At 61.1% G+C, this 56,594-nt stretch carries 53 protein-coding genes and 1 pseudogene (1 of these 54 running past the window's edge); 31 read left to right on the forward strand and 23 right to left on the reverse strand.

What is annotated here, in order from left to right; genetic code table 11:
- The 4 genes and pseudogenes from NN484_RS17195 to NN484_RS17210 all read left to right on the forward strand — a co-directional run.
- A pseudogene (locus NN484_RS17195) lies at positions 1-676 on the forward strand (hypothetical protein); the annotation flags it as partial.
- Complete coding sequence (locus NN484_RS17200; protein ID WP_215502615.1) at positions 669-1,637, forward strand: tetratricopeptide repeat protein; 969 nt, start codon at positions 669-671, stop codon at positions 1,635-1,637. The pseudogene NN484_RS17195 and the gene NN484_RS17200, both read left to right, overlap by 8 nt.
- Positions 1,638-1,646: 9 nt before the next feature.
- On the forward strand, positions 1,647-1,901 hold the full coding sequence (locus NN484_RS17205; protein ID WP_215502614.1) for a hypothetical protein: 255 nt from the start codon (positions 1,647-1,649) through the stop codon (positions 1,899-1,901).
- Between the two features lie 36 nt (positions 1,902-1,937).
- Complete coding sequence (locus NN484_RS17210; RefSeq protein ID WP_215502613.1) at positions 1,938-2,111, forward strand: hypothetical protein; 174 nt, start codon at positions 1,938-1,940, stop codon at positions 2,109-2,111.
- Positions 2,112-2,527: 416 nt separating this feature from the next.
- Here NN484_RS17210 and NN484_RS17215 read toward each other — a convergent pair whose 3' ends face one another.
- Positions 2,528-3,340 carry a VanW family protein gene (locus NN484_RS17215; protein ID WP_274657528.1) on the reverse strand — a complete coding sequence of 271 codons (813 nt, stop codon included), beginning with the start codon at positions 3,338-3,340 and terminating at the stop codon, positions 2,528-2,530.
- A 216-nt stretch (positions 3,341-3,556) separates the two neighbouring features.
- Here NN484_RS17215 and NN484_RS17220 point away from each other — a divergent pair, with 216 nt between their 5' ends.
- Positions 3,557-4,363 carry a glycosyltransferase family 2 protein gene (locus NN484_RS17220; protein ID WP_274657529.1) on the forward strand — a complete coding sequence of 269 codons (807 nt, stop codon included), beginning with the start codon at positions 3,557-3,559 and terminating at the stop codon, positions 4,361-4,363.
- A 329-nt stretch (positions 4,364-4,692) separates the two neighbouring features.
- Here the strand turns inward: NN484_RS17220 and NN484_RS17225 are convergent, their stop codons facing one another.
- The 8 genes from NN484_RS17225 to NN484_RS17260 form a co-directional block, all read right to left on the reverse strand.
- Entirely contained in the window at positions 4,693-5,277 is a 585-nt protein-coding gene (locus tag NN484_RS17225; protein ID WP_127651791.1) for a hypothetical protein, read from the reverse strand.
- Between the two features lie 85 nt (positions 5,278-5,362).
- On the reverse strand, positions 5,363-5,545 hold the full coding sequence (locus tag NN484_RS17230) for a hypothetical protein (RefSeq protein ID WP_274657530.1): 183 nt from the start codon (positions 5,543-5,545) through the stop codon (positions 5,363-5,365).
- Positions 5,546-5,556: 11 nt separating this feature from the next.
- The gene (locus NN484_RS17235; protein ID WP_215502609.1) at positions 5,557-5,799 is read right to left on the reverse strand and encodes a hypothetical protein; all 243 of its coding nucleotides are present in this window, start codon (positions 5,797-5,799) and stop codon (positions 5,557-5,559) included.
- Positions 5,800-5,962: 163 nt separating this feature from the next.
- Positions 5,963-7,030: a lipocalin-like domain-containing protein gene (locus NN484_RS17240; RefSeq protein WP_274657531.1), complete on the reverse strand. Its 1,068-nt coding sequence runs from the start codon at positions 7,028-7,030 to the stop codon at positions 5,963-5,965.
- Positions 7,020-9,491, reverse strand: coding sequence for an ABC transporter permease (locus NN484_RS17245; RefSeq protein WP_274657532.1), 2,472 nt, complete (start codon positions 9,489-9,491; stop codon positions 7,020-7,022). The genes NN484_RS17240 and NN484_RS17245 overlap by 11 nt, the downstream gene beginning before the upstream one ends.
- Positions 9,488-10,141 carry an ABC transporter ATP-binding protein gene (locus NN484_RS17250; RefSeq protein WP_215502606.1) on the reverse strand — a complete coding sequence of 218 codons (654 nt, stop codon included), beginning with the start codon at positions 10,139-10,141 and terminating at the stop codon, positions 9,488-9,490. The genes NN484_RS17245 and NN484_RS17250 overlap by 4 nt, the downstream gene beginning before the upstream one ends.
- Before the next feature lie 168 nt (positions 10,142-10,309).
- Complete coding sequence (locus tag NN484_RS17255) at positions 10,310-12,007, reverse strand: sulfatase-like hydrolase/transferase (protein WP_274657533.1); 1,698 nt, start codon at positions 12,005-12,007, stop codon at positions 10,310-10,312.
- Between the two features lie 73 nt (positions 12,008-12,080).
- The gene (locus NN484_RS17260) at positions 12,081-12,329 is read right to left on the reverse strand and encodes a hypothetical protein (RefSeq protein ID WP_127651798.1); all 249 of its coding nucleotides are present in this window, start codon (positions 12,327-12,329) and stop codon (positions 12,081-12,083) included.
- Between the two features lie 69 nt (positions 12,330-12,398).
- Between NN484_RS17260 and NN484_RS17265 the strand changes: the two genes are divergently transcribed.
- From NN484_RS17265 to NN484_RS17340, 16 genes are all read left to right on the forward strand, one after another.
- Entirely contained in the window at positions 12,399-13,751 is a 1,353-nt protein-coding gene (locus tag NN484_RS17265) for a UDP-glucose dehydrogenase family protein (RefSeq protein WP_127651799.1), read from the forward strand.
- Positions 13,748-14,785 carry an NAD-dependent epimerase gene (locus tag NN484_RS17270; protein WP_127651800.1) on the forward strand — a complete coding sequence of 346 codons (1,038 nt, stop codon included), beginning with the start codon at positions 13,748-13,750 and terminating at the stop codon, positions 14,783-14,785. Before NN484_RS17265 ends, NN484_RS17270 begins: the two co-directional genes overlap by 4 nt.
- An 18-nt stretch (positions 14,786-14,803) precedes the next feature.
- Complete coding sequence (locus NN484_RS17275; RefSeq protein ID WP_215502603.1) at positions 14,804-15,550, forward strand: sugar transferase; 747 nt, start codon at positions 14,804-14,806, stop codon at positions 15,548-15,550.
- Positions 15,550-16,197: a CpsD/CapB family tyrosine-protein kinase gene (locus NN484_RS17280; RefSeq protein WP_127651802.1), complete on the forward strand. Its 648-nt coding sequence runs from the start codon at positions 15,550-15,552 to the stop codon at positions 16,195-16,197. The genes NN484_RS17275 and NN484_RS17280 overlap by 1 nt, the downstream gene beginning before the upstream one ends.
- Positions 16,198-16,218: 21 nt before the next feature.
- Positions 16,219-17,244: a polysaccharide biosynthesis/export family protein gene (locus NN484_RS17285; protein WP_127651803.1), complete on the forward strand. Its 1,026-nt coding sequence runs from the start codon at positions 16,219-16,221 to the stop codon at positions 17,242-17,244.
- A gap of 17 nt (positions 17,245-17,261) precedes the next feature.
- Complete coding sequence (locus NN484_RS17290) at positions 17,262-18,854, forward strand: GumC family protein (protein WP_127651804.1); 1,593 nt, start codon at positions 17,262-17,264, stop codon at positions 18,852-18,854.
- The gene (locus NN484_RS17295; RefSeq protein ID WP_274657534.1) at positions 18,851-19,942 is read left to right on the forward strand and encodes a glycosyltransferase family 4 protein; all 1,092 of its coding nucleotides are present in this window, start codon (positions 18,851-18,853) and stop codon (positions 19,940-19,942) included. The genes NN484_RS17290 and NN484_RS17295 overlap by 4 nt, the downstream gene beginning before the upstream one ends.
- On the forward strand, positions 19,939-21,306 hold the full coding sequence (locus NN484_RS17300; protein ID WP_127651806.1) for an O-antigen ligase family protein: 1,368 nt from the start codon (positions 19,939-19,941) through the stop codon (positions 21,304-21,306). Before NN484_RS17295 ends, NN484_RS17300 begins: the two co-directional genes overlap by 4 nt.
- Positions 21,303-22,271, forward strand: coding sequence for a glycosyltransferase (locus tag NN484_RS17305; protein ID WP_215502600.1), 969 nt, complete (start codon positions 21,303-21,305; stop codon positions 22,269-22,271). The genes NN484_RS17300 and NN484_RS17305 overlap by 4 nt, the downstream gene beginning before the upstream one ends.
- Positions 22,264-23,400, forward strand: a complete 1,137-nt coding sequence (locus NN484_RS17310; protein ID WP_127651808.1) for a glycosyltransferase — start codon at positions 22,264-22,266, stop codon at positions 23,398-23,400. The genes NN484_RS17305 and NN484_RS17310 overlap by 8 nt, the downstream gene beginning before the upstream one ends.
- 13 nt (positions 23,401-23,413) lie before the next feature.
- On the forward strand, positions 23,414-24,415 hold the full coding sequence (locus tag NN484_RS17315; protein ID WP_274657535.1) for a polysaccharide deacetylase family protein: 1,002 nt from the start codon (positions 23,414-23,416) through the stop codon (positions 24,413-24,415).
- A complete protein-coding gene (locus NN484_RS17320) occupies positions 24,412-25,716 on the forward strand; it encodes a lipopolysaccharide biosynthesis protein (RefSeq protein WP_127651810.1) in 1,305 nt (434 codons plus the stop codon). The genes NN484_RS17315 and NN484_RS17320 overlap by 4 nt, the downstream gene beginning before the upstream one ends.
- Positions 25,713-27,632, forward strand: coding sequence for a hypothetical protein (locus NN484_RS17325; RefSeq protein ID WP_274657536.1), 1,920 nt, complete (start codon positions 25,713-25,715; stop codon positions 27,630-27,632). The genes NN484_RS17320 and NN484_RS17325 overlap by 4 nt, the downstream gene beginning before the upstream one ends.
- A gap of 67 nt (positions 27,633-27,699) precedes the next feature.
- Positions 27,700-28,389 carry a GNAT family N-acetyltransferase gene (locus tag NN484_RS17330; protein WP_215502597.1) on the forward strand — a complete coding sequence of 230 codons (690 nt, stop codon included), beginning with the start codon at positions 27,700-27,702 and terminating at the stop codon, positions 28,387-28,389.
- Between the two features lie 4 nt (positions 28,390-28,393).
- The gene (locus NN484_RS17335; RefSeq protein ID WP_127651813.1) at positions 28,394-29,578 is read left to right on the forward strand and encodes a GNAT family N-acetyltransferase; all 1,185 of its coding nucleotides are present in this window, start codon (positions 28,394-28,396) and stop codon (positions 29,576-29,578) included.
- Positions 29,550-30,341: a carbohydrate deacetylase gene (locus NN484_RS17340; RefSeq protein WP_274657537.1), complete on the forward strand. Its 792-nt coding sequence runs from the start codon at positions 29,550-29,552 to the stop codon at positions 30,339-30,341. The genes NN484_RS17335 and NN484_RS17340 overlap by 29 nt, the downstream gene beginning before the upstream one ends.
- A gap of 141 nt (positions 30,342-30,482) precedes the next feature.
- Here NN484_RS17340 and NN484_RS17345 read toward each other — a convergent pair whose 3' ends face one another.
- Both NN484_RS17345 and NN484_RS17350 read right to left on the reverse strand, forming a co-directional pair.
- The gene (locus NN484_RS17345) at positions 30,483-31,289 is read right to left on the reverse strand and encodes a class I SAM-dependent methyltransferase (protein ID WP_274657538.1); all 807 of its coding nucleotides are present in this window, start codon (positions 31,287-31,289) and stop codon (positions 30,483-30,485) included.
- Positions 31,290-31,763: 474 nt separating this feature from the next.
- Positions 31,764-32,666 (reverse strand): LysR family transcriptional regulator, encoded by a 903-nt coding sequence (locus NN484_RS17350; RefSeq protein WP_215502592.1) that lies wholly within the window; start codon positions 32,664-32,666, stop codon positions 31,764-31,766.
- 129 nt (positions 32,667-32,795) lie between these two features.
- On the opposite strand from NN484_RS17350, the gene NN484_RS17355 reads away from it, so the two are divergent.
- The gene (locus NN484_RS17355; protein WP_127651817.1) at positions 32,796-33,815 is read left to right on the forward strand and encodes an alpha/beta hydrolase; all 1,020 of its coding nucleotides are present in this window, start codon (positions 32,796-32,798) and stop codon (positions 33,813-33,815) included.
- A 108-nt stretch (positions 33,816-33,923) separates the two neighbouring features.
- On the forward strand, positions 33,924-35,351 hold the full coding sequence (locus NN484_RS17360) for a mechanosensitive ion channel family protein (RefSeq protein ID WP_274657539.1): 1,428 nt from the start codon (positions 33,924-33,926) through the stop codon (positions 35,349-35,351).
- A gap of 87 nt (positions 35,352-35,438) precedes the next feature.
- Here NN484_RS17360 and ycaC read toward each other — a convergent pair whose 3' ends face one another.
- From ycaC to NN484_RS17390, 6 genes are all read right to left on the reverse strand, one after another.
- Positions 35,439-36,062, reverse strand: a complete 624-nt coding sequence (gene ycaC, locus NN484_RS17365) for an isochorismate family cysteine hydrolase YcaC (protein ID WP_127650645.1) — start codon at positions 36,060-36,062, stop codon at positions 35,439-35,441.
- Between the two features lie 68 nt (positions 36,063-36,130).
- The gene (locus NN484_RS17370) at positions 36,131-37,969 is read right to left on the reverse strand and encodes an amidohydrolase (RefSeq protein ID WP_274657540.1); all 1,839 of its coding nucleotides are present in this window, start codon (positions 37,967-37,969) and stop codon (positions 36,131-36,133) included.
- Positions 37,970-38,012: 43 nt separating this feature from the next.
- Positions 38,013-38,639 carry an antibiotic biosynthesis monooxygenase gene (locus NN484_RS17375; RefSeq protein ID WP_127650641.1) on the reverse strand — a complete coding sequence of 209 codons (627 nt, stop codon included), beginning with the start codon at positions 38,637-38,639 and terminating at the stop codon, positions 38,013-38,015.
- Positions 38,632-39,048 carry a DoxX family protein gene (locus NN484_RS17380; protein ID WP_274657541.1) on the reverse strand — a complete coding sequence of 139 codons (417 nt, stop codon included), beginning with the start codon at positions 39,046-39,048 and terminating at the stop codon, positions 38,632-38,634. Before NN484_RS17380 ends, NN484_RS17375 begins: the two co-directional genes overlap by 8 nt.
- Before the next feature lie 189 nt (positions 39,049-39,237).
- Positions 39,238-40,161 carry a LysR family transcriptional regulator gene (locus NN484_RS17385; RefSeq protein ID WP_215502590.1) on the reverse strand — a complete coding sequence of 308 codons (924 nt, stop codon included), beginning with the start codon at positions 40,159-40,161 and terminating at the stop codon, positions 39,238-39,240.
- A 54-nt stretch (positions 40,162-40,215) separates the two neighbouring features.
- Complete coding sequence (locus NN484_RS17390; RefSeq protein WP_274657542.1) at positions 40,216-41,199, reverse strand: MBL fold metallo-hydrolase; 984 nt, start codon at positions 41,197-41,199, stop codon at positions 40,216-40,218.
- A 248-nt stretch (positions 41,200-41,447) separates the two neighbouring features.
- On the opposite strand from NN484_RS17390, the gene NN484_RS17395 reads away from it, so the two are divergent.
- Both NN484_RS17395 and NN484_RS17400 read left to right on the forward strand, forming a co-directional pair.
- Positions 41,448-41,879, forward strand: a complete 432-nt coding sequence (locus NN484_RS17395; protein WP_127650633.1) for a helix-turn-helix domain-containing protein — start codon at positions 41,448-41,450, stop codon at positions 41,877-41,879.
- 134 nt (positions 41,880-42,013) lie between these two features.
- Positions 42,014-44,911: an ATP-binding protein gene (locus tag NN484_RS17400; RefSeq protein WP_274657543.1), complete on the forward strand. Its 2,898-nt coding sequence runs from the start codon at positions 42,014-42,016 to the stop codon at positions 44,909-44,911.
- Here the strand turns inward: NN484_RS17400 and NN484_RS17405 are convergent.
- Both NN484_RS17405 and NN484_RS17410 read right to left on the reverse strand, forming a co-directional pair.
- Entirely contained in the window at positions 44,888-46,330 is a 1,443-nt protein-coding gene (locus NN484_RS17405; protein WP_274657544.1) for an ATP-binding protein, read from the reverse strand. The genes NN484_RS17400 and NN484_RS17405 overlap by 24 nt on opposite strands.
- Positions 46,331-46,489: 159 nt before the next feature.
- Complete coding sequence (locus NN484_RS17410) at positions 46,490-47,440, reverse strand: GlxA family transcriptional regulator (RefSeq protein ID WP_274657545.1); 951 nt, start codon at positions 47,438-47,440, stop codon at positions 46,490-46,492.
- A 212-nt stretch (positions 47,441-47,652) separates the two neighbouring features.
- On the opposite strand from NN484_RS17410, the gene NN484_RS17415 reads away from it, so the two are divergent.
- The gene (locus NN484_RS17415; protein ID WP_274657546.1) at positions 47,653-48,375 is read left to right on the forward strand and encodes a pirin family protein; all 723 of its coding nucleotides are present in this window, start codon (positions 47,653-47,655) and stop codon (positions 48,373-48,375) included.
- Positions 48,376-48,424: 49 nt separating this feature from the next.
- On the opposite strand, the gene NN484_RS17420 is transcribed toward NN484_RS17415, so the two are convergent.
- Both NN484_RS17420 and NN484_RS17425 read right to left on the reverse strand, forming a co-directional pair.
- Positions 48,425-48,841 carry a hypothetical protein gene (locus tag NN484_RS17420; RefSeq protein ID WP_215502583.1) on the reverse strand — a complete coding sequence of 139 codons (417 nt, stop codon included), beginning with the start codon at positions 48,839-48,841 and terminating at the stop codon, positions 48,425-48,427.
- A gap of 249 nt (positions 48,842-49,090) precedes the next feature.
- Positions 49,091-49,966, reverse strand: coding sequence for a LysR family transcriptional regulator (locus tag NN484_RS17425; RefSeq protein WP_274657547.1), 876 nt, complete (start codon positions 49,964-49,966; stop codon positions 49,091-49,093).
- 111 nt (positions 49,967-50,077) lie between these two features.
- Here NN484_RS17425 and NN484_RS17430 point away from each other — a divergent pair, with 111 nt between their 5' ends.
- The 3 genes from NN484_RS17430 to NN484_RS17440 all read left to right on the forward strand — a co-directional run bounded on the left by NN484_RS17430 (position 50,078) and on the right by NN484_RS17440 (position 53,394).
- Positions 50,078-51,277 carry a YbfB/YjiJ family MFS transporter gene (locus tag NN484_RS17430; RefSeq protein WP_215502582.1) on the forward strand — a complete coding sequence of 400 codons (1,200 nt, stop codon included), beginning with the start codon at positions 50,078-50,080 and terminating at the stop codon, positions 51,275-51,277.
- 61 nt (positions 51,278-51,338) lie between these two features.
- On the forward strand, positions 51,339-52,337 hold the full coding sequence (locus NN484_RS17435) for an NAD(P)H-quinone oxidoreductase (RefSeq protein ID WP_274657548.1): 999 nt from the start codon (positions 51,339-51,341) through the stop codon (positions 52,335-52,337).
- A gap of 112 nt (positions 52,338-52,449) precedes the next feature.
- Entirely contained in the window at positions 52,450-53,394 is a 945-nt protein-coding gene (locus NN484_RS17440) for an alpha/beta hydrolase (protein ID WP_274657549.1), read from the forward strand.
- Here NN484_RS17440 and NN484_RS17445 read toward each other — a convergent pair.
- Positions 53,391-55,202, reverse strand: coding sequence for an ABC transporter ATP-binding protein (locus NN484_RS17445; protein ID WP_274657550.1), 1,812 nt, complete (start codon positions 55,200-55,202; stop codon positions 53,391-53,393). The genes NN484_RS17440 and NN484_RS17445 overlap by 4 nt on opposite strands.
- A gap of 202 nt (positions 55,203-55,404) precedes the next feature.
- On the opposite strand from NN484_RS17445, the gene NN484_RS17450 reads away from it, so the two are divergent.
- Positions 55,405-55,818 (forward strand): VOC family protein, encoded by a 414-nt coding sequence (locus tag NN484_RS17450; RefSeq protein ID WP_215502578.1) that lies wholly within the window; start codon positions 55,405-55,407, stop codon positions 55,816-55,818.
- Between the two features lie 57 nt (positions 55,819-55,875).
- Here NN484_RS17450 and NN484_RS17455 read toward each other — a convergent pair whose 3' ends face one another.
- Positions 55,876-56,205, reverse strand: a complete 330-nt coding sequence (locus NN484_RS17455; protein ID WP_127650608.1) for a hypothetical protein — start codon at positions 56,203-56,205, stop codon at positions 55,876-55,878.
- A gap of 167 nt (positions 56,206-56,372) precedes the next feature.
- Between NN484_RS17455 and NN484_RS17460 the strand changes: the two genes are divergently transcribed.
- A protein-coding gene (locus NN484_RS17460; RefSeq protein ID WP_274657551.1) for a hypothetical protein crosses the window boundary here: on the forward strand, positions 56,373-56,594 show its 5' portion. The gene runs 54 nt beyond the window's last position; 222 of the gene's 276 nt are visible here — the first part of the coding sequence; it begins with the start codon at positions 56,373-56,375; the stop codon falls past the right edge of the window.

Here is a 56,594-nt window from a genome sequence, read left to right on the forward strand (position 1 = left end):
CCTTGAGTGGGTCGATGGCGAAGCCATGGACTACCTGCAAAAACTGAGCTTCCTCGGCGCCACGGGCATCGATGTGGCGTTTGCCTATGTGCGCGGGTATGCCATTGTTAAAGGGATTTTTGATGCGCTGACTGAGGGGGGGCGCGGGGGGTTGATTGCTTACTCAATCGTTACCGACAAAAAACAGAAGGAGATGCAGGAATGGGTATGTAACTTGCCGCCACAGGCACTTGGACCGCTGCTATTGACCCTTAGCTCTTCTCCTGAACCTTTTTCAATAGAAGAAGACCAAGACAATAAAAGCGTCAAGGAAGACGAGGCATATCAACTACAGCAGAGAGCGATCGAACGGTGTTTAGGGTGGATATCATCCAACCCTAACGCTGCTTTACAATTCGAAGAGGCAGTTATACGTATGAATCGGGATGGATTGCGACCACCGCAAGCCGGGCTGACATATTGTAAAAACAAATTCAAGCTTGATTCATTTATGGCCGAACGAGTTAAAGCTCTGGACAAAGCCAGTAACGACACAAGAGCAATTTATCGCGAGCATGTAGCTAGATTAGGCGCACGACTAAATGGACACTGTGAGTACAACACCATTTATAAGGGCCCTGCTTTCGCTCTAATCCAAGATATAAAAGCAAGCTACAAGGGACCGAACATTGATTAAAATCGCATTATGCCTATTTCTATCCGTCCTTTTTTCCTGTTCCGCTTCTGCGCAATTAACACAAGAACAGCAGTCGAAAAAAGAAAGAGGACTCATTTTGTATCAACAAAGCGACTGGTACGACTCTCAACCCTTACTAGAAAGTGCTGCCATTGCTGGTGACGAGACAGCCCAATATTACTTGGCAGAGGCAATTCGCCTGAGCAACCGATACACAACTAATGAAGCAAGAAAATGGTATGAAGCAGCTGCGCAACAGGGCAACCTATACGCAATGCTAAGACTAAGCAGTAAGAGTGATATCTGTAATGAAATGAAAAGCTGCGGTGGCAAAAGTGCAGACGAATGGCGTGAACAAGTAATACAATTAGCTCAGGAACAAGTTAAAAACAACGACACTGAAGCAATGACCGTTTTATTCATCACCAAACAAGGATTCAGCTGGTTAGAAATGGCAGCTGAGGCAGGTGATCCTCTAGCGCAGAATACACTCGCAGGAATCTACGAAGATGGGGACGGATGGTTCATCGTCCCGGGTAGCCGCGAAAAAACCATTCAAAAGTGGTACAAAGCGTCAGCTGAAGGTGGATATCCCAAAGCAATGTATTTTTATGCCAACTATTTATTCGAACATGGAGGTAAGAAAGAAGAAGTTGCTTATTGGTTGAAAAAATCAGCCGAAGGCGGGTACGTCAGCGCGGTCGGCAATTACGCCCTCAGCGTAGCCCATATACCAAACGATCTAGACTACCCAAAAAACTTGATTGAGGCTTATGGACTAGCCTATCTGATGTCTAAATTCGAGGGTGGCGGGACAGCAGCCGAAGACGGAGAAAGAATGCTCCCAAAAATCACTGAAAAAATGACCAAGGAAGAAATCAAGCAAGGTCTTCTATTTGCGGAAGAATGGAAGAAAACGCGACCACCGCTTTCTTATTTCGTCCCTGTTTACGGCTATTGAGAACTCAAAGTGGCATTACTCATTAAATTAGTGACAAGCTTTTTTCTCTTAACGCTTGCACCAAATGTTTATGCCACCCAATTGACAAAGAATCAAGCTACGGCCAAAGATAGCGGTATCGCGCTTTACAATCAAAGCGCTTGGACTTCTTCACAGTCTTTTTTGCAACCCGCCGCCGAAACGGGCAATCGAGACGCTCAGTACTACTTAGGCGAGACCATCCACCTAAGCAATAGCTACATGGCAGAGGAAGCAGTGAAATGATATGAGGCCGCAGCCGAACAAGGACATATATATTCCATGCTGCGTCTCAGTAACAAAGAAGATCTCTGCACTTTTATCGAAACCTGCAAGCAAAAAATTGGTAAGGATTGGCGGGCTCAGGCCTTAAAAATTGCACACGAACGCGCGGAGAGAGGCGACACCAAAGCAATGGTTTCGCTCTTTACAGCTAACAAGGTTTGGAGTGGCTAGAAGTGGCTGCAGAGTCGAGTAACAACTTCGCTCAGCAACTTCTTGCAAGTGCCCACCAAAAAGGAAAAGATTGGTTCGTAATTCCAGCCAGTCGAGAAAAAGCAATCAAAAAATGGTTTAAGGCATCTGCGGAAGGAGGATTCCCTCCAGGCATGTACCTTTATGCGAACTACTTGTACGAACACAACGAAAGTAAACAAGATATCGGAAATAGCTTAAGAAGACTGCCGAGTCGGGGCACATTGACGCTCTAGGCGGCTACGCCCTTAATATCGCCCATCTTCCAGATAGCTATGACTCCCCTTAGATCTAATAAAAGCCTATGGTTATACATACCTAATTTCAAATCTGAATCGCAAAAAGCTGCAGAGCAACAATTGCGTCATCAAAGCTGAAAACCCGCATTCACTATGCATCTATTCAACCAGTTCGCCCACCACTTCATACTTCACCACGACCCGATTCCGATAAAGCCTCTCCCGTTTCACCAACGCCCCCACCTGCCCCTTTTCCCTGACCTCTCGCCAAATCTCGTTCTCGCGAAACACCCTGCTGCCCTCCCGCACAAACCGATGCGCCTCTTGAAACACGTGATAGCGATATTCCCCCACCCGATCACACAACAACTCCCCTTCGAGTTGTGTCTCGCCGACGTTCAATTTCAGCTGAAAGTGCCGATCCGTCGGGTTGTGCAATACCAGATCAACGTAGTTATAGAAAATCGCCGCGCCGGAACCGAATGGCAGTACTCGCCCCTCGTCCGGGAATGGGTCGAAGCTGTGGTTGGAGCGCTCGACCACGACCAGCGGTGAGTGGATCGCCATCCAGTGGATCAGGTTGCTCAGTTGGCAGATTCCGCCGCCGATACCGCTGCGTGCTTCGCCGAAGGACAGTTCCATGCCTTCGACGTAGCCGCGTTTGGCGGTTGGGCGGCCGACGAGGCGGCAGAAGGAGAAGTGTTCGCCCGGGGCGATGATGACGCCGTCGATGGCGGCGACGGCGAGTTTGAGGTTGATGACTTTGTTGTGTTGCAGGGCGAGGTCGGAGTCGCCGAGTTTGCGGATGAGTTTCGAGGTGTGTTTCAGGTAGCGGAATGGCAGGCGGTCAGCGCCGGCAACCAGGCGTGCGTAGCGTTTGCTGGAGCAGTGCCAGGCGATCTGGCGGAACAGTCTTTTTTGCCACACGCGCAGCCAGTACAGGGCCGGGTGGTAGAGGGAGAGTGGTTTCATCCGTGAGTCTACGGCGGGCGCCGTTTGTTCCTTGAAGCGTGCAAAGGGGCGCGCAGTTTAGCCTGTGGGCCGGCTGACGTCGTGTGTGAGATGACTTGGCTCGACACACTTCGACCCACTTGCTGAACGGCAAATTAAGCTTCAACTAAGGTTGCGTCGCTAGCATTCCGGCCCGACAGACCCTTGCCGTCGATCAACCGTGGATGAGCTTCCCGAATGAGCCAGTTTGATTTACCAGCCGTTACGCAGCCGAATTTCAGTCTTGTATTGGTAAATTACAAAACCCCGGACATCACCCGGATGTGCCTGGAGCTGTTGCGCCAGCACGTTCAGGCGCAGCGCATTCCGGTGTGGGTGGTGGACAATGATTCGTCGGATGCCAGCCTGGATTACTTGCGCTCACTGGACTGGATCAATCTGATCGAACGTCCCTCCCCCGGCAAAGAAGCCGGGCATATTGCTCATGGCAAGGCGCTGGACATGGCATTGGAGAAAGTTGAAACCGACTATCTGTTTTTGCTGCACACCGACACCTTTGTCTATGACAAGGAAGTCTTCGCGATGATGCTGCGTGAGTGCACAAAGACTCCGGGCATCGCGGCGGTCGGGTGTGTCGAGCAAATTAATCGTGGGGTCGTGAGAGACACCTGGCGACTAACTTCGCGCTTTTGCAAACATTATGTTCGCCGGGCCAAAACCTCGTTGGGCTTGCGCAGCAAAGAGCCGAAACCTTATCGGGAAACTCATCTCAAGAGTTTCTGCACGTTGTGGAACGCCAAGTTGATGAAGTCCCGGGGACTGCACTTTTGCATGGATGACCGGGTGCCCGGTTATACCCTGCAGGATCGAATGACAGCGTTGGGCTACGGGATCAAGCTGCTGGCGCCGCGCAAGATTTTCCGCTATCTGGATCACATCCAGGCAGGAACCGTCGCAGCCGCCGGCACCTACGGCAAAAATCACCGGCGGACCAAAATGTACCAAGCCACCCTCAAACGCTTTGAGGGCCAGACATCGGCCTAACCGCAAAAACAAAAAAGGGCGACTTAAAAGTCGCCCTTTTTTTTATCTGAAATTGTATACATCCGCTCCGAAGAGGTGTTCGCCCAGTGTAATGGCCTGGCAATCCATGCACCGGTAAAGAGCCCTGACACTGGGCGAACGGGAAGGATTTTAATAGAAGTTGGCGGATATGTCGTCCTTCATAAAGTAAATTTAATGTACGAAAAAGTTAATAGATATTTATCGACGAAAACCTTTCGCGAAACTTTCAAAGCACTGCACAACTCACTTCAGATGATTGTTCTCATACAACATTCTGTACAAGAACAACCCTCTTGTAGAGTTAATACTCAGCTTTCATGCTGACTGGTCACTTTTAATATATCGGTGTAAGTGACGATAACGCTCTGCCCTTCTTTCAAATCCTTCAGTTTGGCTTGAATTTCAGGCTTCTTCACGTCGAGGATTTTCGATTGGCCCTGGGGGTTTTGCAGGGTCACCTGATTATTCTTCAAATCAATTTTGGTGATTTTCAGTTGCACCTGAATCTGCCGGTACGCTTCGCCACCCGGGTTTTCACTGCCCGGCGCCTTGCGCAGCTCGCCGCTGCGCTCGACGGTGCCAGGCAGACCTTTATCCACATCGGTATCGAGGTAAGCCGCGACAGAACGCTGAACTTCAAGTTTTACCAGATCACCGACCTTGAGGTTGGCGAGGTTTTTCGCCTTGTCGCTCAACTGAACATGCACCTGGCGACCTTCGGCGCCTTCGAGCACGACCTGATGGTTGGCCGCATCCACGGCCAGTACTTTGGTGGTGACCTTATCGGCCTCAATGGTGGCGGACAGCGGGATTTCCGCCGCCAATGCGCCGAAGCTGGTGGCGGACAATACGGTTGCAAGAGTGATGGCCTTGGCCAGAGTGTGGAGCTTCATAAACGGTACTTTCCCTGTAATGAGTGGCAGCAACCGGCGCCCACGCGTGGTCGGCACCGAATGTGCCACTGAGCATAGACGCTGTTCAGGGCTTGGTTTTTGTTTGTGGCGCGGCGGTCTCCTGCGCGGTGGATTCGCCACTGGCGGTGCCCTTGCTGCTGTCCTGGCGCTGCTTGGGGTCGGTCGGGCGCAGGGCGTCATTGTCGCGCTCGGTTTCTCCCGGTGGACGGGGCTCATCAGGATGTTCGTTGGCGGATACGGGTTTCATGGCGCGGTTCCTCAGGCTTCGGGGTCGTCCAGTTCACGGGCGACGTTCACGGCGGGCGAGTCCTTGTGCAGGTCATCGGCCTTGGCGCGCAGGATCTGCCACTGCTCAAGATCGATCGCACCTCGGCCGAGCAAGTCGTCGGCGATGCGTTGCAGGTCGAAGTAGTGAGCGTCGGGGGATTGCTGCCAGTAGGTCTGGTCGTCGAACAGGCGCTGCCAGGTGGTGAGGTCCGGGGGTTGCAGGTCGTCGCTCATGGCCAATCCTCCGCTGGTATTTACTGTGTAGAGGCGGCGAGACGAAACGGAGTTCAACTCAATGTAGGCGCTGCCGCAGGCTGCGATCTTTTGACTTTGATTTTAAAAAAACAGGATCAAAAGATCGCAGCCTGCGGCAACTCCTACAGTTGCAGTGCACCGGTCAGTAACCGGTCATTTCCAGATAACCGCGCCCACCATGGCTGCCGCTGATCCGCACCGGACCTTCCCAGTAGGGAATGCGCAGGTTCATCCAGGCGTTGGGGTTCAACGCCGACAGGCTGATGTCGAGGTGCTTGTCGGGAATGCGGATGGTCCAGCGCACCGGCATCGCGTGGCCGGCGACTTTGGCGGTGTCTTGCGGGACGAATTTGATTTGTTCGCTACGCAGGGTTTGAACCTGGCCGTCGGCGGCGATCCAGGTACCGGTGAGGTACGGCGCGCCGTCCTTCTGGCGCATGCGGTAGAGCATGATGTGTTCACCGCTGTCCAGGTGCAGGGAGAACCAGTCCCACCCGGTTTGACTGGCCGTCAGCGGTTGGCTGCTCCATTCGCGATCGAGCCAGGCCGGGCCGCTGACGGTGTAGGTCTGGCCGTCGATCTGCAGGGTGCCGCTGGCCTGAAAAAACGGCTGGCTATAGTAATACGATGCCTGGCCCTGTTCGGATTTCTGGCTGAGGCCTTGATCCCCCTGCAACACCAGCGGGCGGCTGGACGTGAGGTGAAGTTGATAGGCGAATGATTGATCGCGAGCACTGAGCTGCATGTCGCTCAACGGCTCCTGCGCTTGACCGGCAAAGCGCCAATCATCGATCCACGCTTCGAACGGCGCCAGCCGTACACCCGCTTGCCCGACACCGCCACGGGCATAACGCTCGGCGGCGTGATGAACCGAACCGGACGTCACTGCCGCATGCCCCAGCCAGATCGTCTGGTTGCTCCACCCGCTCTGCTCCGGAACCGGTTTCAATGCGCTGCGAAACAGCGTCCATTGCACACCGAAATCATTGCCCTGCTGATCTTTGAGATTGGCGGTGACGTACCACCACTCGATACGAAAACCCTCATGAGCACCGTGATCGGCCGGGAAGCTGAACACCCGCCCCGGCACCACGGGAGTGAATTGGGCTGCCTGGTCGCCGAGCCCGGCAAAACCCTTTTGCGCAGGCTCCGGTTGATCACAGCCGACCAGCAGCAATGCCAGGCACAGCGCGACCCGGTTAATCCTCATGGGCAAACGTCCTCAGCAGGTCCGCCGGTTGCGTGCGGTACAACGAATACAGCGGCCAGGCTGACGCGAACAAGGTCGCCAGCAGCGCCAGCCCCATCAATTGCAGCAATTGCAGCGGAAAGATCCGCAACGGCAAACGCCAGCCGAACGCCTGCACATTGATCACTGCATCCAGACACCACGCCAGCGCGATCCCCAGCGGCAGCGCCAACACCAGCGTCAGCACCGCCAGCAGCCAGGTCTGGCCGAGGTTGAGCAGCATCAACTGGCGGCGCGTCACGCCCAAGGCCCACAACGGCGCGAGTTGCCCGAGGCGGCTCTGGCTCTGGGTCAGCAGGCTGATGAACAGCGCCACACCGGCCACCGCCAGCGTCAGGCTGTTGAGCGCCGCAGTGGCGGCGAAGGTGCGTTCGAACACTTGCACCGACCAGCCCTTGAGCCGCGCCTGATCGACGATGCGGCTGTCATCGATCTGGAAGCGCGTTTGCAGCGCCGTCAACAACGGCGGGATGTCTGGCGGCGCGATGCGCAGGTTGAACCGGTTCGGCGTCAGTGCCGGCCACAGACGCAGCAGGTGGTTGCTGTTGACCAGCACGTGCCCCTTGGGATTGCCGTAGTCGGCGTAGATCCCGACGATCCGCGGCGACCACGATCCGCCCGGGGTCGGCAGGCTCAGATGATCCCCCGCGCGCACCTTCAGGCGCCGCGCCAGTTGCTCGCTGAGCATCACCGCATCGTCGTTCGCCAGATGCGCCCAAGGGTCCCCGGCAATCGCGTCGAGCAACGGCCAATGCTGCCGATAATGGGGATGATCGATCACCCCGAACACCTCCGCCGGCCAGCCTTGCAGGGTCACCGCCACTTGCCAGTTGGGCAGCACGGCGCTGACCTTCGGCTGCTGTTTGAGCCAGGTGTAGAGTTCGCGGGACTGCGCCGGATTGACCGGGTTGATGTACAGCTCGGCGCTCAGGCGTTGTTCGAGCCAGTCGTTGAAGGTCTGGCGAAAACCGGCGGTCATGCTGCCGGCGCCGATGTTGGCCGCCAACGCCAGCAGCAGCGCCATCAGCGCCAGACTCAGCGCCGGCAGTTGCTGGCGACAGTCAGCGAGAAACCACTGGCCGAGCACCGAGCGACGACGCCCGAGCAGTTGATTGAGCACCGCGCTCAGCAGCACCGGTAGCGCCAGCGCGGCGCCGAGCAGCAGCCCGGCCATCAACGCAAAACCGCTGCCGAGGCTGTCGCCCCAGACCCACGCCAGCAGCGCCATCGCGCCCAATAGCGCCGCCAGCCAACCCTGGCGCCGCAACCAGCGCGCATGCTGCTGATGCCAGGCCTGCGGGTCCGCCACCGCCAACAACGGCAAGCGTGCCGCGCGCAACAGACTGTTGGCGCCGGCCAGCAACGCGCCGAACAGGCTCAAGCCGATGCCGCTGAACCACCACCACGGACTCAGGCGCAACTGCCCCGCCACTTCCGCACCGTACAAACCACGCAGGCTGGCGGCGACGTCCGGCAACAACACACTCGCCAGCCAGTAACCGCTGATGACCCCGAACACGCCGCCGACCAGGGCCAGCACACCCAGTTCGACGATCAGGCTGCCGATCAGCATCCGCGCACTCACCCCGCAGGCACGCAGGGTGCGCAGCAATCCGCGCCGTTGCTCCAGCGCCAGGCCAATGGCCGCGTGAACGATGAACAGCCCGACCACGAACGAGAGAAATCCCAAGGCATCGAGATTCAAGTGAAAGCTCTCGGTCAGGCGCACCAGATTGTTTTCCTCGGCGCTGCTTTTAAGTTGCAGCAGCCCTTTGAGCGCGGGCGGCAGCTCGGCATGAAACTCCTTCGGCAGTAGCAGCCGCGACAGTTGCCCGGGTTGTTCTAGCAGGGTTTGCGCAACGCCGATGTCCACCAGCAACACGCCCGGGGCCATGTCCTTTTGCGCGCGCAGCGGCGGCAGGGTCTGGCCGTTGACGGTTTGCGGCGTGGCGCCCTCGCTGAGGTTCAAGGCCTGCAACGTCTCAGGCGAAATCCACGTACTGCCCGGCGGCGAGAAAAACTCGACGATGCGCTCGATCGGCATCGCCTGCCCGGCCACCGCAGAGTCCGCCGGCAGCGACACCGGCTCAATGCCCATCAGTTGCAGACGCTGGTTGTCGTGATCCTTGAGGACCAATCGCCCCTGCAGCAGCGGCGAGACCGGCCAGCCTTCGCGGCGCAGATCGACAAACCATTGCTGCGTAAATGTCGCGCCATTGGGGGCGCCAAGGCTGGCCTGCGGTTCGCCGCCGATCATCTGGCTGGCCCAGGCGTAACTGTCGCGGGCCTGACTGTTCAGCGCCTCGACCCCGGTCAGCAGACTGGTCGCCAGCCACAACCCGGTCAGCACACTAAAGAACTGCACCGGATGCCGTCGCCAATGGCTGAGCAGCGCGCGCAGGGTCTGCCAGAAAACGTTCACGTCAGACGGCCGCTGGACAACACCACCCGCTGCGCCAGCCGCGCCGCAACGCGCGGGCTGTGTGTGACCATCAGCAGCGTGGTCGGCGTGTCGTCGAGCAACTCCAGCAACAGGCGCAACACTTCATCGCTGGTGGCTTCGTCGAGGCTGCCGGTCGGCTCGTCCGCCAGCAGCAATTTCGGTCGCGACGCCAAGGCCCGAGCCAACGCAACCCGCTGCTGCTGGCCGCCGGAAAGTTGTTCGGGATAACGCTTGAGCAACTCGCCCAGCCCCAGTCGCTGCACCAGATGTGCCTGCCAGCGCGGGTCATGACGCCCGGCCAGGCGCGCCTGAAACGCCAGATTGTCCTCGACCCGCAGGCTGCCGATCAGGTTGAACTGCTGGAACACCAGACCGATTTCGGTACGGCGCCAGTCGGCCAGTTGCGCTTCGCTCATGCTCTCGAGCCGATGCTCGCCACTGCGGATGCTGCCGCGATCGACCTTGTCGAGGCCGGCGATCAGGTGCAGCAAGGTGCTTTTGCCACTGCCGGATTCGCCCATCAGCGCCAGACTGCTGCCGGGTTCGAGCGTCAGGTCGACGCCTTGCAGCACCGCTATCGGGCCTTGGGGGGTGAGGTAACTTTTGAAAACGCCTTGAACCTGAAGCATGCCGCCATCCGCCGGGTCAGTGTGGGGCAAGGATAGCGGATAGCGGGCTGATCAAATCAGTGGTGTTCGCACTGGCCTCTTCGCGAGCAAGCTCGCTCCCACAGGGGATCGCATTTCAAGGTGGGAGCGCGCTCGCTCGCGAAGCGGCTGGCACGACCACCCCAGCACTCACTGTCCGGTTGCCACACTGGTCGCCGCCTCCCCCGGCGTGACGATGGTATTCAGATCAATGTACTTCCACTCAGGCTTGGCCCCCAATCGCGCATTGAAGCGGTAGTTGAAGGTGAAGTCATCGGCCGTCGGCTGGGCCAGCGACTTGCCATACAACGCTTCGACGCCCGCCAGGTCGTAACCCATCAACTGCAGCAGGGTCGGGAAGATGTTGTAGTGGCTGGAACGGTCCTTGTTCGTCGGCAACGATTGCGCCCAGTCCGGGCCGTGCAACTGATCGCCCTGAATCACCACCAGTGGCACCAGCCCTTCTTCCTCCACCGGATCGCCACCGCAGTGCGTATTGAGCCCGGGGTTGCCGCGTTCATGCAGGTCCTGACCGTGATCGGAGGTGTAGATCAGCAGCGCATTGTTCAGCCTGGCCTGGGCAAACACCCGCGCGAAGAACTCGCCGACGTTCCACAGCACCGTGTTCTTGTAGGCGTTGCGGTACAACACCCAATCGTCCGGCTGGCCGTTGAAACCGTCGCGCTTGCCGGTGTCGGCCACCTCGGTGAACTGCCCGCGCGGCAGCGTCGGACGGTAGGCCATGAAGGCGTCGGGGTATTTGTCGTGCACTGGAAAATGCGCACCGACCTTGTTGATCACCACCAACTCGGGCTGATCGTCGTTGAGCAGTTCGATCAGCTTCGCGGCGGCGGCCATGTCGCGGTCACGCACGCTGGTCTGGTCGAACTGGACGAACGCGTCGATGTCCTTTTTTTCGGTGTCGGTCATCAGGTTCTGCAAATTGCCGCCCGTGCGCTGGGCGTCGATGTACACCGTGCGCAACCCGGCCTTTTTCGCGTACTGCCAGATCGACGGCAGCGTGCTGTTGATCCGTATGTAATCGGCGCGTGTGCCGCCGTAGCGCAGGGTGACGTTGGTGTCGGCGCTGCAGTTGGCGATGGACGCGGCGTAGCCGTAATTAAAGATGTCGACTCCCGGATGCGCCTGCTTGAGGTTGCTGTGCACCCCGAACGGCGCGTTGATGTCCAGGTAATTGCCGGAGATGCTTTCGTCGATGATCAGCACGATGTCGTGATTGACCGCGGGTGCACTGCGCGCCAGCGTCACCGGTTCACGCGGGCCGACTGTGTTGTGCAGCGCTTCATAGGCGAACAGGTTCAGATAGGCCAGCGGCGTGTACATGATCGGCAAGCCACGCGCGCCCTCGCCCGCCCGCAGGAACAACACCGCACTCAACAGCAACACGCCACACACCGGCGCCGCCACGCGCAACACGTTGGGCACCACCAGCGCGTGACGCGGCTTGAGCCCGATGCCGAACAGCAACAGCAGGCCACTGAGCGCGCCATGAATGATCGCGTCGCGGTACTGGTAGGCGGCCTCCTGGATGAAGCCGCCGGAGTACACCAGCGAGACAAAGCTGCTGTAGCTCAGGTAATCGGCGGTGACCCGGGTGTAAACATCAAAAAATACCGCCGAGACAAACAGCGTTATCGCGAATAAGTGCCGAACCCATGCCTGACGAATATAAGCCGTTAGATATAATGCTAAAGTGAGCGCCAAAAACATCGCGCCAAAAAGAAGTACAGCAAAACCGACACCGATAGCATTTAACCGATCAATGTAATATTCGGAATAAAGCAGCAGATAAATAATTAAAAGCAGTTCTTTCAGATATCGAAACATGGCAATTCCGGTCATTCAAAACGGCATTGGGTCAATAGTTTGTCGGTCAAAACCTGACACTAGCACCCGGCTATCAAAGCGCAAGAAAAGCCTGACTTTTCCCTGAAGCGTCAAAAAAACGTTGACTCATTCCTGACACACTCCAGCCGCTACAAGTCTTTAATTTCACGGCTTTCGACCGTTTATCGTTTTCTTCGGGATTTGAAAAAAGCGTCAAGAACGCGACAAATCCAGCAATAGCAAGCACTTGATGGCCAATAGCCTGAAAAATGCCCGGTGTTATACACATGCAACATGTCATTTTGCTGACACGCTTTTCCATGCCTGCGCTATACCCCTTTTGACAGTTCAATTTTTATTATCTTCCACCGTCTTACGAGGCACGCCAACTATGGACGTGAGCGTATTTGGTACGGGCTATGTTGGCCTTATACAAGCCGCCGCACTTGCCGATGTCGGACATCGGGTTTTATGTGTGGATATTGACCCGAACAAGATTAAACAACTGCAACAGGGCGTTCCGCCTATTAGCGAACCGGGTTTATCTGCAGCGCTGGAAGAAAACATCAAGGCCGGCCGTTTACTGTTCAGCACCCAGGCCAGCGACGCGGTGGAGCATGCCGAGCTGATTTTCATCGCCGTGGGCACCCCCGCCGATGAGGACGGTTCCGCCGACCTGACCCACGTGCTCAACGTCGCCCGGCAAATCGCCTCGCACATGGAGGCTGATCGCACCCTGATCATCAAGTCCACGGTACCGGTCGGTACGGCGGACCAGGTCGCCGCCAAGGCCAACGAAGAACTGCTGCGCCGTGACCGTAGCAGCCTCAAGGTGCGGGTGGTGTCCAATCCGGAATTTCTCAAGGAAGGCAGCGCCCTCGCCGATTGCATGCGCCCGGACCGGATCATCGTCGGCACCCGCGACGACGCGGCCCGCGAGCAGATGAGCGAGCTGTACGCGCCGTTCTGCCGCAACCACGAAAAACTGATGTTCATGGACAACCGCAGCGCCGAGCTGACCAAGTACGCCGCCAACGCGATGCTCGCCACGCGCATCAGCTTCATGAACGAACTGGCCAACCTCACCGAGCTGCTGGGCGCAGACATCGAAGCGGTGCGCAAAGGCATCGGCTCCGATCCACGCATCGGCTACCACTTCATCTACCCCGGTTGCGGCTTCGGCGGTTCATGCTTCCCCAAGGATCTGCGCGCCCTGCTGCACACCGCCGAACACAACGGCATGCCGCTGAAGCTGCTGCGCAGTGTCACCGACGTCAACGACAGCCAGCGACACATCCTGTTCAGCAAACTCAAGGCGCAGTTTCCGCAAGGCCTGGCCGGCAAGTCGATTGCGATCTGGGGCCTGGCGTTCAAACCCAATACTGATGACATGCGCGAAGCCCCCAGCCGCTATCTGATGGACGCGCTGTGGGCCGAAGGCGCCAGCGTGCAAGCCTACGATCCGGAAGCCATGTCCGAGTGCCGGCGCCTGTATGGTTATCGCAGCGACCTGCACCTGTGCGCCACCCGCGACGACACCCTGGAAGATGCCGATGCACTGGTGATCTGCACCGAGTGGAAGAATTTTCGCGTGGTGGATTTCGAGCTGCTGGCGAGCAAGCTGCGCTCGAAGGTGATTGTCGACGGTCGCAACCTCTACAACCCGGAACACGTAGCCGCCGCCGGCCTGCATTACAGCGGCATCGGTCTGCGCCACATCGCTCCGGAAGGACTGCGCCCATGAAAATCCTGGTCACCGGCGCAGCCGGCTTCATTGGCGCCCATTGCGTGTTGCGGCTGATGCGCGACGGGCATGCGGTGGTCGGCCTGGACAATTTCAACGGCTATTACGACCCGCAGCTCAAACACGACCGCGTGCAATGGGTGCGCGATCAGGTCGGACATTTTCCGCTGGCGCGGATTGACCTGGCCGATGCCGCCGCGATCGAAGCGCTGTTTGTCCGCGAGCAACCGCAAGTGGTGATCCACCTCGCGGCGCAGGCCGGGGTGCGCTACTCGCTGGAAAATCCACGGGCCTATCTGGACAGCAACCTCAGCGGTTTCCTGAACATTCTCGAAGGCTGCCGGCATCATCCGGTCGAGCATCTGATCTACGCCTCGTCCAGTTCGGTGTACGGCGCCAACCAGCACACCCCGTATTCGGTGCGCGACGGCGTCAATCACCCGTTGTCGCTGTACGCCGCCACCAAAAAAGCCAACGAGCTGATGGCCCACAGTTACAGCCACCTGTTCGGTATTCCCAGCACCGGCCTGCGCTTTTTCACCGTGTACGGCCCCTGGGGTCGGCCCGACATGTCGCCGATCCAGTTCGCCCGCGCGATCACCGAAGGCACGCCGCTGAAACTGTTCAACTACGGCGAGCACCAACGGGACTTCACCTACATCGACGACATCGTCGAAAGCATCGCCCGCCTCACCGACCATCCGCCGCACAACCACCCGGAGTGGGATCGCGAACATCCCGACGCGGGCAGCAGCATGGCGCCGTGGTGCCTGTTCAATATCGGCGGCCACCACCCGGTGGAGCTGAAAACCTATCTGGCGCTGATGGAAAAACACCTCGGCCAGAAAGCCATTGTCGAGCTCTTGCCCCTGCAACCGGGCGATGTGCTCAACACCTGTGCCGAGACCGATGATCTGGCCCAGGCCACCGGGTTCCAGCCCCGGATCGAGCTGGATGAAGGACTGGGGCGTTTCATCGCCTGGTTTCGCGACTACTACCCCACTGCCTGTCACCCACGCGCCGCTCGCGGCTGAACATCAGCGGAGGACCCCATGACTGGACATGAGCAAGGTGTACCGATCAATCAAATGCGCCGCGACAAGCGCATGGACCCCGAGCACCGAATGCGCCTCGATACCGCCATCCACATGCAGGGCCGTGGCTGGTTGACCGGCCGCGACGGTGGCCGGCCCTGGACGCTGTCGCGCACCAACCGGGTGCTGGCCTGCTTCGGTGCGCTGCTGATTCTGGTGGTGTTTTCGCCGCTGCTGCTGGGGCTGGCGCTGGCCATCAAACTCACCAGTCCGGGACCGGTGATGTTCGTGCAGAAACGCACCGGTTATCGTGGGCGCAAGTTCGGCATGTACAAGTTCCGCACCATGGTGTGCAACGCCGAAGAACTGAAGGAATCGCTGCGCCACCTCAACAAGCACGGGGTCGACGCCATCGATTTCAAGATCGACAAGGACCCACGCATCACCGGGATCGGCGGTTTCCTGCGGCGCACCAGCCTCGACGAACTGCCCAACCTGATCAACGTGGTGACCGGTGACATGCGCCTGGTCGGGCCTCGTCCGACCTCGTTCAATGCCTACCGCTACAAGGACAATCACCTCGCCCGCCTGAGCATCTACCCCGGCATGACCGGCCTGTGGCAGATCTCCGGACGCAGCAACATCGACTTCGACCAGCGCGTTGAGTTGGACCTCAGCTATATCGCCGAGCAAAGCCTTTTGCTTGATCTGAAGATCCTGTTGAAAACCCCCTTCAAAGTATTCAGCGGCCACGGAGCAAGCTAATGGACGGTTCAACCAATAAAAGCCTGAGCATTGCCAACCCCAGCGAATCGAACCTGATCTCGACCGTGCTGGATCTGGATCTGCGGATCCTCTTTCTGACCGCCGCCAACCCCGGCGCCGGCACTACCACCAGTGCCCTGGCGCTGGCCAGCCAACTGGCGCAGATGAGCAGCGGCCAGGTGCTGCTGGTCGATGCCAGCCAGTCGGCGAGCAATCTCACGCAACAACTGAACCTCGGCAAGGAGCGCGGCCTGCGCGACCTGCTGTTCAACCCGGACAACCCGCCGCTGTTGCAGGACTGCGTGGTGCAGGTCTCGAGCCTGCCGTTCCATGTCCTGCCCAACGGCCGGCCGATCCGCACCCTGGAGCACCTGACCGCCGAACGCCTGAGCCCTCTGCTCGATCGGTTGGGCACCCAGTACCGCTTCGTGGTGATCGACGGTGACGCGGTGTATTCCGCGGCCGACACGCTGGTGCTCGCTACTCAGGTCGATGGCGTGGTGTTTGTCGTACGCGCCGAAGACACCCGCTGGGAAGTCGCCCAGGCCGCCGTGCAACGCCTGACCCAGGCCGGGGCGAAAGTGGTCGGCAGCGTGTTCAACCGGCGCAAGTACTACATGCCCAAATGGCTTTACAAAAACCTGTAAGCAAACGCGAAGGATGACGCCATGAACGCCAAGATACTTGTTCTGCTGATGCTGCCGCTTGCAGGCTGCTCCAGCACTTCCGAAACCCAGAACATGCCGGTGAATATTCTCACCGCCACGCCGGCCAACGCCCAGGCGACCGACATGCCCAAGGTCGAACAGACCCTGCGCCCGCAAGACGTGCTGGATGTGATCTTCCACATCAGCACCAGCGGCTCGGACGCCTACCGCGTGCAGTCGGGCGACCAGATCGGCCTGAACTTCACGGCGGCGAGCCAGCTCAACGGCAACCAGCTGGTGCTGCCCGACGGCACCATCAGCCTGCCGGGGGCCAACACCTCGGTGAAAATCGCCGGGCTCACCGGCGATGAAGCACGCGATGAAATCCAGCGGGCCTACCAGCGCAAGCAGCTGTTCCAGCCCAACCGCAATCAGCTGACCGTGCAGATCATCAGCCCGCTGACCAATGAGCAAAACCTCAAAAGCGCCCTCAATCACCCGGCCACCGGCATGAGCCGCGAGATCACCGTGGGCAACGACGGGTATGCAAGCTTCCCGGAAATCGGCGCCGTGCCGCTGCAAGGCATGACCATCAATCAACTGGAAACCTTCCTCAACCAGAAGTACGCACAGTTGCCGGGGCGGATGAGCGTCGATGTGATGCTCAAGTCCACCGCCGGCAACGAGATCTACGTGCTCGGCGAAGTCGGCCAGCCGGGTTCCTACCCGATCCGCCGTCCGGTGTCGGTGCTTGAAGCGCTGACCCTGGCCCGTGGCACCAACGTCAAGGCGCGTCTGGATTCGGTGGTGATCATGCGCCGCAACGGCAACCAGGTGCAGGCCGTGCACTACGACGTGGAAAAAGCCCTGGCGGGCGACGCGTCGCAGATCGCCTACCTGCAACCGGACGACATGCTGTTCGTGCCGAAAACCAAACTGGCGAGTGCCGGCGAACTGGCTCGACAACTGGCGGACGTGGTGCTGTTCCAGGGCGTGGGCTTCAGTTTCGGCTACCGCGTCGACAACAAAGGCAGTAACAACAACTGACTCTCAGGTGAACGATCATGAATCCAAAGGAAAACTACCTGCATGAGTTCTTCAGGATCTTCTTCGCCAACAAGCAATTGGTGAAACGGGTCTTCCTGATCTTTGCAGTCATCGCGTTGCTACTGCCGCTGGTGCTCAAACAGAGCTTCGATATCACCGCGCAGGTGATCGTGCAGTCGAAAAAACTCTCCCAGGGTGACGCCACCACGTCACTGACGGTCGATAACGCCACCTTCATTCCGCCTTCGCTGGCGGACATGGAAACCGAAAGCAATATCCTGCGGTCCCCGGCGCTGATCCGCCAGACCATCAGCGAGCTGCGCGACAAGGGCGAATACGACCCTCCAGTGGGCGTATTCGCCAAACTGGTGAGTGGGCCGTTCAAGCGCTACGTCTCCTCGCCGCTGCGCCAGTACGTGATCAATCCGCTGCGCAATATGTTCGGGCTGCAAACCGATCCGGTGCGTGACACCGTACTCGATGGCCTGACTCAAGACGCCATCGACAGCCTGAAGATCGAGACACTACCCGGCTCCAACGTGATCTCGATCATCTACAGCTTCCCGGATCCGCATCAGGGCACGACGTTTGTCGCCAGCCTGCTGCAGAACTATCTGGTCAGCCGTCAGGCGCTGCAATCGATCGACCTGCCACAGTCCTTCTACGAAACCAAGAAGCACTTGTATCAGGTGCGTCTCGATGGGCTGGAAGGCAATCGCCAGGCGTTGCTCGAAAGTGTTGCTTCGTCTGATCCGAAGGAGGAAATCACCTTCCGCCTGAACGCGATCAACACCGAGGAGCAAGCCCTGAACCTGTACCAGGATCGCCTGTTGCAGAGCCAGCGCTGGCTCGAATACCTGAAAACCGCGCTGACTGCCGCCAGCAGCAACAAGCTCAACGACTACACCTTCCCCTTCACCTTCACCACCACCGTCGATAACGTGGCGTTCGAGGATCGGGAAATCAAACAGCTGGGCGAACAACTGACCTCCCAGGTCAGCCGCTACATGAATGACCTGGCCGTGTTCCAGCCCGGCAGCGAGCCGATGCTGCTGACCCGCGAGCAGATTGCCCGCACCCGTCAGCAATTTCTCAAAGTGGTGAGCAACCGCATTCAGGAACGCACCACCGACCTGGCGGTGGTGCAACAGGTGATCGAGCAGAAAACCGCGCGCATCGCCGAGTTCAAGAACCGCATCCACACCTTGCAGCAAACCCAAAGCAAGCTGCGGCAGATGGACACGGAAATCGACGCGCTGCACACGGCGTTCTCGACCTACGCGCAACGCTTCGCCGAAAGCAGCACCGCCGGTTCGCTCAACGACGATCTGTCGAACGCCAAAGTCCTCAGCCCGCCGTTCGAACCGACCGAGCCGGCCTTCCCCAAACCGCTGCTGATCATTCCGTTCGGGCTGCTCACCGGTCTGCTGCTGGCCATCGCGCTGGTCTATGTACGTGAGTTCTTCGATCACCGTTTCAAACATCCTGCGCAAATCTCCCACGAACTGGGCCTGCCGGTGTTGCTGGTGATCAACGACGAGAACGTGCTGCCAAGCAATCCGCACAAGAACTGGACCGTGCCAAGCTTCGTGCACTGGGTGCGCAATTGAACACGCTGTCCACCCCGAACGCCGCGCTGCCGATCATTCATTTGCTCAGCAGCGGCGGCTTCTATGGGGCCGAGCGCATGTTGCTCGATCACTGTCTGGCGACACCGGGGCAGCACCAGGTGCTGTTTCTCGATGCACCGCCAGCGTTGATCGCGCGCTTTCGCGAGGCCGGGGTGGACTGCCGGGGTTGTGCCGGGCTGGGTGAACTGTTGCGCCACCTGCGTGCCCGGCGCAGCGAACAGCCGCTGATCAACACCCACAACTTCAAAGGGCTGTTGCTCGGCTGGGTCGGGGCGACGCTGTTGCGTTTGCCGCTGGTCATCACCCAGCACGGCTTCACCCCACGCAGCCGCAAGCAGAAGTTCTACACCTGGCTGAGTTTGCAGCTGTGCCGCACGGCGTCGGTGGATCGTGTGGTGTGCGTGGCCGAGAGCATCGCCTTACTGCATCGTCAGGCCAGTGTGCAGGCGGAAAAACTGCAGGTGATTCCCAACGGTCTACCGGCCGCCGCCGCGCTGGTGAGCAACGTGGATCGTCAGCGCTGGCTGGCTGGTTACGTCGGTCGCTTGAGCAGCGAGAAAGGCCCGGACCTGTTTCTCGATGCGCTGATTCCGCTGTGTCACCAGCACCCGCAACTGGATGCCGTGATGCTCGGCGACGGGCCGGAACGCGAAGCACTGCGAGCGCGAATCGACGCCGCCGGACTGTCGCAACGGATTCGCCTGCCCGGTTACCAGACCGCCATGCAACCGTGGTGGCAGCGACTGGATGCTCTGGTGATCAGCTCGCGCACCGAAGGCACGCCGATGATTTTGCTTGAAGCGATGCAGGCCGGTGTGCCGGTGGTGGCGTTCGCCGTCGGTGGTATTCCGGATGTGCTTGAGCATCGGCACAACGGTCTGCTGGCGACACCCGTCGACAGCGATGCCCTCGCCCGCCAGCTCGACAACCTGCTGAACGAGCCGAACCTGGCCCGGCAATTGTGCGACAACGCAAAGCGTACGCAACAGGATCGCTACGACCTCAAGGCCTTGGCCGAACGCTGGTCGCAGCTGTACATCCGCACGGCACGGGAGGCACGCGCATGATTTTCCCGCTCTCGATCGTCAGTCTGCTCGGCCTGGTGTGCATTGGTTTGCTCGCCAGCCCTTATCCGTTTCTGGCACCGGGCGCCGTCATTGGCCTGGTGGGTTTCTCGGTGCTGTATCGCAAGCCGGCCTGGGGCCTGCTGGGTATTGCCGCGCTGGTGCCGTTCGAAGGGTTCTTCAAGGACAGCTCTGTGTCCGGAAGCAAACTGATCGGCGCCTCGCTGGCGGTGATCCTGATGCTGCAACTGGCCCTGCACCAGATTCCAGGCGAGCGTCTGCGCAGCAATATCTGGCGGTTTCTGCTGTGGTTTCTGGTCCTGTATTTCCTCAGCCTGCTCAATACCGATGACCTGGGCATGTCGCTGGGGCACCTGCGCGAGCTGAGCGTGGGCCTGATCCTGTTTGTCATCACCCTGCTGATCGGTCGCGAACTGAACCTCGACCTGTTCGCCAGGCTGGTGACCCTGAGTGTCAGCACGACCTGCGCCATGGCGATGTTCTCGGCCAAATTCCAGGATCAGGGGCGCGCTGCGGGGCTGCTCGAAGACCCCAACGCCTTCGCCCTGCTGATCGCCTTCGCCATTCCGTTGGCGCTGTTGTTGGTGATTCGCGGTCCGAACCTGTTGCACCGCTTGTTCTGGGGCGTTTGCTGCGTGCTGCTGCTCGGCGGCATGACCAAGACCGAGTCGCGTTCCGGGCTGGTGGTGGTGGCCTTGAGTCTGTTGATCGGCTGCTGGCACTACCGTGCCCAACTCACCCGGATCCGTCCACGGCACCTGGGGTTTGCCATGCTGGGCGCGGCGATCGTGATTCCGCTGGCAATCTATGCCATGCCCGCCGGATACATCGCGCGCATTCAGTCGCTGAGTATTCTCAGCGCCGGCTCCAAAGCACAGGATGAATCCCTCGGCCGCCGCGCTTCGTACATCGTGGTCGGCGGGCAGATGATCCGCGAAAATCCGCTGCTCGGCTCCGGCCCCGGCACCTTCCCGCTGCACTACGCGACCACCGGTTACGCCAAGGCGTTTTCCGCCAACCGCAAGATCGGCGACCTGTACCGCCGAGCCCACAACACCTATCTGGAAATCTTCAGTGAGCTGGGAATTCCCGCCGGCCTGCTGTTCGTCGGCATGCTCGGCCTGGGCCTGTACAACCTGATTCGCGCACGCGCCGCCTGGATGCTGCGGCGCGACTGGCAGCAGGCGGACCTGATGACCCACCTGGGCGTGAGCTTCCTGTCGCTGACCCTGTTCTTGATGTTCCTCAGTGCACCGAACCAGAAGTACGTGTGGATCATGCTCGCGCTGACCAGCGTCCTGCGCCTCAAAGCCGAACAGGCCCCCCTGACCGAGGCCCGAGCATGAGCCGGATCAGCATCATCATCCCGATGTACAACGAGGCCCGGCACATCGGGCGCACGCTGCTGGCCGCGCAAAAGGCCGCGCATGCCGCCGATGTCGAGTGCGAGTTGATTGTGGTCGACAACGGCTCCAGCGACGACGGCCCGCACATCGCCCGCCAGTTTGGTGCGCAGGTGCTGGTGCTGCCGGGCTTGATGATCGGCGCCCTGCGCAATCGCGGCGCCCTGCTGGCGACCGGTGAATGGATCGCGTTCATCGATGCCGACGTTGAGATGCCTGAAGACTGGCTCAAGCCGTTGTTCGAGCTGCAAGCCAGTGGTCAGGCCGATGTGTTCGGTCTCGATCTGCACACCCCCGCCGCCGCGCCGTGGTACGCCGCCGCCTGGCAACGGCGCACGCTGCGGCCGGCGAGTCAGACGTCGCACACGGTGGACTGGCTGCCCAGTTGCAACCTGCTGATGCGTCGGCACTGGTTCGACAAGGTCGGCGGCTTCAACGAACACCTGCGCACCGGCGAAGACAAGGAGTTCACCCTGCGCCTGCACGAACACGGCGCGCGGCTGCTGTCGGTGAACAGCCGTGTGGCCCTGCATTGGGGCTACGAAATGAACTGGCGCGAGTGGATGGGCAAGGAAATGTGGCGTCAGGGCAGTCATCTGCAACTGCTGCGCACGCATGGTTTGAGCCTGCGCCTGCTGCGCTTTCCGATGCTGTCGATTGGCGTGTGGATCCTGGATTTCCTGACCCTCTCCGCCCTGTTCGACGGCTTTCCGCAGCACGCCGCGATCATGGTGCTGCTGACCCTGCTGCCCGGACTGGTCCTGAGCATTCGCCAGAGTGCGCGCCATCACAACCTCGCGCTGACCCTGCAACTGTGGGTCCTGCACTGGTTGCGTCTGCATCTTGCCGGCGCCGCCTTCATTCTCAGTCTGTGTCATTGGACCGCCAGGAGGCCTGCCCGTGGCTGAATTCATTTTCTGGCTGTGCCTGCTGCTGCCGGCGTACGCCTATCTGGGCTATCCACTGCTGCTGAGCCTGCTGGCGCCACTGTTTCCGGCCTGGCGCCATACCCCGGCACCGCCGCTGAACATCAGCATCGTGATCGCCGCACACAACGAGGCGCGGCACATCGAGCACAAGTTGCGCACGCTGCTGGCGCAGGACTATCAACCGGCCACGTTGCAGATCATTCTCGCCAGCGACGGCTCCACCGACGACACCGTGGCCTGCGCACGCAAGATAGTTGACCCGCGCATCACCGTGCTCGATCTGCCGCGTCAGGGCAAAGCGGCGACACTGAATGCCGGCGTGGCGTTGACCCGCGGCGATATCCTGGTGTTCACCGACGCCGATAACCAATGGTCGCGGGAAACCCTCGGTTACCTGCTGGCGCCACTGAACGATCCCACCGTCGGCGCCTGTGCCGGGCACATGGTGATTCCGGTGACCGGTGGCGGTTTGAGCATCGGCGACAGTCTGTACCGGCATTACGAGGGCTGGCTGCGCCGGGTCGAGAACCGTACCGGTTGCATGGTCTCGGCCGACGGCGCGCTGCTCGCCCTGCGCCGCGAGCTGTTCCAGAACGTGCCGGCGGAGGTCAATGACGATTTCTTTCTCAGTACCTGCGCCCCCGTCGCATTCAAACGCATTGTGTACGTGCCCGAGGCGCAAGTGATCGACCACGGTGTGGACGAGGCGGACAAACAGTTTCGCCGTCGTCAGCGCGTGACCGTCGGTGGCCTGCAAAGCCTCGCCCAGCGCAGTGAGCTGCTCAACCCGCTCAAACATGGCCTGTATTCGCTTGCGCTGATCAGCCACAAGCTGATCCGCCGTCTGGCGCCGATCCTCCTGCTGCCGTTGCTGCTGAGCAGCTTCTGGCTGTGGGACGACCATGGTTTCTATCGACTGGCGCTGATCGCACAACTGTTCGGCTACACCATGGCGATCGCCGGACTGCTCGACTCACAACACCGATTACCCAAACCGTTTCGTCTGGCGGCCTTCCTGCTGGTGACGCTGGCCGGCATGAGCATCGGCCTGTGGCAGTTCCTGCGCGGCCACCGTTACGCCCAGTGGAACCCTGAACAAAACCGCTGAAAGGACCAAAGCCATGGCGATCAAACAATTAATAAAACGCACCAGTGGCTGGCTTTACCTCAACTCCCCCGTGGGACGAAATCAGTTGCAGGGCGCCGGAGTGATCCTGATGTTGCACCGGGTGCTGGCCAACGACCGCGCCGCCGACCTGCCGCACCGCAATGAACTGTGCGTCGGGCCCAAGGCCTTCGAACACCTGCTGGTGTGGCTGCGCCGGCACTTCGATTGCGTGCCGCTGATGGACATCCTCGCGCCGAATTCACTGCGCAGCGAACGCCCGCGGGTGACGCTGACCTTCGACGACGGCTGGCGCGACAACGCGGTCAACGCCTTCCCCTTGCTGCAAAAATATCAGGTGCCGGCGAGCATCTTTCTCTCCACCGATTTCATCGGCAGCCGCCAGCGCTTCTGGTGGGAAAGCCTTGGCGAAACCCTGTGGGGCAGCCACGGTGAAAAGGCCCGCATGCACTTGATCGAGTGCCTGCACTCCATCGGGCATCCGCTGCCGGTGCTGGTCGATGACATCGACGTCGACCGGCGCAGCCTGTCACTGCAGCATTACCTGCAAAGTCTGAAGACCGTCGAACCGCAGATGCTCGAACGCCTGACCGACGAATGTCCGTCGGAGTCATTGCCGCAAGCGCTGGACTGGCATCAGGTGCGGGCGCTGGAAGCTTCCGGTCTGGTGCGTTTCGGCCCGCACGGCGCCAGCCACGCGATCCTCACCGAACTGGACGATCTGCGCCTGAACGAAGAAATCAGCCGCAGCCGTGAAGCCTTGAACAATGGCTGCAACCGGCCGCTGTCGGTGTACTGCTACCCCAACGGCAACAACGACGAACGCGTGCGCAAGCAAATGGCCGCGCACGACTACCCGTTCGCCCTGGGCACCGGCACCGGTATCTATCGCGGCGAAGGCGATCCGCTGAACCTGCCACGTTTCGGCGTCAGTCAGCGCACCGCGCGTAATCCGGAGCTGTTGTCGTGGCGCATCTTTCGCGGAGCACGGCCATGAGCCGCAGCCGCTACCTCAAGCACCTGGCGCTGAGCATGGGCACCAAACTGGCGATGATCGCCCTGCGCCTGCTGCGCAATGTGCTGCTGGCGCGAATCCTCGGGCCCAGTGAGCGCGGACTGTTCGCCCTGCTCAGCACCCTGCCGGACTTGATCAGCGCGGCCACCAGCGGCGGGCTGAACTCGGCCGTCGGTTATCAGGCCGCCAAACAGCGGCCAATGGGCCTGCTGCTGAGCCAGGTGCTGGTGTTCGGTTGTTTGCTCGCCGCTCTGCTGACCCTGCTGGTGGTAGCGCTGGTGCGCGAATTCGGTGGCGAGCTGGATGTGACCATGCAACTGGGGCTGCTGGCCTGGCTGTTGCTGCTGGCGGTGCCGCTGACCGTGCTCAAAAGCGGCCTGCTGACCCTGCACAATGCGTCCGGCGGCGTGGTCGCGTTCAACGCCTTGCGCCTGATCGAATCGCTGGCCCCGCTGCTGCTGTTTCTCGCGCTGTTCTGGATGTGGAAAAGCGCGGCTCTGGAAGCGGCGCTGATCAGTTGGCTGGCTGGAATCAGCCTGGTGGTGCTGGCCGGTTGGGTCTGGCTCAGACGCGCACAACCACTGCAGTTGCAGTGGGACCGCGCCAGCCAGAACGAACTGCTGCGCTACAGCGCCCGCAGCCATCCGGATCTGCTGTTCCAACAAGTGATTCTGCGCTCGGATTACCTGTTCATCGGCGCCCTGCTCGGCAGCACCGCGCTGGGTCATTACGCGATGGCCAGCGCCGCCGCCGAACTGCTGCTGATCGTCCCGGAAGCGGTGACCACGCCGCTGATGAAACGCCTGCTGCAACAGGACGAAGGCATGGACAAAGTCACCCCGCTGGCCTTGCGTCTGACCGCCACGGTGATGCTCGGCGCGTGCCTGTGCATGGCGGTGATCGGCAACTGGCTGATCGTCACCCTGTTCGGCGCCGCTTACCAACCGGCGTATCCGGCACTGCTGGCGTTGCTGCCGGGGCTGCTCGGCCTGTGCTATGCGAGCATCCTGCGTCTGGACCTGCTGGGCAAAAACCGCCCCGGCACGGTGTCGCTGCTGATGGGCCTCGGCGCCTTGCTCAATCTGGCACTGAACCTGGTGCTGATTCCGGCCTACGGCATCGTCGGCGCGGCCGCCGCATCGTCGATTGCCTATCTGGCGGTGACGGTCGCGATGCTGGTGTTGTACTGCCGTTTGAGCGGTGTGCCGTTCTGGCAAACCCTGATCATCTTGCCCAGCGACGTCGCGCCGATGTGGCAGATGTTGCACCGGAAGGCCGTATGAAAAGCCTGGTCCTGCTGCTCGGTCTCGGCCTGTCGCTGAACGCCTTTGCCGCGTCGATGCGCTGGGGCGAGATCCGCGACGGCAGCCTGTATCTGCAAACCGATCGACCGGACACTGTGACCGTGCGCTGGACGCCGGCCTGGCAAGCCGACGCCAACGAAGAGCACCTGTACCTGCTCGACGGCCAGGGCAAATTGCAAGGCGAACGGTTGATCAAGGCCAGCGAAACCCGTGGCACCCAGAGCTGGCCGTTGCTGCCGGGCGCCGCCAGTTATCGCCTGGAAATCCCCGGCTACAGCTTCCGTAACTACCGAGTGGAACACGATGACCACACCGTGGCACTGTTCGAACCGGCCAAAGTGCATTTCAGCGTCCAGACGCAGAATGGCGACGAGCTGTATTTCAAGGTCGCGCCGGGGGAACACGCGGTGCTGGCCGGCAAGTTTCATGGCGGAGTCAGCGCGCTATCGGCGCAACGGGTTGGCGATGACCAGCCACTGACACTGGCACTCAAACCCTACCGCGCCTATTGGCAGTTCGATCAAGTGGCGTTGCCGGTCAGCGCGCGCGAACAGATCTGGCGCCTGCGTCTGCAAGGCAGCGGCAAAGCGGCGTTCTGGCTCGACGGCACGGCCAATCGGTTTGCGCAGAATCCGCAGCAGCTGCAAACCCTGCGCGAGGACCCCGGCCAGACCCGTTTGACCCTGCACGACAAAATCCTCGGCCGCACACCGGATCTGGGTATCGCCTTGCCCTACGTGCTGCCGCCCGTCGCCAGCCATGCCGCGCTGGATGCGCTGAAACCGACGGCGGCCAGTTACTACACCTTTGTCGATGTCACGGCGAAGAACCCGCATTTCGAAGACGCGTTCCGCGAGGTTTATCAGGATCGCTTCGGCATCAAACAGGACATCACCCTGCTTGCCGGCAGTCAGCGCCAGGCTGATTTGCGCGCCGACGTGCAAAGCAATAATGGCCTCGACGCCTGGCTCGCCGGCACTCGGGCATTGGGCGGTAAAGGCACGCACTACATCGGGTTTGCCGACGAGCCGAACCTCAACTATTCGAGCTTCGAGCAATACCGGGCGATTTTCGCCAACATGGCCCGGCAGGTGCGCAGCGATCCGGCGAACGCCAAAGCCGGGGTGCGCATCGCCATGCCGGCCAGCTCACGACTGGTCAACGGACCGTTCGCCGACAACGCGGCGAACAAGCGCGGCATCGATTGGGCGCGGCGCTTGCTGAGCGAATCCGCCGATCAGGTCGATGCGCTGGCGTGGCACGAATGGATGATCCGCGACCTGCTCGCCACCCGCGTCTACCGCGACAGCGTGCGCCGCGCAGCCGAACTGGTGGGCCTCGACGCCCACGGCCAACCGCGCAAAGCCTTGCTGCTGGATCAGACCAATCTGTCCAGCGGCTCCAGCCTCAGCCCCTACGATCAGGAAACCCACTACGCCTCGCTGTGGTGGGCCTCGGTGGTGATCAACGCTTCGCAGGACGGTTTGCTGAGCATGCTCAACTGGTTTCAGGCCGCCGACGAGCCGCAGTACCCCAAGGGCATGTTGCGGGTGTTGGGCGATGATCGCTTCGAGCTGAAACCGGTGGGGCTGGCCCAGCAGTTCATCGCGCAGCACTGGCTGCATCAGGTGTTGTGGCTGGAGAACGATGCGTTTGAAGTCGATGTGCTGGCAATGGCCGGTAACGGCCGGCGTGGCCTGCTCGGCGTGAACAAGGGCACACGTCTGCAGCGTGTCGAACTGGACGGCGCCAAGTGCCCGCTGAACCAGGGGGCATTGCGTTATTTCGGCGCGGACAACCGCAGCCGCGACGCGCCGTTTGCGTGCCAGGACGGGCGCGTGCGTTTCGAGCTGCCAGGGCAGACCTTGTTTGCTCTCGGTTGGAGCGCCTCATGACTCGTTTATTCATGTTCTACCGCGCTGGTCGCTGGCCGCGCGATGCATGTCACCAGGAGCAAAGACCATGAGCATTGTGCAAAAAATCAGTCAACACATTAAGCAAAAAGGCTTGCGCACCACCCTCGGCAAGGCCTGGAAGCACTACGTGCTTTCCCATCAGGAACTGCTGTGGATGGAACGCGACCTGGTCAGTCCAGTACCGCCGCATAGCCTCAGGCCCTATCCACCCGTGCGGTCGGTGAGGATCACTGCCGACAATGCCAGCGCTTTCGCCCGCTATTTCGGCGACCGCGTCGCAACCATGGCCGAGCTGGCCAATGAAGGCCACACCGGGCTCATGTATCTGGACGATCAGGGCGATGCCATAGGGTTCATTTGGGGCAGCAAGCGCGACTATTTCGACCGGCATTACTACGGGTGCCTGTTCCCGGTGAAACCTGGCGAATTCTTCGAATTCGGCGGCGAGCTGACGCGTCCCTTCTGGGGCACCGAACTGTCGGTAGACGTGCAACTGGAACTGTGGAAAGCCATGGCTGACCAGGGCTGCGACAAGGTGGTGGACGTCTGCGAGTTCCACAACATCCCGGCGCTCAAACTGCACCTGCGCATGGGTTACACCGAGCAAGGCCGGATCATGAACATCTACACCCTGTTCGGTCGCTGGCGCTTCTACCGCGAAACCCGCTACAGCGGCTCGCGGCTCGATGCGCTACGCAAACCATCCCGTCCATCTGTCCCAGCAACGGCGGCCTGACCCCATGGCGGCGCGATTCGAATGGCGCACTTCACTGTGCGCCGCCGACTTCCCGGCGGCAGCCTACGAAGCGCTGCGCCTGAGCGTGGCGGACCACACACCGTTCAACAACCTCGGCTGGTTGCGTGCAGCAGAGCTGACCCTGGCCCAGGGTGAGTGCCTGCACATTCTGCTGGGTTGGGAAGCTGACGAATTGCGCCTGTGCCTGCCGCTGATAACGGGACGCGAGCGCTTTGCCGGGGTACCGTTCCGGGTCCTGCATCATCTGGGCTATCCGTTGGCCGACCGTCTGGCGCTGCTGTCGTTGCTCGACGGCGCAGCGATGCGCCAGGCCTTGCGGCTGATCCGCCAACGGTTACCTCACGCGCTGCTGCAACTCAACGAATTGTCCGAACCGGCGGGGGAAGAAAGCGCCCTCACCCCATGGATGGCCGCCAGTTCCACCGGTGAACGACGCCTGAGCTGTCGGGTGCCGGTGCACCTGATCAGCGAGGCGGATCATCAGGAAGTCTCCGGCGACCCGCGCTACAAACTGCGCCGCGCGCGCAAACGGATTGCCGCATGTGGCGCCGAGGTGCGGCGCATCACCCCTGATGCGCTGAGCATGCCGCCATTGCTGAAAGTGATCCGCGAAGTCGAAGCGGTGAGCTGGAAAGGTGATGAAGGTGTGGGGATTTTTGCCAGCAAACGCAGCCGGCAATGGATCGAAAATGCCTTCACCGCCCTCGCCGCCCAAGGACTGGTCCGCGTGGTTACGCTGGAACTCGACGGACGCTGCATCAGCTACCGCCTCGGCCTGCTCGAACAGGACCGACTGTACGACTACAACCTCGCGTTCCTGCCGCAATACGCCGATCTGGGCAGCGGCCGGGTGCTGCTGGAGGAATGGATTCGCTGGGGGCTGGACGAGCACTGGCGCTGGATCGATGCCTCGCGGGTCAGCCTGGAAAACTCCAGCCATCAACTGCATGAACGCATGACCGGACAACTGGAACACTGGCGCTGGAGCTTCTATTCCTGGCGCCCCAGCGGCCTGCTGCTGGGGCTGGGGTTGCGCCTCTGGCATCACTTGAAACCGACTGTGCAGCAATGGCGGGCACGGCGTGCGGCCACACCCGCAGCGGCGCCCACACCTGTCGTCATCACCACGGAGGGCGATCATGCCGCGCCAAGTCATAGTCAACGCTGACGATTTCGGTTTGAGCCCGAACGAAAACGAGGTGATCTTCGCAGCGTTTCAGGCCGGGGTCATCAGCAGCGCCACCGCCATGGCCAACATGCCTGCATTCGAAGCGGCCTGCGCCATGGCCCGGCATGCTTCGCTGCAAGGTCGGGTCGGGTTGCATTTCAACCTGACGTACGGCCGGCCGCTGAGTGCCTCGATTCTGCGCCGTCGCACCTTCTGCGACGGCCACGGCGTGTTTGATCTGAGTCTGCCGCGTCACAGCCTGTGGCTGAACCGTGAAGATCGCGACGCGGTGCGCGAAGAGCTGCAGGCGCAGTGGCAACGCTGTGTCGAGCACGGCGTGCGGCCGAGCCATATCGACTCGCATCAGCACGTGCACAACATCTGGCCGATCGGCGAAATCGTCGCCCGGTTTGCCGCCCGCCAAGGCGTGCCGATTCGCCTGGCGCGCAATCTGGGACAAAACCTCAGCTTGCCCAAACGCGTATTCAAAGGCTTGCTCAACTGGCGTTTGCAAAGTCTGGCCGGGGCCACGGCGGACTATGTGTGCACGCCAGTGGACCTGCGCAACGCCCCCGCACCGACCGACGGCGTGCTGGAAATCGTCGCCCACCCGAATCAGCTCGGGAGCGATTTCGGTGATGCCTACCTCAACCCCGGCGAATCCCTGAGCCGCGTGCTGGAACAACGGCTGACGGGTGTGCCACGGGTTTCCTATGCCGATCTGAACAAGGATTTCCCACGGGGTGCTGCGGCACTCGATTGAGCTTGATTCAACTTGGGAATCTACGGCGGCAGTGATGCCTCATCGCGAGCAGGCTCACTCCTACAGTGGTTTTGTGGACGACGCCAATCAACGGTAGGAGTGAGCCTGCTCGCGATGAGTCCAGTCGGGGCAACAAAAATCTCAGGCCTTGCTGGCGACCAGGGTGAAGCACAGCGGCATCTGCGCTGGCTGATTCAGGTACTGGTCATACACTTCTTCCCGATTCGAATGCGGGTATTCCTTGAAGTGCGCGATGTTCAGACCGGCCGCGATGGCGCCGCTGAAGATTGCGCCGAGGGTGTGCACAAACCAGTAGGACTTGGCCGCCTGCTGCTCGACCTTGCCGACGTAGACAATCGGCTCTTCCTGCACGAATGGCTCGGCGCGAAAGTAAGAGCTGACGAGGCGATACGGGTCTTCGCCGTCGGGGTCGACCATTTCCAGAAACGGATGGGTTTCGTAGATCACCAGTTTGCCGCCCGGCTTGAGGGTCAAGGCGACATGACGGAAGAATTCGCCGATGTCGGGCATCCAGTTGAGGACGCCGATGGTGATCAACGCCACGTCGAAACGGCTGTGCAACGAGGCCGGCAGGTGATGGATATCGCTTTCGATGAACTCGGCGTTGTGTGGCGAACGCTGGCTCAATTCGCGAGCCTGTTCGAGGAAGGCGCTCGACTGATCGACGCCCACCACCGTCCGCGCACCAAGGGCAAACAGCGACAGGCTTTCACGACCGTTGTTGCAACCGAGTTGAATCACCTCTTGACCATCCACGCCAACCTGCTCCAGCAGGCCGCGCAGGGTGTCGTCGAGGCAAGAGAAATCAGCCTGTGACACGTCGCTCAAGAGCGTTTGCCATTCCGCCGATTCACGGTGATGGCGAGCGGAATCGTTCCACGCCTGTCGATTGCTGTCGATGGCGGTTTTATTGTTGGGCACTTCCATGGCGCACTCCGGTACTGCTCGTGATTGAGCGGTGCCAAGTCTAGAACAGCCCGATCGATACGGTTGTTGCGACTTTGTAAGCCGCACCGTGGATCCATTGTGCGAGCCTGCTCGCGAAGGCGTCGGTACAGCCAACCTGCGCTTTCGCGAGCAGGCTCGCTGCCACAGGGGGTTATGCGGTGGGCTCAACGTTATCCAGCGCCTTGTTCACCGCCAGCTCACCGAGCATGACCACTTTGCGCTCTCAAAACCATCGGATTTCCAGGCCCGGTCGCTGATTTGGCAGCGACCAACACAGGCTAGAGACCGGACGTCCGACGGACAACCTGAAAACAGCGTGGGAAGCTTCCGCTTTTCCTTCACAACCTTTAAACATCCCGAATTGAAATACACCCCCTGTAGGAGCTGCCGCAGGCTGCGATCTTTTGATCCTGCTTTTAATCAGAATCAAAAGATCGCAGCCTGCGGCAGCTCCTACAGAGAGTTGGTGGTTGTCGAATTGAGGCGTTCGCGCAAAAACTCCACCAGCGCCTGCACCGGGCGTGAGGCCTGGCGATGCTGCGGATACACCGCCGACAGGGTCAGCGGTTCAGGGCGGTAGTCGTCGAGCACCGGCAGCAGTCGCCCGTCGTTCAGCGCCGCGCCAACGATGAACGTCGGCAGATAGGTAATCCCCATCCCCTGCACCGCCGCGTCCCTGAGCAACTCGCCGTTGTTCACGCGCATGCGTCCGGTGACGTTCACCAGCAGCGGTTTGCCCTGCCCCGCATCGAAGCGCCATTGCACCGAACGACCATGGCCATACGGCAGGCAGTCGTGGCCGTGCAGGTCTTCGGGTTTGAGCGGCGTACCGCGTTCGGCCAGGTACGCCGGGCTGGCGCAGTACACCCGTTCGATGGAGGCAAGGCGCCGGGCGATCAGCGTCGAGTCTTCCAGCACACCGATGCGCAACGCCAGGTCGTAGCCTTCGCCGAGCAGGTCCACCGGGCGGTCGCTCAAGTCCACTTCCACGGTGACCTCACGATAGCGCTGCAGGAACAGCGGCAGCAGGCAGCCCAGATGCGCCACCGCAAACGACAGCGGTGCACTGACGCGAATGGTGCCGCGCGGCTCGGCGGTCTGCCCTGCGATGCCTTGCTCGACCTGTTCGACTTCACCCAGCAGACGCAGCGCCGATTCGTAATAACTCTGGCCCAGTGGCGTGACGTCGAGGCGCCGGGTCGAGCGGTTCAACAACCGCACCCCGAGGCGCTCTTCAAGTTGCATCAACCGACGGCTGACGAATTGCTTGGACAGGCCCAACTGATCAGCCGCCGCCGTAAAGCTGCCGGAGTCCATGACTTGGCAAAAAATACGCATGTCTTCGAACGGGTTCATTGTCACTCTCTGGTGGACAGTTAAACGCTTTATAGCCGCTTTTTCACTTTTCGACAGCTCATTAATCTGTGCTCACGGTTTGAACACAACCCAACAACACACAACAAACTCTCGAAAAAGGAATTGCGCATGAACATCAAACAAACCCTGACCGCGTCCCTCCTCGCCCTGTCCATCGGCAACGCCTTCGCCGCCGGCAGCCCGGGTGTCGAACACAATACCCAGGCCTTCCTCGAAGCGCTCGCCGCCGGCGGTGGCAAACCGCTGGAGCAACTGAGCCCGAAAGAGGCCCGTGCGGTGCTGACCGGTGCTCAGGCCTCGGTGAAAGTCGACCTGTCCGGGGTTGAAGTCAGCGACAAGGCGATCAAGGTCGATGGCCAGACGATCAACCTCAAAGTGGTGCGCCCGGCCAAGGTCAAAGGTGAGTTGCCAGTGTTCATGTTTTTCCACGGCGGCGGTTGGGTGTTGGGCGATTACCCGACGCACCAGCGCCTGATTCGTGATCTGGTGGTGGGCTCCGGCGCTGTCGCGGTGTACGTCGATTACACGCCGTCGCCGGAAGCGCAGTACCCGACGGCGATCAATCAGGCTTACGCCGCGACAAAATGGGTGGCCGAAAACGGCAAGCAGATTGGTGTCGATGGCAAGCGACTGGCGGTGGCCGGTAACAGTGTCGGCGGCAACATGGCGGCGGTCGTGGCGCTGATGGCCAAGGAACAGAACACCCCGGCGCTGCGCTTCCAGTTGCTGATGTGGCCGGTGACCAATGCGCAGTTCGACGACGGCTCGTACCAGCAGTTTGCCGAGGGCCATTTCCTCACCAAGGGCATGATGCAGTGGTTCTGGGACAGCTACACCACCAACCCGGCCGAGCGTAGCCAGATCCACGCCTCGCCGTTGAACGCCAGCGCCGAACAGCTCAAGGGCTTGCCCGCAGCGCTGGTGCAGACCGCCGAGTTCGACGTGTTGCGCGATGAAGGCGAAGGCTACGCACGGCATCTGGATGCGGCCGGCGTGCCGGTGACGTCGGTGCGTTACAACGGGATGATTCATGACTTTGGCTTGCTCAATCCGCTGAGTCAGATTCCGGAAGTGAAAGCGGCCGTGCGGCAGGCGGCGGCTGAGTTGAAAACGCATCTGAACCCTTAAAAGCAAAAGATCGCAGCCTGCGGCAGCTCCTACCTTGGAATGCATTTCCCTGTAGGAGCTGCCGCAGGCTGCGATCTTTTTTCTCAGCCGCATCGCAGAGTCCCGATCATGACCCTTTTTTATGCCCACCTGCTGTCCTGGAGCGCCGCCTTGCTGGTGCTCGACGCAATGTTCTGGCACTTCGCGCCCTTCACGCATCGCGCCCCACGGGTCGGTATTCGCCTGGTGCTGTTTCTCGGCTTCAGCGCACTGATCATCAATGCCGGCGTCAGCCCGTTGCTGGCGCCGGTGTTTGCCGATGACCGCGTGGCGCAATTGGGCGCGACAGCGCTGGGGATTGTCTGGTGGCTGTACGCCGCGCGCGTCTTGACCGAAGTGATCGGCCTGGTGCTGATGCGGCGCATCGGTCACAGCGGTCGGCTGTTGCAGGACGTGATCGGCGCGCTGGTGTTTCTGGCAGCAATCGTCGCGGCCGCCGGTTATGTGCTGGAGCTGCCGGTCAAAGGCTTGCTGGCGACTTCCGGGGTGGTGGCGATCGTCGTCGGTCTGGCGTTGCAAAGTACCCTGAGCGACGTGTTCTCCGGGATCGTGCTCAACACCACCAAGCCGTATCAGGTGGATGATTTCGTGGTGATCGACGGCGTCGAGGGCAAGGTGCTCGACATCGACTGGCGCGCCACGCACCTGCTGACCAGCGTCGGCACCCTGGCCGTGGTGCCGAACTCGGTGGCGGCCAAGGCGAAGATCGTCAATCTCAGTCGCCCGACCAACCTGCACGGTGTCTCGATCAGCATCAAGGTGCCGAATCATATCCGTCCACGGCGGGTGCTCGACGCCCTCGACCGCACCCTGCAAGGCAGCAGCAGTCTGCTGTTGAATCCGCCGCCCAAAGCCGTGCTGAAAGAGGCCGGTGAAGAAATGTCGGAGTACGTCGCCAGCGGCTTTATCAGTGAACTGGGCAAGAAAAGCGAGGTGCGCAATCAACTGTTCGACCTCGCCCACAGGCATCTCGAAGCCGCGGGTATTTCCCGACATCCGGATGGCGTGATCGAGCCGTCGACCCGCGCCCGGGCGTTGCTCGATGAAGTGAAAGTCTTCCGCTCGTTGAGCCATGAGGAACGCGATCGCCTCGCCGAATCGATGGTCGCGCAACAGTACGCGGCCGGTCAGGTGGTGCTGGGGCTGGATGAGGTCCCCGACAGTCTGTTTGTCATCGCCACCGGTGTGGTCAGTGCGACCGTGCCCGATGGCAGCGGCCAGACCGAAGCCGGACGCATGGGACCGAGCGAGGTCATGGGCGAACAGAGCATCCTCGCCGATACGCCGTCGCAAGCCACGTTTACCGCGTTGACGTCGAGCATCATCTATCGCCTCGACAAAGCCCTGACCCGCCAATGCATGGCGCAGCGCAGCGAAGTCGGCCAGGCGCTGAACAAACTGCAGGCCGTGCGACAGCAGAACAGCCGCCTCGCACTGATGACGAAACCGGCGCCGATGCGCAAGGGTGGTTTTCTGGGTTGGTTGCAGAAACGTTAAAAGCAAAAGATCGCAGCCTGCGGCAGCTCCTACAGAGGAACGCGTTCCAATGTGGGAGCTGCCGCAGGCTGCGATCTTTTGATCTTCTTACTTGGCGGTGAACTTGGTGTAGCTGTTGATCAGGTTGCGATAGTTCGGCAGGCGTTCGGACAGCAGATGCGCCAGGCCTTCCATGTCGTTGCGCCAGTCGCCCTGCAGCTCGCAGGCCACGGCGAACCAGTTCAGCAGGTGTGCACCGGCAGCCGACATCCGCGCCCACGCCGCTTGTTGCACGGTGGTGTTGAAGGTGCCGGAAGAATCGGTCACCACGAACACTTCGAAACCTTCGGCGATGGCCGACAGGGTCGGGAACGCCACGCAGACGTCAGTCACCACACCGGCGATGATCAGTTGCTTGCGGCCGGTGGCCTTGATCGCCTTGACGAAGTCTTCGTTGTCCCAGGCATTGATCTGGCCTGGACGCTGAATGAACGGCGCGTCCGGGAATTGCTCGCGCAGCTCAGGCACGATCGGGCCGTTGGGACCGGCGTCGAAGCTGGTGGTGAGGATGGTCGGCAGCTTGAAGAACTTGGCGATGTCGCCCAGCGCCAGCACGTTGTTCTTGAACTCGTTGGGGGTGAAGTCCTGCACCAGCGAGATCAGACCGGTCTGGTGATCGACCAGCAGCACGACCGCATCATCTTTGTTCAGACGCTTGTAGGGAACGCTCATGGGAAACTCCTTGGGATGGATGTTGCAGGAAGCGCCGTACCGGTTGGCCGGCGCTTTATATGGAAAAATCAGAAAGCGAAACAGGAACAGCCGAACGCGCCCCAGAACCCGGCGAAATCGCTGACCGGCGCGTTCGACAGGCGTGCTTTTTCATGGCTGTGCGAATGCACCGCGCAGGCACCGACACACTGGTGCACTTGCGCCTGCAGCGGCGAATTCGGCCGCCAGTGGCCCGGCACCTTGACCACCGGCGACCAGTCCGGCAGCACGGGAATCGAGCGTGGGCCGAGGTCTTCGAAATCGCCGGCGGCGTAGACAATCTTGCCGCCGACCACAGTCAGCACCGACTCGATCCACTTGATCGCTTCTTCCTCGACATTGAAGAAGTCCGCGCTCAGCGCCGCCAGATCCGCCAGTTGCCCGACCTTGATCTGGCCCTTTTTGCCCTGCTCGGAGGAGAACCAGGCGCTGCCGTGGGTGAACAGCTCCAGCGCCGTGCTGCGCGGCAGACCTTCTTCGTACAAGGCCAGACCGCCGACGGTGCGACCGCTGACCATCCAGTACAGCGAAGTCCACGGGTTGTAGCTGGACACCCGCGTGGCGTCAGTGCCAGCGCCTACCGGCACGCCCTCGGCGAGCATGCGTTTGATCGGCGGCGTGGCCTCGGCCGCCTGTTTGCCGTAACGATCGACAAAGTACTCACCCTGGAACGCCATGCGATCCTGAATCGCGATGCCGCCGCCCAGTGCCCTCACCCGTTCGATGTTCTGCGGGGTGATGGTTTCGGCGTGGTCGAAGAACCACGGCAGACCGTTGAATGGAATGTCGCGATTGACCTTCTCGAACACGTCGAGCATGCGGCTGATCGATTCGTTGTAAGTGGCGTGCAGACGGAACGGCCAGCGCTGCTCGACCAGATGGCGCACCACCGGCTCCAGCTCCTGTTCCATGGTTTGCGGCAGGTCCGGGCGCGGCTCGAGGAAGTCTTCGAAGTCGGCGGCGGAGAACACCAGCATCTCGCCGGCGCCGTTGTGCCGCAGGTAATCGTCGCCCTGGTGCAGGGTGACGCTGCCGGTCCAGTTCTGGAAGTCGCTGAGCTCTTCCTTGGGCTTCTGGGTGAACAGGTTGTAGGCGATGCGCACGGTCAACTGGTCATCCTTGGCCAGCTGTTCGATCACCTGATAGTCGTCCGGATAGTTCTGGAAACCACCGCCGGCATCGATCGCGCTGGTCAGGCCAAGGCGATTGAGTTCGCGCATGAACTGGCGCGTCGAGTTGACCTGGTACTCCAGCGGCAGCTTCGGCCCCTTGGCCAGCGTCGAGTACAGAATCATCGCGTTCGGCCGCGCCACCAGCATCCCGGTCGGGTTGCCATTGGCGTCACGGACAATCTCGCCACCCGGCGGGTTCGGCGTGTCGCGGGTGTAACCGGCAACCCGCAGGGCCGCGCGGTTAAGCAGCGCGCGGTCGTACAGGTGCAGGACAAACACCGGGGTGTCCGGCGCGGCCTGGTTGAGTTCTTCGAGGGTCGGCATGCGTTTTTCGGCGAACTGGAATTCGTTCCAGCCACCGACCACGCGCACCCATTGCGGGGTCGGCGTGCGGTCGGCCTGCTCCTTGAGCATGCGTAGCGCATCGGCCAGCGACGGCACGCCTTCCCAGCGCAGTTCGAGGTTGTAATTGAGGCCGCCACGGATCAGGTGCAGGTGCGAGTCGTTGAGACCGGGGATCACGCAGCGGCCATGCATGTCGATCACTTGCGTGTTCGGCCCGCGCAGGGCCATGGCCTGGTTATCATTGCCGACGACGACAAAGCGGCCGTCGGTAATGGCCACGGCACTGGCCAGCGGTTTGGTGCGGTCGACGGTGTGAAACTGGCCATTGAATAAAATCAGATCGGCGCTCATCGCAGTTCCTCAAGCAAAGTGAAAAGGAGCAAACCCCGCGCGCTCAACGTGGCGAGGTTTCTTGGGAATCGAGGTGTTCATGCACCTGGCTGGCTTCGAGCCACGGCGCAAATAATCGAGTGACCGGCGGCATCACCACGTACACCACCGACAGGACGATGGTCAGGGTGATCAGGAACGTCGCGACCACGTAATTCGAAAGGAGCGGATGCAGCGCCAGCAGCGGCCCCCAGATCAGCGGCACGAGCAAAGTGTGCGGCAGAATCACCAGCAGCGTGACGACGGCCTGCTTCCAGCGCGGCGGCGGCGAAGCAGCATCGACCAGTGGCGTAAACCAGAATTCATTGATCGGCGCGACTTCGGTCTGATCGCCATCAGCCAGCATCGGCGCGGCTTCGGCGACCAGTGCCTGACGCTGCGACGACTCCAGCCAGCCTTGCATCGCTTCGGTGGAGCTGAAGCGCAGTACGCAGGTATAGAAGTCGAGACGGCCGCGCTTGCCGCGCACCACGTCCACACCCAAATGGCCTTCACGCTGCCCCGCCACGCGGACGATATTGCGCAGCCAAGCCTCATACGCTGACTCGAAACCGGCCTTGACCCGGTGCTTGATAATCAGCGTGACCGTCTCATCGGCCCCCGGCGTTTGTGGATCGAGGACTTCAGGCATAACGCAGCACTCCGGGTAAACGAACAGAAATCGCCAGCCGTCCCGGCCCGGCGATGAACACAGTGGTGAACAGGATCAACAGCAACCAGCCGAACTGCCCCTCGGCCACACTCCATTGCGGATGCACGACCAGCAGCGCCACCAGCAGCACAAACAGAATAGGCAAGCAGGCCAATCGCGCCAGCACCCCGCCGACGATCAGTAGCGGGCAGAGGACTTCGGCGAAAATCGCCAGGCATAGGGTCAGGTGGGCACCGAGGTGAAACGGGTCTTCGATCAGTTGCAGTTGCGCGGTGAAGTCGAGCAGCTTGGGCAAGCCGTGAACCCACAGCAGGAACAGTCCGCCGCTGATCCGTAGAAACAGCAGACCGATGTTCTGTGCCCGTTCATCGCGTTGTGATGCGCTCATGACCCTACCCTTTCGTTCTCATCGGGTTGAATCATGCTCGGTGCGGGCGGGGGGAAATTGAATGGATGTGCTCAGTTACCAACAGACGCGACAGCTTTGTGTAGGCGCTGCCGAAGGCTGCGATCTTTTGATTCTGTTGTTGAAGATCAAAAGATCGCAGCCTTCGGCAGCTCCTACACGGAGAAGATGTCAGGCAGACGGGATGTCCAGCGGCGCGGCCATGAACTGGCTGATCCGCGAACGCAGCCAGCGCTCGGCCGGGTCGTTGTCATGCACCCCGCTCCAGGCCATCGACAGTTGCGCCGCATCGATCGGGAACGGCGGATCTTCGGCGCGCAGTTTGCAGCCCTCGACCAGCGCACAGGCTGCGTAATCCGGCACCGTGGCGATCATTTCGGTGCCGGCGAGCAAGGCGCGCAAGCCGCTGAATTGCGGCACGCCCAAGACCACGCGGCGCGAACGGCCGACCTTGGCCAGGTCCAGATCGATATTGCCGCTCAGATCGCCCGAGAACGACACCATCGCGTGAGGGCGCTCGCAGTATTCGTCGAGGGTCAGCGGCCCCGGGCGGTCGTCACCGCGCAGGACTTTGCAGGGAATGTCGCGCAAGGTCTTGCGCTTGGCGTTGGCCGGCAGATCGGTGGTGTAGCTCACGCCGACGGAGATTTCCCCGGACGCCAGCAGCGCCGGCATCAACAGATAGTTGGCGCGCCGCACGACCACGACGATCCCCGGCGCCTCTTGCTGAAGCTGGCGCAGCAACGGTGGAAACAGGCCGAACTCAGCGTCGTCCGACAAGCCGATGCGAAACACATCGCAACTGCTCGCCGGTTCGAACTCCTTGGCCCGACTGACCGCGCCGGAGATGACATCCATCGCCGGTTGCAGCTCTTTGAGAATCGCCAGCGCCCGCGCGGTCGGCTCCATGCCGCGACCGTTGCGCAACAGCAAAGGATCGTCAAACAGATCGCGCAAACGCCCCAACGCGGCGCTGACGGCCGGTTGCCCCATGAACAGTTTTTCGGCGACGCGGGTCAGGTTCTTTTCGAACATCAGCGCTTCGAAAATCACCAGCAGGTTCATGTCGACGCGACGCAGATCGTTACGGTTCATGGGCTTGTTTTCCTTTTCGGTGTCAGCCGCTTTGGCGAGTGGGCGCTGCGCACTTTACTCGATTAACGGCACCTTGGCCGCGCGCTTGTACGGACCGTATTCCACGGGCACCCACTGAAAGTGTTTGCCTTGCGCAGTGATGTGACCGATACCCGGGAACGGCAGGTGCGCCGCCGTCACCCACGTCTTGCTGGCGACCGCCGCGCTGAAGACCGCCTGACGAGCGTTGATCGCTTGCGCACTGTTGACGTCAAAGCCGATCGACACTTCCGGGTGCTCAAACTGCACAGCGAGGTTATGCACCAGATCGCCCATGAAGACGATGCTCTGATTCTGCGAGGTGAAACGGTAGGTGGTGCTGCCCGGCGTATGTCCGGCTTCGAGTGTCGCTTCGACTAATCCAGGCAACGGCGACTGGCCAGCGGCAAAAGTCTTGAAACGCCCGGTGGCGACGTAGGGCGCAGTGGAGTCCTGGGCGATCTTGAAAAACTCTCTGGCGCCGGCCGCAGCTTTGGCCAGCGCGGTCGGATCGAGCCAATAATCCGCTTCAGCCTTGGCGGCATAAACCGTGGCATGCGTGAACAACGCTTGTTTCTGTGCATCGACCAGACCACAGACATGATCAAGGTGCAGGTGCGTCAGCAAGATCGTATCGACCTGCTCTGGCTGGTAGCCGGCCGCCCGCATATTCGCCAGGAGCTGCCCGGCGGTGGCGCCAATGCATTGCCCGGCACCGCTATCGACCAGAATCAGTTGCTTGCCGGTATTGACCAGAAAAGCATTGAACGCCGTCTGTACACCCGGGAATTCAATCGAACGGCGTGCCAGCAGTGCGCGGATCTGGGCCTGACTCATGCCCTGCAACAGCTTCGGCGACAGGTCGTTGTACCCATCGAACAACGCGGTGACCTCGTAATCCCCCAAGGCCAGGCGGAAATAGCCCGGCGCCTGAGTGCCCTGCTGTGGTGCCTGCGCCATGGCACCGGAAATCACTAGCGCGCACGTCAGCGCCGTCGCTGCTTTAAAGATGCCTTTCATTTGATTCCCCCTGAACCTGCCGATTGCAGCGCCTCATCGATTCGCCACGCTTGCAGTCATCGTGCCGCAAACAGTGGGGCGCAGACTTGCAGGGATGTGCTGAGTTCAGGCCAATGCGCTGGAATTAACAACGATTAACTCGTCAGCCTCCCGCCCTCGCCCAACAATGAAGCCCTCTGCGCAGCGTTGTTTTTTTGACCTGAGGGGATGCGCCGACCGTGCATTCCCCATCGACACGGACTTTGGCCATGGCTCACTTACAGCACAGCGTCGCCCTCGCCCCTGCCAACGAACCACGCAAGACCGGGGTCGGCGGACTCAGTCCGCAACGTGAACGACAGGTCAAACAACTGATCCTCGAACGCCTCGGCGAGAGCCTTGAGGTCACCGAACTGGCCCGCGCCTGTTCACTGTCACGCAGCCATTTTTCCCGCGCCTTCAAATGCAGCACAGGGGTTTCGCCGCAGGACTGGATCCGCGAACAGCGCATCGCCCGTGCCAAGCTGCTGATCCGCTGCACCGGTCTGAGCCTGACGCAGATCAGCCTGGAATGCGGCTTCTGCGATCAGGCGCATTTCTGTCACATGTTCACCCGCAGCGAAGGGATCAACCCGTTCGCCTGGCGCTGCCAGGTCATGCGTGAAGGCAAAGAGACCCGGACACGGCCCATGAGCTTTTGAGCGTTGCGCAAGAGCCTGCCGTTGCACTGATGGCCAAACCTGAGGAATATGCTGCGATACCCTGCACCAGACGGTCTGCGTCTTCACGTAGCGCCCCTGTGCCGGGATCGTCGCATCACCGCAGGAGTGTGCTGTTGAGTCTTTCCCCGAATCAGGCCATCGGCTTCGGCCCCTATCGGATTTACACCGGGCAACGACTGGTCATGGAAGGTGACCAGCCGCTGCGCCTGGGGCGCCGTGCCATGGATATTCTGCTGATGCTGCTGGCGCACGCCGGCGAAGTGGTGAGCAAACAGCAGTTGCTCGCCGGTGTGTGGCCGGACAGCGTGGTCGAAGACATCAACCTGCGGGTGCACATGGCCGCCCTGCGCAAGGCGCTGGGCGACGGTCAGGCCGGTCAGCGCTACATCATCACCGTGGCCCAGCGCGGTTACAGCTTCGTCGCCCCGCTGACGATGCAGGCCAGCGAACAACGCCTGCGCGAAGCGGCTCCGGGGCGGCACAATCTGCCGTTGCGCCATACCCGGATGATCGGCCGTCAGCCGCTGGTCGACAGCCTGATGCAACAACTGCCTCTGCAGCGTTGCATCACCCTGGTCGGCCCCGGCGGGATCGGCAAGACCACGGTCGCCCTGCGCGTCGCCGAACAGTTGATCGGACGCTATCGCGATGGCATCCGCCTGCTGGATCTGGCACCGCTCAACGACCCGGTGCTGATCGCCTCGCAACTGGCGACCCTGCTCAATCTGTCAGTGCACGACGGCGAACCGCTGGCGGCGGTGATCAACGATGTGCGCGAGCGGCAGATGCTGCTGGTGATCGACAATTGCGAGCACTTGATCGATGCCGTGGCGCTGCTCGCCGAGAGCCTCCTGCGCGGCGCACCACAGGTGCACATTCTGGCCACCAGCCGTGAAAGCCTGCGCGCTGAAGGTGAATTCGTGCAGCGTCTGGATTCGCTCGACTGCCCACCGGCGACGAGCGATCTCGATCGCGAACAGGCGATGGCTTTTGCCGCGCTGCAACTGTTCGTCGAGCGGGCCATGGTCGCCCACGAACACTTCGAATTGAGCGACGCCGAGCTACCGCTGGCGATTGAAATCTGCCGGCGCCTGGACGGTATTCCGCTGGCGCTGGAGCTGGCGGCGGCGCAGGTCGAAAGTCTCGGTCTGAGCGGCTTGCTGCAGCAATGGCAGGATCACCTGCACCCACTGGCGGCGGGCAACCACCACCGCCATGCGCGGCACCAGACGCTGCATGCCACGCTGGACTGGAGTTTCAACCTGCTCACGCCCTGCGAGCAGACCTGTCTGCGCCGCCTCGGGGTGTTTCGCGGCAGTTTCAGCCTGGCGTCGGCCGCTGCGGTGGTCGTCGGTCAGCACATCGAACCCACCGAGGTGCTCGCGGCGGTCACGCAACTGGTGGCCAAATCGCTGCTCAATGTGGATGTCGGCGACGAACAAGTGTTCTATCGCCTGCTCGATACCACGCGCCATTACGCGCTGGAAAAACTCGAACACAGCGGTGAACGCGAAACCCTGCGCGAACGCCACGCCGAACGCTATCTGACGTTGATGGAACAGGCGCAGACCGAGTGGGAGCACACCCCGACCACGCAATGGCTCGAACGTTATGCCCGGGGTCTGGAGGACCTGCGCGCCGCTCTCGACTGGAGTTTGCACGGTGCGGGCTCGCGCCCACTCGGAATCCGTCTGACGGCGACGTCGGCTGCGCTCTGGCAAGAGCTGTCGTTGCTCAAGGAATATGGCGGCCATGTGCGCCAGGCACTGACCTTGCTCGCCGGTGCCGAGCAACCCTGCCCACGACTGGAAATCACCCTGCAACTGGCGCTCGGCAGCGCTTGCTACCACACCTGGGGCGGTTCGCCGGAAACCATCGAGGCCTTCACCCAGGCCCACGCACTGGCGCAACGGCACCACGACGTCGCCGGGCAGTTGCGCGCGATATCCGGACACCTCGCGGTCAATCTCAGTTGCGGCCATTACCAGGCTGCACTGAAGCAAAGCGAACAGTTCGACCGCCTCGGTGGCCAAGACGACCCGCTGCTGTCGTTGAGTATTCACCGCTTGCGTGTCCTGGCCCTGCACTTTGCCGGCGACCAGCCGCAAGCCCGGATCAGCGCCGAGCAAGTGATCCAGCGCATGGCGCACAGTGGCTATCGCAACCGGTTCACCCATGGTTTTGGCGTGCAGTACGACCAGAGCGTGGCTTCGCTGACCATCCTCGCCCGGGTACTGTGGCTGCAGGGGTTTCCCGAACAGGCATGGCGCACCGCCCGGCAGGCGCTGGACATCGCCGTGCAGATCAACCACGGCACTTCGATCTGCTACACCCTGGCCCTGGCCAGTTGCCTGATCGCGCATTACAACGGCGATTCCAAGACCGCCCGCACGCTGTTGCAGCTGTTGCTGGAGCAGGCGCAAAAGCACTCGGTGCTGCTGTTCCACACCTGGGGGCAGCACTATGCGCAGGTCATTGATGGGCGCCTGGCCCAGCCCGTCACCCCGGCGGACAACGGCCTGATCAAGGAGCTGATGGTCACGCTCGATGCGCGTTACATCGATGATGCGTTGCTTGCGCGCGCGCGCAATGGCGCGGCAGGCTGGAGCACCGCTGAGGTGTTGCGGGCCGAGGCGGAGCGGTTGTTGGCTGATGACGCGGGGTGTGCGCAGGGACGCCTTCGCGAGCAGGTTCGCTCCGACAAGAGCGCGCCTGTCTGTGGAAGCGAGCCTGCTCGCGAAGGCAATCGCCCAGGCACCGTCGATACCGCCGTCCAGGCAGAAGCGCTTCTGCAAAACGCCCTCGCCATCGCCCGATCCCAAGGCGCCCTGGCCTGGGAACTGCGCAGCGCGACATCTCTGGCACAGCTGTGGCAGCGCCAGTCACGTCACCGTGAAGCGCTGGATTTGCTGACACCGATCTACCAGCGTTTCAGCGAAGGCTACGCGACCCCGGACTTGCGCAAGGTGCGTTTGCTGCTCGACGCGTTACGTGGCCAATTGCACACCTGAGCCGGATCGATGTCGCCCGTGGTACAGCGCATAACGATGCACGATAGCGCTCAGTTCACCGCTACTTTCCAGCTGTTCGCGGACATAACAGCGAATGGTGTTGAGCATCCGATAGCGCACCGGGTCTGCGCCCTGCTCCACCGTCAGCCATGACTTGGCGACCAGGCGTTCGATGATCGCCGTCAGATGCGCACCGTCAATCACCCGCAGCGCCGCCGCCTCGGTGAAAGCCATCTTGAACACCGACAGACGCTGCAAGACCCGTTGCTCGCTGCTCTTGAGATCCTGATAGCTCCAGTCCAGCGCAGCGTTCATGGACTGAAGCCGCGCCACCGCCGTGCGTCGGCCATGACTGAGCAGGCGCAGGCCGTTGTCCAGTTGCGTTTGCAGCCCCACCAGCGCCAACGCATCGATCTGCGCGGCCGCCAGTTCAATGGCCAGCGGCAAGCCGTCGAGCCGCCGACAGATGTCGCACACAGTTGGCAGATCCTGCTCGCGCAGGCTGAAATCGTGCTGACGGGCGCGAGCGCGGCTGACCAGCAATTGCACTGCCGAATAGCTCATGACCTCGTCGACCGTGTCCGACGCCGACGCCTTGGGAAAGGCCAGCGGCGCAACCGATTGCAGGGTCTCGAGATCGGCCTGCAACGGTTCGCGACTGGTGACCAGCAGTGCCAGGCGTGGCGCCGCCAGCAGCAGTCGCTCCACCAGCGCCCGGCACGGCTCGCGACGGCGCTCGCCGTTATCCAGCACCAGCAAGGCATGGCGCGACACTAACGACTCGAACGAGGTGTCGAGGGTGCGCAGCAGATGGTCGAGCAACGATGGGGCATCATCGATCACGGACAGATCGATGTACCAGATGCCATCACGATAATGCTGCAACAGCAGCTCGGCCACGCGCAGTGCCACCGTGGATTTGCCGACACCGGCCGGGCCGGTCAGCGTCATCAGCCGGCACAGCGGCATTTGTCGCACCAGGCTGCCGACCAGCGAATCGCGGCCGATGACCGAAGTCAGGCGTGCGGGCAAATTATGCTGCGGGGCGTGCAAGGTTTCGAACACCACTTGTGCAACGCTTCCAGCCTGCACCGGGGCGATGAAACAGTAGCCGCACTGCGGCACGTTGACGATGTAGCGCTGGCCGTTCTCGCCGTCACCCAGCGCCCGGCGCAACGCGGCGATGTGCACCCGCAGGTTGATCTCCTCGACCACACTGTCGGGCCACACCAGGGCAATCAGTTGTTCCTTGCGTACCACTCGTCCAGCGCGCTCGACCAGCACCTGCAGAATATCCAGGGCGCGCCCGCCCATGCGCAACTGCCGGTCGCCGTCGAGGACCAGCCGTTGGCGCAGATGAAAGGCGTATGGCCCAAAATGCAGGACCGATGCAGCGGGCAAATCGATGTGGCTGTGCATGCCGTTTTTCAGCGCCAGCGGTCGCGAGCATCATGCCCTCAGCCTCCGGCGCCTCTCCCTTCCAGACGTTACCGTTATCTTGGCAGGCGTGGGTGACGGCACAACCTCCGTGCAGGGCGCAACACGGACATCCGGATGCACCGGACGGACACAACCGCTCTAGCTGAACTGTTCGCGGTACTGCGCCGGGGTCAGGCCGAGTTTTTCAGCGAACAGAAAACGCATATGGCGCACGCTGCCGAAACCACTTTTATAGGCCACGGTCTTCAACGGCAGCTCGCTGGTTTCCAGAAGATTACGCGCGCAATCGATACGGGCGTTCTGCAGAAACTCCATCGGTGTCATGTTCACCTCCCGCGCGAACACCCGCGCAAAGTGCCGGGTACTCATGTTCGCCAGACCGGCCATGCGCTCAACCGTGAATGCTTGGTCGAGGTGTTCCAGCACATGGTTCTGCACGCGGGTGATGGCGGTTTCCTGCGGAGCCACCGCCGCCATCAATGGGCTGAACTGCGCTTGTCCGCCCTGACGCTTCATCACCACCAGCAGGACCTTGGCCACGTCCTGGGCGACTTTTTTCCCGTGATCCCGGGCGACCACGGCCAACGCCAGGTCGATGCCGGCAGTCACGCCTCCCGAGGTGATCAGGCGGCGGTCTTCGGTGTAGATCTGGTCAGTCTCCACCTGCGCCTTGGGGAAGGCCTTGATCAGCCGTTCGGTGTAGTTCCAGTGGGTCGTCACGCGATAGCCATCGAGCAGACCGGCATGCCCGAGCACAAAGGCCCCGGTGCAGATCGAACCGTAGCAACCAGCCTGTCCCACCGCCCGTCGCAGCCAGGCGAGCAACGCCGGGTGCTTTTCGTTGTAGGCCCCCGGACCGCCCGGCACCAGCAGCAGGTCGCAGGCCAGGGCCGGGTCGTCGATATGGCGGTCGGCCTGCACCTGCACGCCATTGGACGCGCGCAACATCCCGCGCTCGGTGCCGAGGGTGATCAACTGGTAATGATCTTCAGGTTTCAAGTAGCGATTGGCGACCGAAAACACCTCCATGGGCCCGGCCATGTCGAGCAGTAAAAAGTCGGGAAACAGCACCATAGCCACGGTTTTCATGGGTGAACATCACTGAAATCAAGGAAAAGTAAGCAGAGCTCGTATTATGGCCAAGTGCGCGGCGAGCGGCGAAAAGAATACGTGATCGGGTACGCAAAACTGTCAACCTGAGAGGGACAGTGTTTCAATTTCCATCTACTTATTGCTCGAACCGATTAACAGTAACCTTCTCCTCACTCGGACGAATCAACGTCCCACCAGGAGATTTCATCATGCTGACGCTTCGCAAAGCTTCCGACCGCGGCCTCGCCAATCATGGCTGGTTGAAGTCCTTCCACACCTTCTCCTTCGCCAGCTACCGTAACCCGCGTGAGCAGGGATTTTCCGACCTGCTGGTGATCAACGACGACCGCGTGGCGGCCGGCAAGGGCTTCGGCCAGCACCCGCACCGCGACATGGAGATTTTTTCCTACGTGCTTGAAGGCGCACTGGAACACAAGGACACCCTCGGCACCGGTTCGGTGATCCGCCCCGGTGACGTGCAACTGATGAGTGCCGGCAGCGGCGTGGCCCACAGCGAGTTCAACCATTCGGCCACCCGACCTGTGCACTTTCTGCAGATCTGGATCGTACCGGAAGTGGCCGGCGCCAAGCCGCGCTACCAGCAGGAGCACTTCAGCGCGCAGAAAAAACGCGGTCGCCTGCAACTGATCATCTCGCCGGACGGCGCGGATGGCTCACTGAAAGTACGTCAGGACGCCCGGGTCTTCGCCGGCCTGTTCGACGGCAAGGAAAGCGCGACGCTGCAACTGCCGCCCAACCGTTATGCCTACGTGCATGTAGCGCGTGGCAGCGTTGAACTCAACGGCGTGCAGTTGCAGGAAGGCGACGGTGTGCGGGTTCGTGAAGAACAGGCACTGACCTTGAGCAACGGCGTGGATGCCGAGGTGCTGGTGTTTGATCTGCGGCCGCAGGAGTTGCCGCAAATGCCATGAGGCAGGGTTGTAACGCCTACGAAAACGGCCTTCTTTTGAAGGCCGTTTTTTATTGTGGAGGCAGTGGCGTTGGCAGCACCGACGGTTTTGGTGTGTGAGCGTCCTTGCCTGCTTGAACCGCCGCGAAGGTCGTTTGTATGGCGACATACATATTCGCTTGATTGGCGTAATAAGCACCGACGACGATGGCGACTATCCCCAGTAACTGGACGGCCGTTGCAGCCCAGACATTGGCTTTGACGGTCGCCCCTTGCCTTGCTGCGTCCTGCGCGCCGTCGGCAATCCTGCGCATTTCTTGCGTAATCAGGTCGTAGCGTCTGTCTCGTTCGACTTGAGTTTTGTCCCGCTCTCCCTGAACAGATAAAAACCCGTCAATTTTCATTGATACCGCGTCCAGTCGAGCATCCATTCGTGTCTCGATGGTCTCGATCCTGGCATTGAATTCTTCGCGACTGATGGCGCCCATGACTTGCGTTCCCTGGCCTTTACTCGTTGTGTCACTGCTTTGAAAGTGACTGAATTCCCTGGCTTCCAATTCGACACCTTTATCGGGCTACCGATACCGTCCGTGGTATGTCACTCCAGTACATGCGTGCTGCCTTGCACCAGCCTTTGAAACGATAGCCCTCGGTCCTCCGGCCTACAAGCCAGCGGTTTCTGCTATCGGCGTAGGCCGTTTCATCAGGATTTGTGAGTTCGCCGATGCCAGTGTGCGCTACTCATTTTCCGAGGCAAACACCTCGACGATCTGTTCAATCACCGCCCTCACCCGCGCGGTATGGCGTAGATCCGCATGGGTCACCAACCACACTTCATAGGGCTGCGGCCGGGTACGCTGCGGCCAGAGCCTGACCAGTCCGTCGCGCTCGCCCATGTACACCGGGATTTCTCCTACACCCAACCCTGCTGCAATCGAACGGCGCACGAGCAGGCTGGAACTGAGGCTGGCGACAATCCGGCCGCGACTTAGCGGCTCCGACACCAGGGTCAGGTCCTTTTGGCTTTGCAGGTACGGTTGATAGACCACCAGATCATGCCCCTCGAACGCTGTGTCCGGCTGCGGCATGCCATTGGCGTCGATATACGCTTGGGATGCGAACAGTCCCACCGGCCATCGGGCAATGCGACGGGCGATCAGATCAGGGTTGTCGGGTCGGGTGTTGCGCACCGCGATATCCGCCTCGCGCTTGGCCAGGTTGAGAATCTGCGTGGACGCATCCAGTTGCACTAGCACGTCCGGGTGCTGCTCGTGCAAACGGGCAATGGCCGGGATCAGAAAGTCGATGGCCAGCGAATCGGTGGTACTGACGCGCACCGTGCCGGTCAGGCGATCATCCAGGCCCTGAATCTGCCGCTCCAGCTCCAGTGCCGAATGCTCCATTTTCTCCACACTCTTGAGCGCTGCCTCACCGACCGCGGTCAAGGCGTAGCCGTCGGAGGTGCGCAGGAACAACGTCGCACTCAGGGATTTTTCCAGTGCCGTGATCCGCCGCCCGACCGTGGCCTGATCCACCCCCAGCACCCGCGCCGCGCCCCGTAGCGTCGACTCGCGGCAAACGGCGAGAAATACCCGTGCATCATCCCAATTCATGCTGTCTCCAAGTGATGCATATTCGCATCGTAGTGCCGCTTAATCGCTGCATTAACGCAGCAACGATAGCCGATATGCTGGACGCCATAAACCTTCCGCGAGATCGCTATCATGCGCACTTCAACCTCCACCGGTATCTGGCTGCCGATCTTCGCCGGCCTCTGCGCCAGCCTGGTCAGCATCGGGCTGGCGCGTTTCGCTTACACCCCGTTGATCCCTTCGCTGATTGAAGCGCAGTGGTTCAGCGCCAATGATGTGGTCTACCTCGGTGCGGCCAATCTGGTCGGCTATCTGATCGGCGCCCTGCTCGGCCGGCCGACAGCGCGCCAGCTCGGCAATAAAAATGCCTTGCGGCTGATGATGCTGGTGGTCACGGCGGCTTTTTTTGCCTGTGCGTTTCCGTTGTCGGTGAGCTGGTTCTTCGGCTGGCGACTGCTGTCGGGGATTGCCGGTGGCGCGATCATGGTGCTGGTGGCCGCGACCGTACTGCCACACGTTCCGGCGGCTCGTAAGGGGCTTGCCAGCGGTGCGATCTTTCTCGGCATCGGTCTTGGCATTGCCGGCTCCGGGACGCTGGTACCGCCGCTGTTGAGCCTTGGCTTGCAAGCGACATGGCTGGGTCTGGGGGCCTTGGCCTTGTTGCTGACGGCGCTGAGCTGGTTCGGTTGGCCGTCTGATTTCCCGCACCCGCAGGTCGCGCATGAAAAGGCGCCCGTTGAAACGACGCCGCGCGGTGTGTATTTGCTGTTCGCCCAATACGCCTTCATGGCCGCCGGCCTGGTTCCGGCGATGGTGTTTCTGGTGGATTACGTGGCGCGTGGACTCGGCGCCGGGGCGCATGTCGGCGCGTTGATCTGGGTGATGTATGGTTTGGGCGCGATTGTCGGCCCGGTGAGTTACGGCTTTCTTGCCGATCAGCTTGGCGCGCGCTCAGGCATTCGCCTGGTGTTGGTGGTGCAGGCGATAGCCCTTGGGTTGCTGGCGATGTCCCACTCGTTTGTGGCGCTGGCGCTGCTGGCAGTGATACTCGGTTCATTTCCGCCCGGCATCGTGCCGCTCGCCCTTGCGCGGGTACATGAGCTGGTGCCGGAGCATCACCGCCAGCAGATCGCCTGGAGCCGTGCCACGGTGTCCTTCGCGACCTTTCAGGCGTTGGCCGGATTTGCCTATTCAGCGCTGTTCAATGCCAGCGGCGGTCACCACGCGTTGTTGTTCGTCATCGCCGCTGGCGCGATCGTCGTGGCGCTGCTGCTGGAGCAAGCCATGAAATGGCTGCCCGTCCCTATCGAACCGCACGGCTGCGCAAATTGAAGGGAATCATTGTTTGCGCAACACGCTCCCACTTACACAACCTGCACTCAGAGGAATCGATATGTCTCTGCCCAATGAAATGACCCGAATCGAAATCACCGAACCCGGTGGCCCCGAGGTCTTGCAACCCAAACACGTAGCGCTTGCGGTCGCTGCACAAGGTGAGGTGCTGATCCGCGTACACGCCGCCGGAATCAACCGGCCGGACGCTTTACAGCGTGCCGGCAAATACCCGATGAAACCTGGCATGAACCCGATCCCCGGGCTAGAGGTCGCTGGCGAAGTCGTGGCCCTCGGGGCCGGTGTCAGTCAGTTCGCTGTGGGCGACCAAGTCTGCGCGCTGACCAACGGCGGCGGTTATGCCGAATACTGCGCAGTCCCGGCTGGCCAGACCCTGCCGATTCCCCAAGGCCTGGATTGGGTACACGCCGCCGCGATCCCGGAAACCTTCTTTACCGTGTGGGCCAACCTGTTCGGCCTCGGTGGCGCCAGCCGTGGTCAACGCGCACTGATTCACGGTGGCACCAGCGGCATCGGCACTACCGCACTGATGCTGTGCCGCGAATTCGGTATAGAAGCGTTCGCCACCGCCGGCAGCCCGGACAAATGCGCAGCGATCCGCAATCTCGGTGGCGACGCGATCAATTATCGCGATGAGGATTTCGCTGCGGTCATCGCCGAAAAAACCGCAGGCCAGGGCGTCAATGTGATCCTCGACATCATGGGCGGATCGTATCTCAACAGTAACGTCAGCGCCCTGGCGATGGATGGCCGACTGGTCATGCTCGGTTTCCTCGGCGGCGCGCGGGCCAATGACTTTGATCTGCTGGCGATGATGGCCAAACGCGCGGTCATCACCGGCTCCCTCTTGCGTGCCCGCACCGCTGCCGAAAAAGCCGCGATTGCCGATCAACTGCGTGAACACGTATGGCCGCTGCTGGCGTCCGGGCGCTGCCTGCCGATGATCGACAAGGTCTACCCATTCGCCGACGCCGCTCAGGCTCACGCGCACATGGAGGCGGGTGACCATATCGGCAAGATCGTGCTGCGGGTAGCGTGAGTCCTTGCAGCATTTGGTAATCGTTGCGCCGGGGCGGTGGTCGAAAAACTCACGCGCAAACCGAGGCATCTGGTAAAAAGCCTTCTTTGTCTGCGCCTGGGTGAAACGTTTAATGTTCCTGTCCTTCATGACGCGTCTGCGCCGCCGCCGTTTGGCGTTTGCCTGCATGGCTGCGTTGATCATTGGCGTGCCGACCAGTTGTGCCGTGCTCGAACACACCGAGCGCAAGCTGCTGTTTCGCATCGAACCGGGCACAGCCGGCTGGTATCACGGCTTGCCCGGCAGCGTGCAGGAACTCGACCTGCAGCCAAAAAGTTTCAAGGCCGGGCAGAACATTCATGCCTGGTGGTGGCCGGCGGAACGGGCGAACGCCCCGGCAATCCTCTATCTGCATGGCGTGCGCTGGAACCTCACCGGACAGTTGTTCCGCATCGAGCAATTGCGCGCGGCGGGCTACTCGGTGCTGGCCATCGACTATCGCGGTTTCGGCCAGAGCAAAGGTGATCTGCCTTCGGAAAGCAGCGTGTACGAAGATGCCCGTGTGGCGTGGGAGCGCTTCAAACTGCTGCAGCCCGACCCGGGCAAGCGCCTGATCTACGGCCACTCCCTGGGTGGCGCCGTGGCCATTGATCTGGCCGCCGAACTCGGCCAGGACGCCGCCCGGGACCATACACCGCTGCCGGTCAAAGGCCTGGTGATCGAGTCGACGTTCACCTCCCTCGCCGACGTCGCGGCTGCTGTGGCCAACACCTCGTTGCCGGTGCGCTGGCTGCTGTCGCAGAAGTTCGACTCCATCGACAAGATCGCCGAGATTCACATGCCGCTGCTGGTGGTGCACGGCATGGCCGACGCATTCGTGCCGCCGCGCTTCAGTGAACAACTGTTCAATGCCGCTCGACAACCCAAGCGACTGCTGCTGGTACCGGGTGCCACCCACAACAACAGCATGGCGCTGGGCGGGCAGAATTACCGCAAGGCGATCGATGCACTGATGCAGTCCAGACCAGCCCCCCGCGTGGCCGGGCCGGCGCTGGCACGCAGCGCCCAGGATTCCTAGCGATAGCCTCGGGCCTGCAGGTCGAACAGTCTGGCGTAATGTCCATTGGCCGCGATCAGTTGCGGGTGATCGCCCTGCTCCAGTATCCGTCCGGCCTCCAGCACGATGATCTGATCGGCGTTGCGCACACTGGAAAAGCGGTGGGAGATCAATAAGGTCATGCGACCTTCGGTGTGTTGGCTGAAATGCTCGAACACCGCCGCTTCCGCAGCCGGATCCAGGGCCGAGGTCGGTTCGTCGAGGATCAGGATGTCGGCATCGCGGCGCATGTACGCCCGGGACAGGGCAATCTTTTGCCACTGCCCACCGGACAACTCCTGACCACCGGCAAACCAGCGACCCAGCTGCGTGGCGTAGCCACGGTCGAGCCCCTCAATGAAGGATGCGGCCATGCCTTCGGTAGCCGCTGCCTTCCAGCGCTGTTCTTCATTGAACGCCGCGGTATCACCGACGCCGATGTTCTCACCCACGGTGAACTGGTAGCGGATGTAGTCCTGGAAAATCACGCCGATACGCCGGCGCAACGTTGTCTCATCCCAATCCTGCAAGTCGCTGCCATCGAGCAGAATCCGGCCTTGATCGGGCCTGTACAGGCGGGTCAGCAGCTTGATCAGCGTGGTCTTGCCTGAGCCGTTCTCACCCACCAGCGCCATGCTCCTGCCCGGTACCAGATGCAGGTCGATGCCCTCCAGCGCCGTTCGGTTGGCCCCCGGATAACGGAAACCGACGTTTTCAAAGCGCAGACCATCGCCCGGTTGCGCGCCGACCGTGAGATGACCGGAATCGGCCAGCACCGGTTCGGCCAGGTATTCGTAGAGGTTGGACAGGTACAAACCGTCCTCGTACAAGCCGCTGATCGCGCTCAGGCTGCTGCTGACCGCGCCCTGTCCCTGCTTGAACAGCACCAGGTACATGGTCATCTGGCCCAGACTGATATTGCCATGCACCGCGTCGATCACCACCCAGGCATAGGCAAGATAGAACGCTCCAGTGCCGAGCAGTCCGAGACCGAAGCCCCAGCCATCGCGACGCAGCGTCAGACGCCGGTCCTCGGCATAGAGCCTGGCAAAGGTGTCCCGGTAACGTTGCAACAGCAGCGGCGCGAAGCCGAACAGTTTGACCTCTTTGATGTAGGCCTCATGGGACAGCAGGGTTTCGATGTAATTTTGCTGCCGACTTTCTGGGGCACGACGGGTGAACAAGCGGAAAGCGTCACCGGAAAAATGCGCCTCGGCGAAGAACACCGGCAATGCACCCACCACCAGCAACACCAGCGCCCACGGCGAGAAATGCACCAGCAGCACGCCGAAGCTGATCAGCATGATCAGGTTCTGGATCAATCCCAGCGACTTCATCACCAGCGCCAGCGGCCGGGTCGAGGCTTCGCGGCGCACGCGGACCAGCTTGTCGTAAAACTCGGAGTTCTCGAACTGCACCAGCGACAGGGTCTGCGCCTTTTCCAGAATCAGCGTGTTGACCTTCTGCCCCAATTGCACCCGCAGCAGCGACTGCTGGACCGACAACGCCCGTTGCGTGCCGGACAACAGCGCCAACACCCCCGCCTCCATCAGCACATAACGCAACACCGGCCACAGCGGCGCATCGCCCTGCTGTGCGTGCAACTGCATCGCCGTCACCACTGCGTCGACAATGCGCTGGCCCAGCCACGCGGCCAGCGCTGGCAGTACACCGGCAATCAAGGTCGCCAGCACCAAGCCCAGAAACAGTCCGCGTGAGGTCGCCCAGACCAGAAGCAAGGCGCGCCGGGCCTGATCCAACAGAGCGTGGAAGCGGGAAATCAAAGGCATGGAACGGTGAGCTCGACGGCAGATAGAGCCTGCCATGGTACTCCGCAGGTTTGATCCGTGCTGAAACCGCGCTTTTTCATGAGAAAAACATCTGGAAAAACTCTGCCCTTTCCGGCGTCCAATGCTCTGCTATGTTTTAACCGCCCCTCGCGGAACCTGACGAACATCGCCGCATTCCGCGCCTACTGCCAGGAACGCCACCATGCGAATCAATCCCTACCTGATCTTCAACGGCAACTGCCGTGAGGCCTTCACCTTCTACGAGCAAGCCCTGCAGGGAAAACTCGAAGCGATGATGACCTTCGGCGAAACACCCGCCGCCGAACACGTACCGAAAGAGCACCACAACCTGGTCATCCACACCTGCCTGAAGGTCGGTGACCAGATGATCATGGCCTCCGACACCACGCCTGACCGGCCAACCGGGGGCATGAGCGGTTGCTCGATCTCCCTCAACGTCGACAGCATTGCCGAAGCCGAGCGAGTGTTTAATGCGCTGGCCAGGGACGGTCGCGTTGACATGCCGCTGGAAGCGACGTTCTGGGCCGCCCGTTTCGGCATGCTGGTGGATCGCTTTGGCGTGTCGTGGATGGTCAATTGCGAGAGCGACAAGTGAGGCTGACGCCTCTTCAGGCATGAAAAAGCCCAACCTCTTCAGGCTGGGCTTCTTTGATTAACGCTGGGCCAGCTCATGCCGCACGCATTGCTCGTAATAGGTCTGCTTGACCGCCGCCGGCTTGAGCTTCGACGTGCTGTTGTAGGTCTGCTCGGTAATCCCCATTGCCGTCATGCGCATCCACGGTTGCTGGAACTTGCGCACCTGTAGCTGCTTGCGCGCGCCGTACAGGGAGATTCCCGACAGTTTCGACTGCTGGGCACCGGCGGCGATATCCGAACCCCATATACAGGCAAACCGATGACTTTTGCTCAACTCTTTCGCCTGAACTCCCGAGGCAAACGCAGCCAGGGAAAGCGTTGCAACGGTTATGACAATCGTCCGCATATAGCCAACCTAACCTTTTGAAAAAAGGCGAGTTTGCCCGGGATGATAAAACCCGGGGGCCAGCAATTTGCCGCCTTGTGTCAGGACCTACCGCTCGTCCAGCGACCTGCACCTTGGCCCTGCCCATGCTTCCAATGCGGTACACCCCTCGTACGGAAGGCCAGAAAATGAACAAGAAAATGGCAACCCTGGCACTGGCAAGTCTGATGCTGATGGGCTCGGGCTTCACACTGGCATCCGAAGCGGCAGGATCTGCCGCACCGCCCACCGCCATTCCCGGCGTGAACCAGTCCAGCAACAAGTCCGAATCCAACGAAGAAAAAGCCAACAAAAAAGGTGAGGAAGCCTCTGGTTCAAACTCCGGCGCAGAATCGAAAGAAACCGAGAAA

This window comes from Pseudomonas serboccidentalis, from assembly GCF_028830055.1.
Taxonomy (GTDB): domain Bacteria; phylum Pseudomonadota; class Gammaproteobacteria; order Pseudomonadales; family Pseudomonadaceae; genus Aquipseudomonas; species Aquipseudomonas serboccidentalis.

Excerpts from the sequence above, each read along its gene's own strand:
- NN484_RS17210 (WP_215502613.1), top strand. The coding sequence starts at position 1,938 with ATGCTGCGTCTCAGTAACAAAGAAGATCTCTGCACTTTTATCGAAACC.
- NN484_RS17215 (WP_274657528.1), bottom strand. The coding sequence starts at position 3,340 with ATGAAACCACTCTCCCTCTACCACCCGGCCCTGTACTGGCTGCGCGTG.
- NN484_RS17220 (WP_274657529.1), top strand. The coding sequence starts at position 3,557 with ATGAGCCAGTTTGATTTACCAGCCGTTACGCAGCCGAATTTCAGTCTT.
- NN484_RS17225 (WP_127651791.1), bottom strand. The coding sequence starts at position 5,277 with ATGAAGCTCCACACTCTGGCCAAGGCCATCACTCTTGCAACCGTATTG.
- NN484_RS17230 (WP_274657530.1), bottom strand. The coding sequence starts at position 5,545 with ATGAAACCCGTATCCGCCAACGAACATCCTGATGAGCCCCGTCCACCG.
- NN484_RS17235 (WP_215502609.1), bottom strand. The coding sequence starts at position 5,799 with ATGAGCGACGACCTGCAACCCCCGGACCTCACCACCTGGCAGCGCCTG.
- NN484_RS17240 (WP_274657531.1), bottom strand. The coding sequence starts at position 7,030 with ATGAGGATTAACCGGGTCGCGCTGTGCCTGGCATTGCTGCTGGTCGGC.
- NN484_RS17250 (WP_215502606.1), bottom strand. The coding sequence starts at position 10,141 with ATGCTTCAGGTTCAAGGCGTTTTCAAAAGTTACCTCACCCCCCAAGGC.
- NN484_RS17255 (WP_274657533.1), bottom strand. The coding sequence starts at position 12,007 with ATGTTTCGATATCTGAAAGAACTGCTTTTAATTATTTATCTGCTGCTT.
- NN484_RS17260 (WP_127651798.1), bottom strand. The coding sequence starts at position 12,329 with ATGGAAAAGCGTGTCAGCAAAATGACATGTTGCATGTGTATAACACCG.
- NN484_RS17265 (WP_127651799.1), top strand. The coding sequence starts at position 12,399 with ATGGACGTGAGCGTATTTGGTACGGGCTATGTTGGCCTTATACAAGCC.
- NN484_RS17270 (WP_127651800.1), top strand. The coding sequence starts at position 13,748 with ATGAAAATCCTGGTCACCGGCGCAGCCGGCTTCATTGGCGCCCATTGC.
- NN484_RS17275 (WP_215502603.1), top strand. The coding sequence starts at position 14,804 with ATGACTGGACATGAGCAAGGTGTACCGATCAATCAAATGCGCCGCGAC.
- NN484_RS17280 (WP_127651802.1), top strand. The coding sequence starts at position 15,550 with ATGGACGGTTCAACCAATAAAAGCCTGAGCATTGCCAACCCCAGCGAA.
- NN484_RS17285 (WP_127651803.1), top strand. The coding sequence starts at position 16,219 with ATGAACGCCAAGATACTTGTTCTGCTGATGCTGCCGCTTGCAGGCTGC.
- NN484_RS17290 (WP_127651804.1), top strand. The coding sequence starts at position 17,262 with ATGAATCCAAAGGAAAACTACCTGCATGAGTTCTTCAGGATCTTCTTC.
- NN484_RS17300 (WP_127651806.1), top strand. The coding sequence starts at position 19,939 with ATGATTTTCCCGCTCTCGATCGTCAGTCTGCTCGGCCTGGTGTGCATT.
- NN484_RS17305 (WP_215502600.1), top strand. The coding sequence starts at position 21,303 with ATGAGCCGGATCAGCATCATCATCCCGATGTACAACGAGGCCCGGCAC.
- NN484_RS17315 (WP_274657535.1), top strand. The coding sequence starts at position 23,414 with ATGGCGATCAAACAATTAATAAAACGCACCAGTGGCTGGCTTTACCTC.
- NN484_RS17320 (WP_127651810.1), top strand. The coding sequence starts at position 24,412 with ATGAGCCGCAGCCGCTACCTCAAGCACCTGGCGCTGAGCATGGGCACC.
- NN484_RS17325 (WP_274657536.1), top strand. The coding sequence starts at position 25,713 with ATGAAAAGCCTGGTCCTGCTGCTCGGTCTCGGCCTGTCGCTGAACGCC.
- NN484_RS17330 (WP_215502597.1), top strand. The coding sequence starts at position 27,700 with ATGAGCATTGTGCAAAAAATCAGTCAACACATTAAGCAAAAAGGCTTG.
- NN484_RS17335 (WP_127651813.1), top strand. The coding sequence starts at position 28,394 with ATGGCGGCGCGATTCGAATGGCGCACTTCACTGTGCGCCGCCGACTTC.
- NN484_RS17340 (WP_274657537.1), top strand. The coding sequence starts at position 29,550 with ATGCCGCGCCAAGTCATAGTCAACGCTGACGATTTCGGTTTGAGCCCG.
- NN484_RS17345 (WP_274657538.1), bottom strand. The coding sequence starts at position 31,289 with ATGGAAGTGCCCAACAATAAAACCGCCATCGACAGCAATCGACAGGCG.
- NN484_RS17350 (WP_215502592.1), bottom strand. The coding sequence starts at position 32,666 with ATGAACCCGTTCGAAGACATGCGTATTTTTTGCCAAGTCATGGACTCC.
- NN484_RS17355 (WP_127651817.1), top strand. The coding sequence starts at position 32,796 with ATGAACATCAAACAAACCCTGACCGCGTCCCTCCTCGCCCTGTCCATC.
- NN484_RS17360 (WP_274657539.1), top strand. The coding sequence starts at position 33,924 with ATGACCCTTTTTTATGCCCACCTGCTGTCCTGGAGCGCCGCCTTGCTG.
- ycaC (WP_127650645.1), bottom strand. The coding sequence starts at position 36,062 with ATGAGCGTTCCCTACAAGCGTCTGAACAAAGATGATGCGGTCGTGCTG.
- NN484_RS17370 (WP_274657540.1), bottom strand. The coding sequence starts at position 37,969 with ATGAGCGCCGATCTGATTTTATTCAATGGCCAGTTTCACACCGTCGAC.
- NN484_RS17375 (WP_127650641.1), bottom strand. The coding sequence starts at position 38,639 with ATGCCTGAAGTCCTCGATCCACAAACGCCGGGGGCCGATGAGACGGTC.
- NN484_RS17380 (WP_274657541.1), bottom strand. The coding sequence starts at position 39,048 with ATGAGCGCATCACAACGCGATGAACGGGCACAGAACATCGGTCTGCTG.
- NN484_RS17385 (WP_215502590.1), bottom strand. The coding sequence starts at position 40,161 with ATGAACCGTAACGATCTGCGTCGCGTCGACATGAACCTGCTGGTGATT.
- NN484_RS17390 (WP_274657542.1), bottom strand. The coding sequence starts at position 41,199 with ATGAAAGGCATCTTTAAAGCAGCGACGGCGCTGACGTGCGCGCTAGTG.
- NN484_RS17395 (WP_127650633.1), top strand. The coding sequence starts at position 41,448 with ATGGCTCACTTACAGCACAGCGTCGCCCTCGCCCCTGCCAACGAACCA.
- NN484_RS17405 (WP_274657544.1), bottom strand. The coding sequence starts at position 46,330 with ATGCACAGCCACATCGATTTGCCCGCTGCATCGGTCCTGCATTTTGGG.
- NN484_RS17410 (WP_274657545.1), bottom strand. The coding sequence starts at position 47,440 with ATGAAAACCGTGGCTATGGTGCTGTTTCCCGACTTTTTACTGCTCGAC.
- NN484_RS17415 (WP_274657546.1), top strand. The coding sequence starts at position 47,653 with ATGCTGACGCTTCGCAAAGCTTCCGACCGCGGCCTCGCCAATCATGGC.
- NN484_RS17420 (WP_215502583.1), bottom strand. The coding sequence starts at position 48,841 with ATGGGCGCCATCAGTCGCGAAGAATTCAATGCCAGGATCGAGACCATC.
- NN484_RS17425 (WP_274657547.1), bottom strand. The coding sequence starts at position 49,966 with ATGAATTGGGATGATGCACGGGTATTTCTCGCCGTTTGCCGCGAGTCG.
- NN484_RS17430 (WP_215502582.1), top strand. The coding sequence starts at position 50,078 with ATGCGCACTTCAACCTCCACCGGTATCTGGCTGCCGATCTTCGCCGGC.
- NN484_RS17435 (WP_274657548.1), top strand. The coding sequence starts at position 51,339 with ATGTCTCTGCCCAATGAAATGACCCGAATCGAAATCACCGAACCCGGT.
- NN484_RS17440 (WP_274657549.1), top strand. The coding sequence starts at position 52,450 with ATGTTCCTGTCCTTCATGACGCGTCTGCGCCGCCGCCGTTTGGCGTTT.
- NN484_RS17445 (WP_274657550.1), bottom strand. The coding sequence starts at position 55,202 with ATGCCTTTGATTTCCCGCTTCCACGCTCTGTTGGATCAGGCCCGGCGC.
- NN484_RS17450 (WP_215502578.1), top strand. The coding sequence starts at position 55,405 with ATGCGAATCAATCCCTACCTGATCTTCAACGGCAACTGCCGTGAGGCC.
- NN484_RS17455 (WP_127650608.1), bottom strand. The coding sequence starts at position 56,205 with ATGCGGACGATTGTCATAACCGTTGCAACGCTTTCCCTGGCTGCGTTT.